Raw genomic sequence first — 57671 nt, 5'->3', positions numbered from 1 at the left:
TGCCCAGCCGTCGGCATAACGATGATCGCCTGCTTTTGCGAGGTACGATTTCGTGCCATTCTGCAACTGTTTCACCAGTTGCGGATCATCAGCAGGAAAAATGATTAACCTGTCGGGCTTAAACAGGTTCATAGTGTTTCCTTAGCGACTTACGTCCTACACCGATTAGGAATAACACGCAATGGGCCAGCAAAATGCCCGCTAATCCCTTCCAGAGCAGAGTGCTCCATGAACACATATAAAGAATAAAATAGAGCAGTGACAACGTCACAGAGCACCACAAAATCATACCCCAACGCTGCCCGTCGCTCATGCCCCCCAGCGCAATGGAGCCTGCCACCAGCAAAACAAATAATACGGCTTGCTCACTGGTAATAAACTCGATGCCATAGCCATATTGCTGGATGTAACCAAGCACCAGCATAAACAGCAGAATCACCCCTGCCCCCACTGCCCACGCGGAACTTTGGTAACGACGTTCAATCACTTTGCCAAATGAGCGAAAGCCCATTAAGCGTAAAAATGGCAGGTTACTCTCGCGCATCGGGTTACAGGACAAGCGACTATTTTTTACGCCGTAGCCTACGTCATGATCCGGCCCAGCACTCCAGGACCCGAAAAGTTTATCCCACAACAAAAAGGTGCCACCGTAATTGGTATCGGCATATTGCTTTTCATTCAGATGATGGACGCGATGATGCGAAGGCGTGATCAGCACTTTTTCCAGCCAACCCAGTTTCGGCGTTAGCGCGTTATGGTTAAAAAATTGCCAACCATAGTGAATAATAGAAACCGCCAAAAAGACCTGCAATGGCACACCAAGCATCGCCAGCAGCATAAAAAACGGGATTGAGGTTAACGAGGAATACCACGAGTTCCGCACGCCTAATGACAGGTTGTAGTGTTCACCCTGATGATGCACCACATGTACCGCCCACAGCGGGCGCATTTCGTGATGCCAGCGATGCAGCCAGTAAAAGCCGAAATCCCACGCAAGGATAGTAAACAGCCACAGCAGGATCACCGGCGCATTATCAAACAGTCCAAGGCTGAAGTGATTGACCAGCAGGCCATAGCAGAGCACTTCCAGGCAGCGAAATAACCACAGCATCATATGACCGGAGTTGATATTAAAAATAACGTCCAGCCAGTCCACTTTTTGCCGCCCGGTGAATTGCAACACGCCCGCTTCGGCTAACACCAACAGCACCATCGATATGATGGGAAACAGTAAATCACTCATATTGCGTCTTCCTTTTCTCGCATGTTGCGCATATCCAACCGCAAATCGACGCCAGCAACGCGCCGCCTACTAAATCGATAAATAAATGTCTGCGTAATTGCAGAATCGAAAAGGCGATAGCTATCGCCCAAACCACGCTCATTAGTGTTAGCCAACGGCTCCCCTTTTTGGCAATTGCCCATACCGCCAACAGCGTGAGCGCGGCGTGTAAGGAGGGAAAACAGTTCTGACTTGAGTCAATGGCGATCAGCCCATTTAGAGCCCCCGCAGATATCCCCGACTGAGCAAACGCGGGATATTGCATGGTTGTGGGCCAGAGTAGATAAAACACGCCTGCCACCAGCGCCGAAAGTTGCATTGCGCGGACAAGCCAGCGCAGGTGGCAAAGTGGCGTGGATAAATAACCTAACGGCACAATTAGAAAAAACGAGAGATACAGCCACACGGCGGAGGGTGAAAACGCAATTAAATTATCAATTACTGACGGCGTTAATTGATACCCTTCACCTTGCAGGGAGTCGCTAAAATTGTAGATAACCCCAACGGTTCCCCAGCCAAGCAGCATCTGTTTCAGGCGTAGTAGTAGATTGCTCATTCCCGCCCCCACTGACGCACAATCCGCCGCCGCTTGGCTGTAAAAGAGACTGGCACAGTTTGCGATTCCAGCGACCATATCAATTGCTCTACCGCGACATTCTGGCGCATAAACAAGGCACTCAACGCTTCCCGGCACCGCTCCAGCATCCCCGGTTCGCAATCTGCTATTAGCGTTAGCTGTGCTGGCCCGGTTTGTAGCAGGCGATAATCGGCCGTTAGCGGCAGTGTCATTGCCAGCACCCGACTACAGGCATCGGCAAAAACGGTCTGAATCTCGCCGGATCTTGCCGGCAGTTGCAGTTGATCGTCCTGCCGCCCTTCGATACGCGCAATCGCCATTGCCGCACTGCCACAAGGGCATGGCTGTTCGCTTGCCACCAGCACATCATCAAGTCGATAACGCACCACCGGCTGCGTGGTGCGGGTAAAGTCTGTGACGATCGGCACGAAACGGTGCTCATCCAGCCATTGCGGTTCAATGTGAACAAATTCTTCGTTGAGATGTAACGTGCCACACCGGCAGGTAGAGGCGAGAAAGCCTTCTGTCGCCTGATAGATTTCGCCCACATTGTTGAACACGCTTCGCAGTAATTCCCGATCCTGCGGCTCCAGAACTTCCGCCACCGAAATCACTTTTTTGACCTTTAGCGTTAGCTCTCCGGCAATCACCGCCAGCGCCAGTGCGCGTAATACCTGAGCTGGCGCGACAATAATCGTGGGCGCTCGCTGTTCCAGTTGTTTGAGTTGCGCCTGAAATGGCGCCAGCAGATCGTAAAAGTCGAGACTTAACCAGCGGTTATTCACGCTTTGATAGAGGTTGTTGTCCGCGCGCAAAAACAGTGCCACCCGCTCTTTGGCAAATAAACCGTCGGGCAGCACTTTTGCCAGCACACCGGCGGCCCAAATCTGTTGCTCGTGCGGGCTAACCACGAAAAGTCCACGACGCCCCGATGTACCTGATGAAAGGCCGACGCTAAACTTGCCCACGCTGGGTTTGAAATCACGACTCTGCTCACTGCGCATTGCACAGGCGAGAAGCTCGTCGCGCTTTAAACCCGCGGTATTCATCTCATCGAAATGCGCCATCATTAATGCTTTGTCCATCAACGGCCACTGGTTAAACGGCAACGCCAGATAACGCTGAAACCACGGGCTTTTAGATAAGACATTTTGCCGGAACGAATGCAGCCTTTTTGCCTGCCAGTATTCCAGCGCCTGGCGATCGGTGAAATGCAGCCTGCGGGTACGAAAGTAGCGCCAGAGTAAAGCCAACGGGATCATAAATCCCCCTCGTGGCACAAACGAATGTCCACTGCGCCGTTTTGCCAAAGCTGATGTAATTGCCCAAGCGTGCGGTAGTAGGCGTGGCTGTCGGACATAACCAGATGCGCCAGTGGTGAAGGCCCGCGCAATTCGCGGTAGTTTGCAGGAGCCCAAGCGGCATCGCCAGCCAGTAAAATCCAGCCGTTGTCGGTTAACACAAACGCGCCAGTGTGTCCGGCAGCATGACCGGGAAGCGGCACGAGGATAATTTCGCCATTGCTTTCTGGCAGCAAATAGCCACTCTCAAACGGTGCCAGTTCAGGAGGCATATTCACCGATGCGAAACTTTCAATAAAACGCAGTGAGGATTCAAAATTCTCCGGGATCAACCCTGGTACAAAGGCCTGACGCAGTGCGGCTATGCCACGCAGCGTTCTTACCTGCTGCCAACCTTCACCGGAACAGATGCAGGCGACATCAGGAAAATCTCGCAGGCCAGCAATATGATCGGCGTGAAAATGCGACAGAATGATCGCATCAACATCTTTTGCCGCCAGTCCGTGCGCGGAAAGTTGTCGCACCAGCGCCTGTTGTGGATCGAAATAAACCGGCGTGACCTGGCGATAAAGACGAAATACGCCGGATTGCGTGTAGTGTTCGAACCACGATGAATAACCGGTGTCCCACAGCCATCGTTTCTCGCCCGCTTCCAGCAGCCAGGCGCGGGCGGGGAATTTACACACTTTCAGCCCAGCCCCTTTCAGCGCAATACAGCCAATATGGGTACACCAGCCCGTTTCAAATGCGGTTATTTTTGCCATGTTCCCTCAGCCCATGTTCCCGCAACCATTGTCCCGTGATTGCAATACCTTGCTCCATCGAAAAGCGCGGGTGATATCCCAACTCTGTAATGGCCTTTTGCGCACTCAGCGTCATATCAAAACAGAGTGTTCCGGCGCTGTAACGTGTGATAACAGGTTCCTGATTAACGCATTTCCCGTACAGCTCCAGGCCGCGCACGACCAGAGAAAGCAATGGCCAGGGAACGGTAGTAATTTGGTAGCTCAATCCCAGTTGCTGGCGCAGCAAGGTGTCAAGCATTACAGATAATTTCTGCGGCTGATGATTGCTGATGTTGTAAATACTGCCTGAGCGTAATCCTTCAACTTGCATTGCCAGCTGCATGGCATACACCACGTTTTGCACGAAAGTGAGATCCAATAACGCTTCCCCCCCGCGCGGCAAACGTAAGCAACCGCCGCCCTGCTGCAACTGCTGCATCAGGCGGGGAACAATCACCTGGTCATGAGGGCCAAACAAACCACGGGGACGCAAAAGGATAAACCTCGTGGCAGGATATTGCGCTACTGCCCCGGCAATAGCCTGCTCAGCGGCATATTTACTGCTGGCATAATGGCTGGAAAATGTTCGCGCAAGATAATTTTCTGGCAGGTCATAGTGATGTTGAAAATCAAAGTAAACCGCAGGCGTGGAGATATGAATAAACCGGGGAATGTTCAGCCTGCCTGCCGCCTGTGCCAAAGTGTAGGTCGCTTTGACATTGGCAAGCCAGAATGCCGTTTTGTCGCCCCAGGGCGAAGACTTTGCCGCACAGTGCCAGACGGCATCGCAGCCTTCCATCAAGCGGGCGCAGTCATCCTCAGTTGCCTCGGTTAAATCGAGAGCCACAAACTGTGCACCTGCGCTTGCGAGAACTTTGCCAATCTCACGATTTCGCCCTGTTGCTACAACCGACACACCCGATTGCAACAAATATTGCACGGCATTTCGCCCGAGGCCGCTGGTCGCCCCTGTTACGAGGATCTTCACGGTAAAAGCACCATGCCAGCCAGCGTTAACCCCGCCGCCGTGCCAATCAACAGCGCAGGTTTATCCGCAGTAAAACGACCGCTAATTACCGCTTCATGCAGCGCTGTGGGTATAGACGCAGCAACCTGATTGCCGTAGAAGCGGTAGACATCAATAAGCGCAGATTCCGGCACTCGCAGCCGTTTACGCATATGTTCAAGGGAAAGATGACTAGCCTGATGCGGAACGACCGTAGCGATATCAGCCAGTTGCAGGCCGCTTTTTTGCAGTAAGCGCGAAAAATAATCTTCAATAAGTGAAGAGGCAAAACGAAACAGCGGTTTCCCCTGCATATGAAAAAGAAAGTCGCTGTCACTCACACCAGAACGAGGATTACGCCGCGTGCCGCCCGCACGAATTTCACACAGTTCGCTGCCTTCGGGATACATTTCGATCAGGCTGGCGATAATCCCGCTGCGACCATCGCCCCGCTCAACAATCGCGCACGCCGCGCCATCACCAAAAATGAGTGACGACTCTTCATGATTCCAGTCGATGCCGCGTGAAGCAATATCTGCCGAGACGATAGCAATGCGCCGATATGCTCCACAGTTTAATAATCCGGCAGCAACTTCCAGAGCGGAAATAAAGCTGACACAGCTACAGTTGATATCAAATCCGGCAACGCCTGCGGGCATAGCAGCGGCTTTAAGAATATGAATTGCGCTACAGGGTAATGCCTGTACGGCAATGGCTGACGCACAAATTAACAGATCAATATCAGAAGGTTTTAAGGCAGCCGATGCTAACGCATTATGCAACGCTTCTGCCGCCAGTTCGGCCTGGCTGGCGTCGTTGCTGGCAAAATAGCGCCAGCAAATGCCGGAACGTCGCTCAACGTAGCCCGCAGGTTTATTTAACTGAACATCCAGTTGTTGAGAGGTAATTTTATCAGGCGGTAAGGCGATCCCCGTGGCGATTATTTTTAATGCCGCAGAGATCGTCGATTGATTAGGTTGATCCACGGTCAGTGCTCCTTCACTGTTCCATAGGTGGGCCAATCATATAGATGAGGTTCGTTTCTCTACAATCTGAAATATCGACAATGTGTAACTGATGATTTCAGCAGGCTGACAACGTGCGTTACGTTATGCCGGATGCGGCGTGAACGCCTTATCCGGCATACATATCACGTAATATCAATGAATTGTACGACTCTGTAGGCCTGATAAGCGCAGCGCATCAGGCACTTTGTCGTGCTTAGTGGCGAGCGCGCACCAGCTGATACTTACGTGTCAGATACTCCACCGGTACGCTCCAGATGTGCACCAGACGCGAGAACGGGAACAGCAGGAATAACGTCATCCCCAGCACCAGGTGCAGACGGAAGATAAACGCGACACCATCAAGGTGTTGAGAAGCGCCACCGTGGAAGGTCACTACCGACTGCGCCCAGCCAACCAGTTTCATCATCTCGCTACCGTCCATATGCTGGGCAGAGAATGGAATGGTCAGCAGACCCAGCGCACACTGGATAACGAGCAGCGACAGGATCAGGATATCCGCTCCGGTAGTGGTTGCACGCACGCGTGGGCTGAACAGGCGGCGCTTCAGCAACAGCACGCCGCCAATCAGACACAGCACGCCGCTGGCACCACCAGCAAACATCGCCATTTTTTGTTTCACTTCGATCGGCAACCACGCTTCATACATCCAGTGCGGCGTCAGCATACCGAAGAAGTGGCCGACGAAAATCCCCAGAATGCCGATATGGAACAGGTTCGACGCCAGGTTCATTCCTTTACGGTCCAGCATCTGGCTGGATGCCGCGCGCCAAGTGTACTGCCCGTAGTCATAGCGCAGCCAACTACCAATCAGGAAGACCGCCCCGGCAATGTACGGGTAGATATCAAAGAAGAACATATTCAGGAATTGCATTAGTGCTGTCCTCCGGTGGTGATATTCAGATATTGCGGCGCGACGGCACCGGCAAAGCGACGCTGATGAGCAGTGATTGCTGAATCACCGCAGCCTTTGTCAGCAAAGAATTTAACCTGCTCTTCTTCCCAGACGGCATCCAGCGCCTGCGGCGTATCGTCGCGCGCTTCATCGGCAATTTTTTCCGCCACTTTGTCGCTGTCGATAGCGGTATTCGCCAGTTTCAGCAGCAGATCAAACAGCACTGCATAACGGCTTTCACGCTGTTGCAGACGCGCGCTCAGCAATGCCAGAATCGGCGCGATATCTTTCAAACCTTCCACGGCTTCGCTTTGCGGCAGCTGTGCCAGATATTCCAGATACAGCGGCAGATGGTCCGGCAATTCGCGGCTGTTTAACTGCAAGCCGTGCTGCTCGTACTGTGCCAACAGGTCAACCATTGCCTGACCACGATCGCGAGATTCACCGTGAACATGTTCGAATAGCAACAGTGACGTGGCGCGACCACGGTCGAACAGTTCGCTGTACTGCGCCTGGGCATCCAGCAGATCCATCGCCGTTAAATCGCGCAGGAAAATGCCCAGCGCATGGGCATCTTCTTTCGACAAATTTTCCGACGCGGCAATCGCCTCGAACATCTCCTGTTGATGCTGCCATAAGGCAGCATCCGGATATTCAAGGAGACGCGATACAATCACGAGTTCGATCATGGATGCGGCTCCGTTTTGCTGGTCACATCGATGGCATCGATACGACGGCTGTTGAACAGATTGAATTTGGTATCTGAACCGTGGCAGCCGTCACCAAAGGTAAAGCCGCAGCCATTTTTCTCCGGGAAGGCTTCCCGTGCCAGTTCACGATGGCTGCTTGGTACCACAAAGCGATCTTCGTAGTTAGCAATCGCCAGATAACGATACATTTCCTGCGCCTGGGCTTCGGTCAGACCGACCTCTTCCAGCGCACGGGTATCAACTTTACCGTCAACGGTTTCAGCACGTTTGTAATGACGCATCGCCAGCATGCGTTTCAGCGCACGCAGTACCGGTTGGGTGTCGCCTGCGGTCAGCAGGTTCGCCAGATACTGTACCGGGATACGCAGGCTTTCGACGTCTGGCAAAATGCCGTTGCTGCCCAACTCGCCAGCGTCTGCCACAGACTGAATCGGAGACAGAGGCGGCACGTACCAGACCATCGGCAAGGTGCGATATTCCGGATGCAGCGGCAGCGCCAGTTTCCATTCCATCGCCATTTTATAAACCGGCGACTGCTGCGCAGCTTCAATAACGCTCAGCGGGATACCATCTTTAATCGCCTGCTCGATGACCTTCGGATCGTTCGGATCGAGGAACACGTCCAGCTGACGCTGGTAGAGATCTTTTTCGTTCTCGGTGCTGGCCGCACGTTCAATGGCGTCCGCATCGTACAGCAGCACGCCGAGATAACGGATACGACCGACACAGGTTTCTGAACACACCGTCGGCTGACCGGCTTCAATACGCGGATAGCAGAAGATGCACTTCTCAGACTTACCGCTCTTCCAGTTGAAGTAGATTTTTTTGTATGGGCATCCGGTGATGCACATACGCCAGCCACGGCATTTGTCCTGATCGATCAGGACGATGCCATCTTCTTCACGCTTGTAAATCGCACCGCTCGGGCAGGTCGCCACACATGCCGGGTTCAGGCAGTGTTCGCACAGGCGCGGCAAATACATCATGAAGGTGTTTTCGAACTGGCTATACATCGCCTTCTGGATGTTGTCGAAGTTCTTGTCTTTCGCCAGTTTGTCAAACTCGCCGCCCAGGTCATCTTCCCAGTTCGGCCCTTTTTCGATTTTCGCCATCCGTTCGCCGGTAATCAGCGAACGCGGACGGGCAATCGGCTGCGATTTGCTGCCTTCCGGCGAGGTATGCAGGTTCTGATAGTCAAAATCAAACGGCTCGTAATAATCGTCGATCCCCGGCAGATGCGGGTTAGCGAAGATTTTACCCAGCAGCATGGCGCGGTTACCCATGCGTGGTTGCAGTTTGCCGTTGATTTTACGGATCCAGCCGCCTTTGTATTTTTCCTGGTTTTCCCAGTCGGTCGGGAAGCCCTGGCCCGGCTTGGTTTCCACGTTGTTGAACCACGCGTATTCCACGCCTTCGCGGCTGGTCCAGACGTTTTTACAGGTAACTGAACAGGTGTGGCAGCCGATGCACTTATCGAGATTCAGCACCATGCCGACTTGTGAACGAATTTTCATTTTACGCTCTCCTGTACCTGGTCATTGCCTTCGCCATCTAACCAGTCAATGTTCTTCATCTTACGCACTACAACAAACTCATCGCGGTTAGAACCTACAGTGCCGTAGTAGTTAAAGCCGTATGCCAGATGGGCATAGCCGCCGATCATATGCGTCGGTTTCGGCGTGATACGGGTGACCGAGTTATGGATACCACCACGCTGTTGGGTAATTTCCGAACCAGGCAGGTTAACGATACGTTCCTGCGCGTGGTACATCATGGTCATCCCTGCCGGAACACGCTGGCTGACAACCGCACGGGCAGTCAGTGCACCGTTGCTGTTGAAGACTTCAATCCAGTCGTTATCGGCGATACCCAGATCTTTGGCATCGGCTTCACTCAGCCAGACCACCGGACCACCGCGACCTAAAGTCAGCATCAGCAGGTTGTCGCTATAGGTGGAGTGGATCCCCCACTTCTGGTGCGGCGTCAGGAAGTTGAGCGCTTTTTCCGGATTACCGTTGGATTTCTGGCCCATCACTTCTTTCACCGAACGGGTGTCAATCGGCGGACGATAAACCAGCAGGCTTTCACCGAAATCACGCATCCACTGATGATCCTGATAAAGCAGCTGACGACCAGAGAGCGTGCGCCACGGGATCAGCTCGTGAACGTTGGTGTAACCGGCGTTGTAAGAAACGTGTTCATCTTCCAGACCAGACCAGGTCGGGCTGGAGATAATTTTGCGCGGCTGTGCCTGAATATCGCGGAAGCGGATCTTCTCGTCTTCTTTATTCAGCGCCAGATGCGTATGGTCACGACCGGTAAATTCGCTCAGGGCAGCCCAGGCTTTCACGGCTACCTGACCGTTGGTTTCCGGTGCCAGCGTCAGGATCATCTCCGCCGCATCAATGGCGGTGTTCAGCATCGGCTGACCTTTCGCCGGGCCTTCCGCTTTGGTGTAGTTGAGCTTACGCAGCAGATCCATCTCGCTCTGGGTGTTCCAGGCAATCCCTTTACCACCGTTACCGATTTTCTCCATCAACGGACCGATAGAGGTAAAGCGTTCGTAAGTTGCCGGATAATCGCGCTCTACGACCATAATGTGTGGTGCAGTTTTACCGGGGATCAGGTCGCATTCGCCTTTTTTCCAGTCTTTCACATCCAGCGGCTGTGCCAGTTCAGCGGCAGAGTCGTGCTGGATAGGCAGCGTGACGATGTCGGTTTCTTTACCCAGATGACCGACGCACACTTCGGAGAATTTCTTGGCGATAGCTTTGTAGATTTCCCAGTCGCTTTTCGCTTCCCAGGCCGGATCGACTGCCGCAGACAGCGGGTGAATAAACGGATGCATATCCGAAGTATTCATGTCGTCTTTTTCATACCAGGTCGCCGTCGGCAAAATGATGTCGGAGTAGAGACAGGTGCTCGACAGACGGAAATCCAGCGTCACCACCAGATCCAGCTTGCCTTCCAGACCGTTGTCCTGCCAGTCCACTTCTTCCGGCTTCACGCCGCCCTGTTGCCCCAGGTCTTTGCCCTGGATACCGTGTTCTGTCCCCAGCAGGTACTTGAGCATAAACTCATGACCTTTACCGGAAGAACCGAGCAGGTTAGAACGCCAGATGAACAGGTTACGCGGGTGGTTTTTACCGTTTTCTGGTTGTTCAGCCGCAAAACGGATGGAACCGTCTTTCAGGGATTTCACGGTGTAATCCACCGGATTCATCCCGGCTTTTTCTGCTTCGCCAGCGATAGTCAGCGGGTTAGTGCCTAACTGCGGTGCAGACGGCAGCCAGCCCATGCGTTCCGCACGAACGTTGAAGTCGATCAGATGTCCGGTGTAGCGGGATTTATCCGCCATCGGCGACAGCAGCTCTTCCGCAGTCACGGTTTCATAACGCCACTGACTGGAGTGGTTATAGAAGTAAGAGGTGCTGTTCATGTGACGCGCCGGACGCTGCCAGTCAAGGGCAAACGCCAGCGGCTGCCAGCCAGTTTGCGGACGCAGTTTTTCCTGACCTACGTAGTGCGCCCAGCCGCCGCCGCTCTGACCAATACAGCCGCAGAAAATCAGCATGTTGATCAGACCACGGTAGTTCATATCGAGGTGGTACCAGTGGTTCAGACCCGCACCGACGATAATCATCGAACGACCGTGCGTCTTGTCAGCGTTATCAGCAAATTCACGGGCAATACGGATAATCTGGCTGCGAGAAACGCCAGTGATCTGCTCGGCCCACGCCGGAGTGTAAGCTTTCACATCGTCGTAGCTGGTTGCGCAGTTAACGTCGTTCAGGCCGCGTTCCAGACCGTAGTTTGCCAGCGTCAGATCATAAACGGTGGTCACCAGAGCGGTGCTACCGTCGGCCAGTTGCAGGCGTTTTACCGGCAGTTTGTGCAGCAGAATGTTTTTCAGCTCCACTTTGTTGAAGTGTTCAGTGCCGTCGCCGCCAAAGTACGGGAAGCCCACTTCAGCGATCTCATCCTGGCTACCCAGCAGGCTCAGTTGCAGCTCAGTTTCTTCGCCGGTTTTACCGTCGCGCTGCTCCAGATTCCATTTGCCCTTCTCGCCCCAGCGGAAGCCAATAGAACCGTTCGGCGCAACCATTTCGCCATTGGTATTAAAGGCGACAGTTTTCCATTCCGGATTGTTTTCCTGGCCCAGCGCATCCACCAGATCGGCAGCGCGCAGCATACGACCCGCAGCGTAGTAACCGTCGCGCTCTTCCAGCATCACCAGCATCGGCATGTCGGTGTAGCGACGCACATAGTCGGTGAAATACTGGCTTGGGTTGTCGAGGTGGAATTCACGCAGCATTACGTGGCCCATCGCCAGCGCCATTGCCGCATCGGTGCCTTGTTTCGGTGCCAGCCAAAGATCGCACAATTTGGCGATTTCAGCGTAGTCAGGCGTTACGGCAACAGTTTTGGTGCCTTTGTAACGCACTTCAGTAAAGAAGTGAGCATCCGGGGTACGCGTCTGCGGCACGTTTGAACCCCAGGCGATGATGTAGCTGGAGTTGTACCAGTCAGCGGATTCCGGAACGTCAGTTTGCTCGCCCCAGGTTTGCGGAGACGCAGGAGGCAGGTCGCAGTACCAGTCGTAGAAGCTCAAGCAAGTACCGCCAATCAGCGAGAGATAGCGCGCACCCGATGCGTAAGAAACCATCGACATTGCCGGAATTGGCGAGAAGCCAGCGACACGGTCCGGGCCGTAGTTTTTGATGGTGTAAACGTTAGATGCGGCGATCAGTTCGTTCACTTCCTGCCAGGAAGAACGAACAAAACCACCGCGTCCACGCGCCTGCTTAAAGCTTTTCGCTTTATCGGCGTCTTCAATGATAGAAGCCCATGCCTCAACCGGATCGCTATGCAGCGCCTTCGCTTCACGCCACATTTTCATCAGGCGTTTGCGCATCATTGGGTATTTCAGGCGGTTGGCGCTATAGAGATACCAGGAGTAGCTGGCGCCGCGCGGGCAGCCGCGAGGTTCATGGTTTGGCAGGTCCGGACGGGTACGCGGATAGTCAGTCTGCTGGGTTTCCCAGGTCACCAGACCGTTTTTAACGTAGATTTTCCAGCTACAGGAGCCGGTGCAGTTTACCCCGTGGGTAGAGCGGACGATTTTGTCATGCTGCCAACGCTGGCGATATCCATCCTCCCAGTCACGGTTGGTATTGAGAAGCTGGCCATGCCCATCGGCAAAGGTTTCGCCCTTCTGCTTGAAGTAGCGAAACCGGTCCAGGAATTTACTCATCGGTTTTCTCCTGTGGGAGCCTGTCGGCTCTCTGATAAATCGACATTGCTAATGTTTAAAGGCAAGGTAACGCTCTGAAACAACGTGGGAATTGATAACGATCAAGAGTGGTGGGGATGAAAAATAAAGTAAATTCCTAAGATACTCCTTAAGGGTAATTAATGGCTTATATCTAACAGACTGTAAATTAATGGTTTTTATGCTATCTCACATTTATACATTTCGGATTTTTATACAGGTGGGTATTAAGGAGTATCCCCCATGGATGACATATTAATGGTGCTTAATTGACGCAATTGAAAATAATTAGCGCCCTCAAAGTATGTTGTAACTAAATGACAATTAAAAAAAGCGCGACATTACGCCGCGCAAAGGATAATCAAATATTTTACTCTATATAATTCGAGTTACAGGAAGGCGGCAAGTGAATGAATCCCAGGAGCTTACTAAAGTAAGTGACTGGAGTGAATGAACGCAGCCGCAGCACATGTAACCCGAAGTATGACGAGTAACGATTTATTTTTTAGAATGCCGACCGTATACCGCCCAGGTAATCACCACGCAGGCGATATAGAAAATCAAAAATACTTTCATTGCACCGACTGGCGAACCCGTTAATGCCAGTGAGCTACCAAACGCTTTCGGGATAAAGAAGCCACCGATAGCGCCAATCGCAGAGATGAAACCCAGTGCCGCCGCAGTGTCGGTTGCCGCTTCACGCATGGCACGTTCGTCAGAACCCCCTTCTGCTTTCACGCGATCCATTGTCAGTTTACGGAAGATCACGGAAATCATCTGGAAAGTGGAACCACTACCCAGCCCAGCGGTCAGGAACAGTGCCAGGAAGACTGCAAAGAACGCCATAAAGCTTCCGCCCTGCCCGTCAGTCGGTAAGGTGAGGAACAGCAAGCCACTGAAAATCGCCATCAGCACGAAGTTCACCAGCGTGACACGGGTACCGCCAAGACGGTCAGACAATGCACCACCAGCAGAACGCGCCAGTGCGCCAATAAACGGTCCGAAGAAGGCGTAGTGCAGAATCTGCACGTCCGGGAACTGCGTTTTTGACAACATGGCAAAGCCCGCAGAGAAACCGATGAAGGAGCCGAAGGTTGCCAGATACAGCAGACTCATAATCCACAGATGCCCACGTTTGAGTACCGGTAACTGCTCCTTGATGGAGGCTTTCGAGGTAGCAAGGTCGTTCATGCCAAACCATGCCGCGATGGTGAAGATGGCGAGGAACGGCACCCATACCCAGGACGCGTTCGCCAGATACAGCTCGGTGCCATCAGGCTGTGTTACACCCTGGCTACCAAATGCAGCAAAAATTGACAGTGATACCACCAGCGGAGCAACCAGCTGCATGACGCTGACACCCATGTTGCCCAGACCACCATTCAGGCCCAGCGCGCCACCCTGCTTCTGCTTCGGAAAGAAGAAGCTGATGTTTGCCATACTGGAGGCGAAGTTCGCGCCAGCAAAGCCGCACAGCAGAGAGATGATGATGAAGACGCTATAAGGCGTGGAGGTATCCTGAACGGCAAAACCCAGCCAGACGCAAGGAATAATCAGAATACCGGTGCTGAATGCCGTCCAGCGACGACCACCGAAGATTGGAACCATAAAGGAGTATGGAACACGTAATAATGCGCCAGAAACTGAAGGTAGCGCAGTCAGCATAAATAGCTGATCGGTCGTAAAATTAAAGCCGACTTTCGGTAGGTTCACCGCAACGGCACTGAATAACATCCATACGCAAAACGCCAGAAGCAGGCAGGGAACGGAAATCCACAGGTTACGGCTGGCGATGCGTTGACCGCGTTGTTGCCAGAACGCAGGATCTTCCGGTCGCCAATCTGTAATGACTGCTCCAGTAGCCCTTTCGGGGGCGGATGAGTGACTCATAGACACCTCTGATACTCGTTTCGATGTCTGCCACCTTAGTGTCTGTAGCCAAAGGCAATTTGATGTAAATCAAACGACAATATAACTTTATCTATCATTGATATTTATCATTACCCATAGTGAGTACAGAGATTTCATAAAAATTTTGAGATTTTTCACGACACTGTAAAATCCCTACCCTTACTGACGTAAAGCGACTAACCACACGGCAAATAAGGAGTAACTCTTTCCGGGTATGGGTATACTTCAGCCAATAGCCGAGAATACTGCCATTCCAGAATGTATCGTCACATTCATTAAGGTTATTGCTCATTCAAAGCCTGAAGGAAGAGGTTTATATGCTTAAACGTTGTCTCTCTCCGCTCACCCTGGTTAATCAGGTTGCGCTGATTGTTTTGCTTTCTACCGCCATTGGACTGGCGGGGATGGCAGTTTCTGGCTGGCTGGTGCAAGGCGTTCAGGGCAGCGCCCATGCGATCAACAAAGCGGGATCGCTGCGCATGCAAAGTTACCGTCTGCTGGCGGCTGTGCCATTAAGCGAGAATGACAAGCCCTTAATCAAAGAGATGGAACAAACGGCATTTAGCACCGAGTTAACTCGTGCGGCAGAACGAGACGGGCAACTGGCGCAATTACAGGGGCTACAGGATTACTGGCGCAATGAATTGATTCCTGCGCTGTTGCGTGCACAAAACCGCGAAACGGTGTCGGCAGACGTCAGCCAGTTTGTTGCCGGGCTTGATAAGTTGGTTTCTGGTTTCGATCGCACCACCGAAACGCGTATTGAGACAGTTGTGCTGGTCCACCGGGTAATGGCTGTCTTTATGGCGCTTTTACTGGTGTTTACCATTATCTGGCTGCGAGCGCGTTTGCTTCAACCGTGGCGACAATTACTGGCAATGGCCAGCGCTGTCAGTCATCGCGATTTTAGTAAGAGAGCGAATATCAGCGGACGAAACGAGATGGCGATGTTGGGGACTGCACTGAACAATATGTCTGCTGAACTGGCGGAAAGTTATGCCGTGCTTGAGCAGCGGGTACAGGAGAAAACTGCCGGACTGGAGCATAAAAATCAGATTCTCTCTTTTTTGTGGCAGGCCAACCGCCGTTTGCATTCCCGCGCTCCGCTGTGTGAACGCCTGTCGCCTGTGCTTAACGGTCTGCAAAATTTAACCTTGTTGCGTGATATCGAACTACGGGTATATGACACGGAAGATGAAGAGAACCATCAGGAGTTCACCTGTCAGCCAGATATGACTTGCGATGATAAAGGCTGCCATCTCTGCCCACGCGGCGTTTTACCCGTTGGCGATCGCGGCACTACGTTGAAATGGCGGTTAGCGGATTCTCATATGCAGTATGGTATTTTGCTGGCTACCCTGCCGCAGGGGCGTCATCTTAGCCATGATCAACAACAACTGGTGGATACCCTGGTTGAACAGCTCACCGCCACGCTGGCGTTGGATCGCCATCAGGAGCGCCAGCAGCAGTTGATCGTGATGGAAGAGCGTGCCACCATTGCGCGCGAACTGCATGATTCTATTGCTCAATCGCTCTCTTGCATGAAAATGCAGGTAAGTTGTTTACAGATGCAAGGCGACGCGCTGCCAGAAAGCAGCCGCGAACTGTTAAGCCAGATCCGTAACGAACTGAATGCGTCCTGGGCGCAGTTGCGTGAGTTACTCACCACATTTCGTTTACAGCTCACCGAACCAGGATTACGTCCCGCACTGGAGGCGAGCTGCGAAGAGTACAGCGCCAAATTTGGCTTCCCGGTGAAGCTGAATTACCAATTGCCGCCACGTCTGGTGCCTTCACATCAGGCAATCCATCTGTTGCAAATTGCCCGTGAGGCATTAAGTAACGCCCTCAAACATTCGCAAGCAAGTGAGGTGGTGGTTACGGTGGCGCAAAACGATAATCAGGTAAAACTGACCGTTCAGGATAATGGCTGCGGCGTGCCTGAAAATGCCATCCGCAGCAATCACTACGGCATGATAATAATGCGCGACCGTGCGCAAAGTTTACGAGGCGATTGCCGCGTCCGCCGTCGTGAATCAGGTGGCACCGAAGTGGTGGTCACCTTTATTCCCGAAAAAACTTTCACAGACGTCCAAGGAGATACCCATGAGTAATCAGGAACCGGCTACTATCCTGCTGATTGACGATCACCCGATGCTGCGAACTGGCGTAAAACAGCTTATTAGTATGGCACCAGATATCACCGTGGTTGGCGAAGCGAGTAATGGCGAACAGGGTATTGAACTGGCGGAGTCTCTTGATCCCGATCTGATCCTGTTAGATCTCAATATGCCCGGCATGAACGGTCTGGAAACGCTGGATAAACTGCGCGAAAAGTCCCTCTCCGGCCGTATTGTGGTGTTCAGCGTCTCTAACCATGAAGAGGACGTGGTAACCGCATTGAAACGCGGTGCAGATGGCTATCTGTTAAAAGATATGGAGCCAGAAGATTTACTGAAAGCATTGCATCAGGCTGCCGCTGGCGAAATGGTCTTAAGCGAAGCGTTGACCCCTGTTCTGGCCGCCAGCCTGCGCGCTAACCGCGCTACGACTGAGCGTGATGTTAACCAGTTAACACCACGTGAACGCGACATTCTAAAACTAATAGCCCAGGGCTTACCGAATAAGATGATTGCCCGTCGCCTGGACATCACTGAAAGCACGGTTAAAGTGCATGTGAAACACATGCTGAAAAAAATGAAGCTCAAATCTCGTGTAGAAGCTGCGGTATGGGTGCATCAGGAACGTATTTTCTGATTACGGTTCCCAGATCGGTTCGTCGTTCGACATTGCGTCGAAAGGTTCGGCAAGCGTTAGCGTGATCTCATTGGAAGAGACACGCTGCCCCTGGTTATCCTCCACCACTACCGACAATCGCCATTGATTGCTCGCCCCTTCCCCACTTTGCCAGTCCGGCATGATCAACGTCCAGCCATCCGCACTATTGGCTGTCGCTCCCGATGTCAGACTTAACATCTGCGTATCTCCCTGCCAGATCAATTGCCGAATACCGTAATGACTGCGAATTTGTAATTTCAGTGGCACGGTTTCACCAGGTTTAAGATCCCAGGGCGGCGTCGCCAGAAACACCGTTAAGGTTTTACGCTGCCGATACTCAATAGTCGGCAGATTATTTCGCTGCGGATTGTCATAGCGACTACCGCGTAGCGACTGGCTTTCAGCAACTTCGCCAGCAGAAAGCTGTTTGTTGAGCGGCACGCCAAAACGGTAGTTAATATTCAGTCCGAGGTTATTTTGCCTTTCTCCACTTTCCCCCTGTTTATGCAGGGCGGTTACTGTAACGAGTGGGACAGGTGTGTAATTTAGTCCAAGACTCAAGGCGACGGGATTGTGATAACCCGTGCCGGTGTTAAACAAATCAACACTCTGACCAAAATATTGTTCGAGGCTAACGCTGGTGTTGATATGCTGGTAAAACGGCATCCGCATCCGGGCCGTCAAGTCGTAACCACGCGCCATTCGTTGCTCGAGCGTGGCGGTCTGTTCACGCCAGGAGGCAAAAGGCTGATAATAGTTTGCTGACAACCGCAAATATTCCCCCCACGCTTCGGCACCGAAACCTGCTCGCTGGAGATTTTGATCCAGCAAGTTGTCATAAAAAGTGTTATATCCCACCAGCCAGTTGCCACGCGCCCAGCGTTGGCCTGCGCCAAGGTTACTGACCAGACCATCATCCTGCTGAGTGAGCCCAATCTGGCTCCATGTAAGATAACGTTCGTTATCCTGTAGCGGTACAAACCAGCTCCCCCGGCTACCTGTAAAATGTCCTTCGTTATCCACTTTGACGTCGACACTGGCGTTCCCCCACGGCGATAGCCAGGATTCCACGTGCTGATTGACCTGCTGGCTAAGCGCATCGCGGACTTTTCCCAACGCAAAAGCTCTCGCCTGCTCGCCAGTGTCCTGGCCTTTATCAGTCATACTGGTTTCACCAAAATCTTTCACAATTTCAGCAAAATGTTTTTCACCGTCATGATTTTCCGCAGCCATTCCTAAGTCAGGAAGACCGTCACTGTCGTTATCAAAAGGATTTGCCGCTTGCTGTTTAAAAGAGGACTGTGCGCTAGCTATACCGCCTGCCAGCAGCAAGAGTAAACAAATTGCGATAATGCGGGGGACGAAACGGCTCAAAACGTCAGTAATTTCCAATAAAAATGAACAGCTACAGCTTTATAGAATAACGATTACTGGTAATTTTTCTTGTACTTTTGCATGCTTTATGACAAATCCTAAAAAATGTGTCGGATTGGTCAGACAGCACACAAGCTGTAAGATAGAAACTGAACATCTAATTCCCTGAATACAGGAGTAAATAATGCAAAGAATCGTGATCGTTGCCAATGGCGCCCCCTACGGGAGCGAATCCTTATTTAACAGCCTGCGGCTGGCCATTGCGCTACGAGAGCAGGAAAGCTACCTGGATCTGCGTCTATTCCTGATGTCTGATGCGGTCACTGCCGGATTGCGCGGACAAAAACCTGGGGAAGGCTATAACATTCAGCAAATGCTGGAGATCCTCACGGCGCAAAATGTGCCAGTGAAATTGTGCAAAACCTGCACCGATGGTCGTGGCATCAGCACACTTCCACTGATTGATGGAGTGGAAATTGGTACTCTGGTAGAACTGGCGCAATGGACGCTGCTTGCCGATAAAGTGCTCACATTTTAACTTCAGTATGGGGCGCTCAAGATAATAGAGATGCCCCACTGCTAAAATGTTTTATCGGGCAAACCCGGGCCGTAACACACCATCCGGGAAATTTTCCGCCAGAAGTTTTTTCACCGACACCAGTAAATCACTCAGCCCGTCATCCTGCATCCCCAGTTTGTTAAGCGCTTGTTCCAGGGAAAACAAGTACTGTGCGTTGGTTCCTAACGGCCCACTCGCCGCAGCAATCAACGGGGCAATCACCTGAGCGCGGGTATCGGATTCATACTCAGGATGACGCGGGTCCATAATGAACACCAGCGCATTGACGGTGCGGCCATCGTCAAGATGAAGCTGACACCAGGACGGCAGATAGCAGCCAGTAATCATCTCACGCTTCCACAGTAAGGTCAGCTCCTGCTCCAGAGACTCTTCCGGCAGACGATACGCAACGCCCGTGGTACGCCCGCCCTCTTTCAGTGCAAGCATCCTCCCCGGCTGGTGCGCAGTCCCCCGCCCGGCAGTAAGCCGCAAACAGAAAGCACGATGCCACCCAACCAGCGTACCGGTGCACGACTCGGTAAACTCCAGCGCCGGATTCCACATTAATGATCCATAGCCGAAGATCCACACCGGTCCCTCATCAGGTCGACAAGCCAGCGTCGCCGCCAGCGAGGCCGCCCGTTGTTCTGCCGACCATAAGAGTGATTCTTCAATGGCACCAAATGCCGTTTTACAATCGGCATTCATCAAGAAATCACGCGTTATCACCTTACACCTCCGCCACTGCATACTTCCCTGCGACAACTTTTTGGTGTCTTCCGGACATTTTTACTGCTCATTTTGAAACCACTATTGGGACAATATGCAATCCACAGACCACTTGCAAGGCAACACCGCACGAATGGCTTTAACTTGCCGCTGAGTTTTACGATTTTTTATGCCATTTATCATCATCGCCTTTGGCATATTCATGTTTCACCGCAGCCCAGGCCACTTTATGTGCGGTCTCTTCGCGACTGGCATCATCACGCCGGTCTTCTTTATCTTTATATTGCTCCCAGGCGCTGTTGAATGCTTCTTTATAGATATCCTGGGCATGAGTGGGTAAAACGTGTTTTACGCTTTCCGGCAGGTCGCTTTTCGTTTTATACGGCATTGTTGACTCCTTTATTAAAATTGAACATTAAGTGTGGTCAACAATATCCCCTCTTGCCAAAACATAAGAATTCTCAGGTCAGACTCTTCTTAAGAGACGCGAATACAAACATTGTCTAAACACGTAGCTTATTTTTATGCTCCGAAGAGTAAAAAAACGACTACGGGGTAAAATTTCGTAAAATGTTACCGATATCCTGACACTTTCTGTTATTTTTCCTGCCTATTTATTACATTTCCGACAAATTCATCTGCAAAGGATAACCATAATGACAAATGCTCACGAGGCGGTAAAAACCCGCCACAAGGAGACTTCGCTTATTTTCCCGGTTCTGGCGCTGGTAGTGCTGTCCCTGTGGGGAAGCAGTCAAACACTACCAGTGGTTATTGGCATCAATCTTCTTGCTCTTATTGGTATTTTAAGCAGTGCTTTTAGTGTTGTCCGTCATGCGGACGTACTAGCCCATCGTCTGGGTGAACCTTACGGTTCGCTTATTCTTAGCCTTTCCGTCGTTATTCTTGAAGTCAGTTTGATTTCAGCCTTAATGGCGACCGGCGATGCAGCGCCGACGTTAATGCGAGATACGCTCTATTCAATCATTATGATTGTTACCGGCGGACTGGTTGGTTTTTCATTACTGCTGGGTGGCCGTAAATTTGCTACCCAATATATGAATCTGTTTGGTATTAAACAGTATTTAATTGCCCTGTTCCCATTAGCCATAATCGTGCTGGTATTTCCGATGGCGCTGCCTGCGGCGAATTTTTCGACCGGTCAGGCGTTACTTGTGGCATTAATTTCCGCAGCGATGTACGGCGTATTTTTGCTGATTCAGACCAAAACGCATCAAAGCCTGTTTGTCTATGAGCATGAAGATGACAGCGATGATGACGATCCGCATCATGGCAAACCGTCCGCTCATAGCAGCCTGTGGCATGCCATCTGGTTAATTATCCATCTAATTGCCGTTATTGCGGTCACCAAAATGAACGCCAGCCCGCTGGAAACATTGCTCACCAGCATGAATGCGCCGGTGGCCTTTACCGGTTTCCTGGTAGCGCTATTGATTCTGTCGCCGGAAGGTTTAGGCGCGTTAAAAGCAGTTTTAAGCAACCAGGTCCAGCGCGCGATGAATCTGTTCTTTGGCTCGGTATTAGCGACTATTTCGCTTACCGTACCTGTCGTAACGCTTATCGCCTTTATGACGGGTAATGAATTGCAGTTTGCTCTGGGCGCACCAGAGATGGTGGTAATGGTAGCCTCTTTAGTACTGTGCCATATTTCATTTTCGACTGGCCGTACTAACGTACTCAACGGCGCGGCGCATCTGGCACTGTTTGCAGCTTATTTAATGACAATATTTGCCTGACATTTATATCTCCTCCGATAGCGGAAATCGGAGGAGATAATAAAAATTATCTGCTTATAGTATTTCTTCATACTACCTGAACAGATCGTTACTCAGATTTGCGAGCTTGTACCACAACCTGCACGAAACCACTGCAACAGCTGATGAAAAGCCGGAACGCGTACAGCATTGCGCACATTTCAGGGATGAAGTGAATATAAATTGAGCCGTAGTATCCACACCAAGCCGGAGTTATCCGGTGAGGCGCAATGTTGTGGGGGCTTTATCCCTGGCGGCATTGGTTGCTGGAAAGAGAAAACCCCCGCACGTTGAGAGGTCAAACCTGACAACAGAACGGGGGCTAATCTTGAACCAGAACAATTCAAGAATAGCCGCGAAATGTTGTCATTACAACAAAAAGGCGGTTATATGACGCTCGCGCAGTTTGCCGTGATTTTCTGGCACGACCTGGCAGCACCGATCCTTTCGGGAATTATTACCGCAGCGATTGTCAGCTGGTGGCGTAGCCGGAAGTAAGGTGAAAACGGGCGTCAGGCTGCCGTAATGGCAATATGCGCCCGAAACCGGCCGCAGGGTTAACAGCCTGCGGCCTTTTTTGTATTTATCTCTTCCACAAGTAGACACTAGCAACCAGATCTGGAAGCTCATCCAGTGCACTCATGAAACGACTGCAACAGCTGATGAAAAGCCGGAACGCGAACAGCATTGCACACATTTCAGGGATGAAGTGAAGATGAATTGAGACGTAGTATCGACACCAAGCCGGAGTTATCCGGTGAGGCGCAATGTTGCGGGGGCTTTATCCCTGGTGGCATTGGTTGCTGGAAAGAGAAAACCCCCGCACGTTGAGAGGTCAAACCTGACAACAGAACGGGGGCTAATCTTGAAACCAGACACTTCAAGAATAGCCGCAAAATGTTGTCATTACAACAAGGCGGCTATATGACGCTCGCGCAGTTTGCCGTGATTTTCTGGCACGACCTGGCAGCACCGATCCTGGCGGGAATTATTACCGCAGCGATTGTTGGCTGGTGGCGTAGCCGGAAGTAAGGTGAAAACGGGCGTCAGGCTGCCGTGATGGCAATGTGCGCCCGAAACCGGTCGCAGGGGTAACAGCCTGCGGCCTTTTTTGTCTTCTTTGACCATGAAAAAAGCCCTATCGTATAACGATAAGGCTTTTGTTTTCAAAGCAGAAAAGATTACTTGCTGGTATCCAGTTCTTCGAAACCTTTAACCAGATCATCAATCGCTTTCATCTGCTTGAGGAACGGCTCCAGTTTAGCCAGCGGCAGCGCGGATGGACCGTCACATTTCGCATGTTCCGGATCCGGATGCGCTTCAATAAACAGACCAGCCAAACCTACAGCCATACCGGCACGTGCCAGTTCGGCAACCTGGGCGCGGCGACCACCAGAAGCTGCACCAAACGGATCGCGGCATTGCAGTGCGTGGGTAACGTCGAAAATTACCGGGGAGTTGCCAGAGACTTTCTTCATTATGCTGAAGCCCAGCATATCAACGACCAGGTTGTCGTAACCAAAGTTAGCGCCACGGTCACAAAGAATCACTTTATCGTTGCCGCCTTCTTTGAATTTATCAACGATATTACCCATTTGGCCTGGGCTCACGAACTGTGGTTTCTTGACGTTAATTACCGCGCCAGTCTTCGCCATTGCTTCCACCAGGTCAGTCTGGCGAGCAAGAAACGCTGGCAACTGAATAACATCTACCACATCAGCAACAGGCTGTGCCTGGCTTGGCTCGTGAACGTCAGTAATAATTTTTACGCCAAATGTCTGTTTCAGTTCCTGGAAGATTTTCATCCCTTCTTCCAGTCCTGGTCCACGATAAGAGTGGATGGAGGAACGGTTGGCTTTGTCAAAAGAGGCTTTGAACACGTAAGGGATACCCAGTTTCTGGGTTACGGTTACGTAGTGTTCGCAAATGCGCATCGCCAGATCGCGAGATTCCAGCACGTTCATACCACCAAACAGCACGAACGGCAGGTCATTTGCTACGTTGATGTCGCCAATGCTAACCACTTTTTGTTTCATAGGATCGCCTTAATCTTAAGTAAAGTGTCGATTAATTAATGCAGCACAATATGTTTATGCGCGATGTTGTTAATTTGCGCACGTATCATTTCGCTGATCGGGTCTTCCGGACACTGTTCAACGAAATAATTTAAATCATTCAACGCAACGTGTTCGCAATCCAGTTGCGCGTAAATCAACCCACGATCGCGAATTTCATACGGATCTTCCGGGTTAAATTGTAATAAGGCCTCGCTGGTGCGTAATGCCAGTTCCATCTGATTTTCTTCCATCAGCGACGCTTTCAGCGTATCCAACAGTTTACGGATAACCTCAATGTTATCGGCTTCATCCAGGTCTTCATAAAACAGTTCCGCAGACGGGCTGATATTTCCCTTTAACCACACATCCAGCATATGTTCGCTTAATGATTCACCGTTAAAAGGGTTAATCAGCCAGATTTCTCCGTCCGGGCATTCTATGCGCAATATAAGCTGCGTTGGGAATATCACCGGCAATAGTGGCAAATCGAGACGATTAGCAACCCACAATAAAACGGCGCCTAACGATACCGCACTGCCCTGCCGATTTTTTAGCACTTGATCAAGCCATAATGCATCGGAAAGACGATAAACACCACGTGAGGCTTTAAACCCCCATTCGCCGTAAAACAGCGCGATTAATTTTTCCAGCTGCTCTTCTAATGGCAGAAGCTGGCTAATTTCTTCCTTCGCCAGACTAACGAGACGCTCCAGTTCGTCGTAGACATCTTGCGAGGGAAAATCGCGGCGGATTGCTTCGCAAGCCAGGATCATGCCTTCGCACAATGGTGCTTTATTAAATTCGAAATCAGCTAACGATCTCATGACTTACCCCAGTAACGGTACTTTTGTGGTGGCGAGTTTAATGATGATGTACAGCACCACCAGCGCCAGCGGGAAGGCAATAATGCGCGCCTGCTGACTGTGCATCCGACGATAATCGAGTGCAATAAAACCCAAAACGATATAAATGATAACCCCAAACAGCTTTTCAGTCAGCCATTCAGCCTGCCCGGAAAATGGCAGGATGTGCGCTTTAGCCATCAGCGCGATGCCGCTAAGCAATAACACCGTGTCGACAACCGGCGGCACAATGCGCGTCCAACGAGCGAATGCCAGTGGATGCTCCTGGTAACGTAGCCAGAATCGTAGGGTTAAGAGCCCAACAGAAAGCGCAATGCTAATGAGATGAACGCTAAGCAGCGTAGTAAAACTTAACATCGATAATAGCGACCGAGCGTTACACGCTCGTTATCACCATAGTCCCGACAGGTTTCGACTTCATGATATCCCGCGTGGATAAATGCCTGTCGCACAGCTTCGCCCTGCTGCCAGCCATGTTCCAGAAGCAGAAAACCGCCGGATACCAGCGCGTTACGCGACTGTTCGATGATATGCACGATGTCTGCCATTCCGCTGTCTGCCGCAACCAGCGCAGTGAGTGGCTCAAAGCGAACATCGCCTTGTTGAAGATGTGGATCCTGCTCGTCGATATACGGCGGATTGCTGACAATCATCGTAAACTGCTGCCCGGCTAGCGCGCTAAACCAGTCGCTTTGCAGGATGTGGATATTTTTGATTGCCAGATTTTGCGCATTGCGCTTCGCAAGAGCGATAGCGTCAGGCATTCGGTCAACCGCCGTAACATCGCAATCCGGGCGTTCGCTGGCCAATGCCAGTGCAATTGCCCCTGTGCCAGTTCCAAGATCGAGAATGCGGCAAGGTTGTTCAGGCAATCGCGCCAGTGCCTGTTCCACCAGACATTCCGTATCCGGGCGCGGAATTAAGGTCGCTGGCGAAACAAATAACGGCAACGACCAGAACTCACGCACACCGGTTAAATGAGCAATAGGTTCACCGGCACGGCGACGGGCTAAAAGCGCGTCGAGTTGCTCACATTGCTCTTCAGTCAACTGCGTTTCACCAAAGGCGAGAATATAAGTGCGCCCCTTGCCGGTAACATGCTCCAGCAGGATTTCAGCATCGCGCCGCGGGCTTTCGCTCGCCTGAAGTTGGCTTATTGCTTCACGTAACCAGTGTTGATATTCCATTATTCCTGCTCGGACAACGCCGCCAGTTGGTCGGCCTGATGTTCCTGGACGATCGGTTCTATCAGCATATCCAGTTTACCTTCCATTACTTCATCCAGACGGTAGAGCGTCAGGTTGATGCGGTGATCGGTAACACGCCCCTGCGGGAAGTTGTAGGTACGGTTACGATCGCTGCGATCGCCGCTACCCAGCAAGTTGCGACGGGTGGAAGCCTCTGCCTGCTGGCGTTTTGCCATTTCCGCCGCATGGATACGAGCACCGAGCACTGAAAGCGCCTTCGCTTTGTTTTTATGCTGCGAACGTTCGTCCTGACATTCAACAACAATACCGGTCGGCAAGTGAGTAATACGAATTGCCGAATCGGTGGTGTTAACGTGCTGACCACCTGCGCCTGAGGAACGGAAAGTATCAATACGCAAATCTGCCGGGTTGATATCCGGTAGTTCCGCTTCCGGCAGCTCCGGCATTACCGCTACGGTACAAGCAGAAGTATGAATACGCCCTTGCGATTCCGTCGCAGGAACACGCTGCACGCGATGGCCGCCAGATTCGAATTTCAAACGTCCATACACACCATCACCGCTAATTTTGGCGATGATCTCTTTATAACCGCCATGTTCACCCTCGCTGGCGCTCATGATTTCTACACGCCAGCGGCGGGCTTCGGCGTAGCGGCTGTACATACGGAACAGATCGCCAGCGAACAGCGCCGCTTCATCACCACCAGTTCCGGCACGCACTTCAAGGAAGGCGTTACGTTCGTCATCGGGATCTTTTGGCAGCAAAAGAACCTGTAACTGTTGTTCCAGTTGCTCGCTTTTTTCTTTGGCTTCACGCAGCTCGTCCTGCGCCATTTCACGCATTTCCGGATCGTCGAGCATTATCTGCGCGGTTTCGATATCTTCCTGAACCTGTTGCCAGTCGGTAAAACAGCGCGAAACATCACTTAATTGAGCATATTCACGTGATAATGCGCGAAAACGTTCCTGGTCGGCGATGGTTTGCGCATCACCCAGCAGTGCCTGAACTTCTTCATGGCGTTCATGCAGGGCTTCCAGTTTGGCAACGATAGAAGGCTTCATAGGCGTAAATGCACCCTGTAAAAAAGAAAATGATGTACTGCTACTCCAGCCCGAGGCTGTCGCGCAGAATATTCAGGCGTTCGTTATCCCCGTCACGGGCGGCCTGTTGAAGTGATTTCGTTGGCGCATGGATCAGGCGGTTAGTTAGTTTCCATGCCAGATCCTGCATTATGGCTTGCGCGTCGCCGCCCTGTTCCAGGGCCGCTAACGCTTTGGCGGTTAACTCATCGCGAACTTGTTCAGCCTGGCTGCGATAATCGCGAATGGTTTCGCTGGCGCTTTGTGCGCGTAGCCACGCCATAAATTCGCTGGTTTCCTGGGCGACGATAGTTTCCGCCTCAACTGCGGCGGCTTTACGTTGCGCCAGGTTGTGCGAAATAATGCTTTGCAGATCATCAACGCTGTAAAGGTAGGCATTCGCCAGTTTGCCAACTTCTGGCTCAACATCGCGTGGAACGGCAATATCGACCAGCAGCATCGGTTGGTTGCGACGACTTTTTAATGCGCGCTCCACCATGCCTTTACCGATAATCGGCAGCGGGCTAGCGGTGGAACTGATGATGATATCGGCTTCACACAGACGCTCGTCGATATCGCTCAGGGCAATCACTTCCGCGCCGACTTCATCTGCCAGAATTTGGGCACGTTCGCGAGTACGGTTGGCGATAATCATCTTCTGTACTTTGTGTTCGCGCAGATGACGCGCCACCAGCTCGATGGTTTCGCCCGCGCCAACCAGCAATACGGTCACCGTAGAGAGCGATTCAAAGATCTGCCGCGCCAGCGTACAAGCCGCAAATGCAACAGATACCGCACTGGCGCCAATATCCGTTTCAGTGCGAACGCGTTTCGCCACGGAGAAAGATTTCTGGAACATACGCTCCAGTTCGCTGGCCTTCATATGGCCTTTTTGCGAATCGGCAAAGGCTTTTTTTACCTGGCCGAGGATTTGCGGCTCGCCCAATACCAATGAGTCCAGGCCACTGGCAACACGCATTAAATGGCTGACCGCGTCGTTATCCTGATGCCAATAGAGGCTATTACGCAGATCTTCTTCGTTGAGATTATGGTAATCGCACAACCAGCGAATGAGCGCCTCTTGCAGGTTATCCTGCTCTTCAACGCTAAGATAAAGTTCTGTGCGGTTACACGTCGACAGCACCACGCCGCCCTGCACCATCGGCTGCGCGAGCAGACTGTCCAGCGCCTGATCGAGCTTATCCGGCGAAAACGATACACGTTCTCGCAGCGATACAGGTGCCGTTTTATGGTTGATACCGAGTGCTAAAAGGGTCATGTCTGCGGGAAATAATACCAACGTTGATATGGTTAGTCTGCTCGCATCATACAGGATGCGCGGGATCAATAAAAGAGAGCGCCCCCTTTTGGAGTAATTGCCTAAACCCGTTAGATTCTGGCAATTAAGACAACTTGAACATAGACGATGGCTGACGGTAACGCTAGCATTAAGGGTTATAACTGCAACGTATCTCAAGGACTTGTCATTATTATGCCCCTGCCCGATTTTCGCTTTATCCGCCTGCTACCGCTGGCTGCTCTCGTGCTCACGGCCTGTTCCGTTACGACGCCGAAAGGTCCGGGCAAAAGCCCGGATTCGCCACAGTGGCGTCAGCATCAGCAAGACGTGCGCAACCTGAATCAGTACCAGACACGCGGTGCGTTTGCCTATATTTCTGACCAACAAAAAGTGTATGCCCGTTTCTTCTGGCAGCAAACTGGCCAGGATCGCTACCGTCTGCTGCTGACTAACCCATTGGGCAGCACTGAGCTGGAGTTGAATGCCCAGCCGGGTAATGTGCAGTTAGTGGACAATAAAGGCCAGCGTTACACCGCCGATGACGCCGAAGAGATGATTGGCAAATTGACCGGAATGCCGATTCCGCTCAACAGTTTGCGCCAGTGGATTTTAGGTTTGCCAGGTGATGCAACCGACTACAAACTGGACGACCAGTACCGCCTGAGCGAAATTACCTATAGTCAGAACGGTAAAAAATGGAAAGTGGTATACGGCGGTTATGACACTAAAACGCAACCTGCGATGCCTGCCAATATGGAACTCACCGAAGGCGGTCAGCGCATCAAGTTAAAAATGGATAACTGGATAGTGAAATAATGCGGACTCAGTGGCCTTCTCCGGCAAAGCTTAATCTGTTTTTATACATTACCGGTCAGCGTGCGGACGGCTACCACACGCTGCAAACGCTGTTTCAGTTTCTGGATTACGGCGACACTATCAGCATTGAACTTCGCAACGATGGGGAAATCCGCCTGTTAACGCCAGTTGAAGGTGTGGAACACGAAGATAACCTGATTGTTCGCGCGGCACGGTTGTTGATGAAAGCAGCCGCCGCCAGTGGGCGTCTTCCGAAAGGAAGTGGTGCAGATATCAGCATTGACAAGCGTTTGCCTATGGGTGGTGGTCTGGGCGGTGGTTCATCCAATGCCGCAACAGTTCTGGTAGCTTTAAATCATCTGTGGCAATGCGGACTGAGTGTTGATGAGTTGGCAGAAATCGGTCTGACGCTGGGCGCAGATGTTCCGGTTTTTGTCCGTGGTCATGCTGCTTTTGCCGAAGGGGTCGGCGAAATATTAACGCCGGTGAATCCACCAGAGAAATGGTATCTGGTTGCGCACCCTGGCGTGAGTATTCCTACACCAATGATTTTTAAAGATCCCGAACTCCCGCGCAACACGGTGAAAAGGTCAATAGAAACGTTGCTAAAATGTGAATTCAGCAATGATTGCGAGGTTATCGCAAGAAAACGTTTTTGCGAGGTTGATGCGGTGCTTTCCTGGCTGTTAGAATACGCCCCGTCGCGCCTGACTGGGACAGGGGCCTGTGTCTTTGCTGAATTTGATACAGAGTCTGAAGCCCGCCAGGTGCTAGAGCAAGCCCCGGAATGGCTCAATGGCTTTGTGGCGAAAGGTGTCAATCTTTCCCCATTGCACAGAGCCATGCTTTAAGCCGGGCAAGCTGAGTTTCGGTGACAACGTCACCTTGTTCCAGACGTTGCATCGCGCTCTTTAATACACCGCCTGGAAAGAATATTGCCTGGCCCGCACAGTTTTCGGCAGATTCTTTCCACCAATGGACGCATGCCTGAGGTTCTTCTCGTGCCTGATATGAAGCTTTTTGCTGGTAACGCCACCCCGGAACTAGCACAACGTATTGCCAACCGCCTGTACACTTCACTCGGCGACGCCGCTGTAGGTCGCTTTAGCGACGGCGAAGTCAGCGTACAAATTAACGAAAATGTACGCGGTGGTGATATTTTCATCATCCAGTCCACTTGTGCCCCTACTAACGACAACCTGATGGAATTAGTCGTGATGGTTGATGCCCTGCGTCGTGCTTCCGCAGGTCGTATCACCGCTGTTATCCCCTACTTTGGCTATGCGCGCCAGGACCGTCGCGTCCGTTCCGCTCGTGTACCAATCACTGCGAAAGTGGTTGCAGACTTCCTCTCCAGCGTCGGTGTTGATCGTGTGCTGACAGTGGATCTGCACGCTGAACAGATTCAGGGTTTCTTCGACGTTCCGGTTGATAACGTATTTGGTAGCCCGATCCTGCTGGAAGACATGCTGCAGCTGAATCTGGATAACCCGATTGTGGTTTCCCCGGACATCGGCGGCGTTGTGCGTGCCCGCGCTATCGCTAAGCTGCTGAACGATACCGATATGGCAATCATCGACAAACGTCGTCCGCGTGCGAACGTTTCCCAGGTGATGCATATCATCGGTGACGTTGCAGGTCGTGACTGCGTACTGGTCGATGATATGATCGACACTGGCGGTACGCTGTGTAAAGCTGCTGAAGCTCTGAAAGAACGTGGTGCTAAGCGTGTATTTGCGTACGCGACTCACCCGATCTTCTCTGGCAACGCGGCGAACAACCTGCGTAACTCTGTAATTGATGAAGTCGTTGTCTGCGATACCATTCCGCTAAGCGATGAAATCAAATCACTGCCGAACGTGCGTACTCTGACCCTGTCAGGTATGCTGGCCGAAGCGATTCGTCGTATCAGCAACGAAGAATCGATCTCTGCCATGTTCGAACATTAATCGAACCCGGCTCAAAGACCCGCTGCGGCGGGTTTTTTTGTCTGTAATATCCATTTGTATGACCTATGCCTCCTTCACCTGCCATTTAGTTGACAGATGATGCGCTCACGGATGAAACATTATTGTGAACAAAATATTTTCCTCACATGTGATGCCTTTCCGCGCTCTGATCGACGCTTGCTGGAAAGAAAAATACACTGCCGCACGGTTTACCCGTGACCTGATTGCCGGGATAACCGTTGGGATTATTGCTATTCCTCTGGCGATGGCGTTGGCAATTGGCAGTGGTGTGGCTCCTCAATACGGTTTATATACCGCTGCCGTTGCGGGGATTGTCATAGCTCTGACGGGTGGGTCGCGCTTTAGCGTTTCCGGTCCGACTGCAGCATTTGTAGTAATTCTCTATCCCGTTTCGCAACAGTTTGGACTGGCAGGCCTGCTGGTTGCGACGTTGTTGTCGGGGATCTTTTTGATCCTGATGGGTCTGGCGCGCTTTGGTCGTCTGATTGAATATATTCCGGTTTCCGTCACCTTAGGTTTTACCTCGGGTATCGGGATCACCATCGGTACCATGCAGATTAAAGATTTTCTCGGTCTGCAAATGGCTCATGTCCCGGAACATTATCTACAAAAAGTCGGCGCATTATTTATGGCGCTGCCGACCATTAATGTCGGTGATGCTGCTATTGGTATCGTGACACTGGGCATTCTGATTTTCTGGCCACGTTTGGGTATTCGTTTACCTGGTCACCTTCCGGCCTTGCTGGCTGGTTGCGCGGTGATGGGGATTGTTAACCTGCTTGGCGGACATGTTGCTACCATCGGGTCGCAATTCCACTACGTTCTGGCCGATGGTTCTCAGGGTAACGGTATTCCGCAACTGCTGCCGCAACTGGTGCTGCCGTGGGATCTGCCTAATTCAGAATTCACACTAACCTGGGATTCTATTCGCACTCTGCTGCCTGCGGCATTCTCAATGGCAATGCTCGGGGCAATCGAATCTCTGCTCTGCGCCGTCGTACTGGATGGTATGACCGGGACTAAGCACAAGGCGAATAGTGAACTGGTCGGTCAGGGGCTGGGGAATATCATCGCTCCATTCTTTGGTGGTATTACCGCTACTGCTGCCATCGCACGTTCTGCCGCTAACGTCCGTGCTGGGGCAACTTCCCCTATCTCGGCGGTGATCCACTCTATTCTGGTTATTCTCGCCCTGCTGGTACTGGCACCACTGCTCTCCTGGCTGCCGCTTTCCGCCATGGCGGCCCTGCTGTTGATGGTGGCGTGGAACATGAGTGAAGCGCACAAAGTGGTCGACTTGCTGCGTCATGCGCCGAAAGATGACATCATCGTCATGCTGCTGTGTATGTCACTGACCGTGCTGTTTGATATGGTTATTGCCATCAGCGTGGGGATTGTTCTGGCATCGTTGCTGTTTATGCGCCGTATCGCCCGTATGACTCGTCTGGCGCCGGTGGCAGTAGACGTTCCTGATGATGTGCTGGTCTTGCGTGTTATTGGCCCGCTGTTTTTCGCGGCGGCTGAAGGTCTGTTCACCGACCTGGAATCACGTCTGGAAGGAAAACGGATTGTTATTCTGAAGTGGGATGCCGTTCCGGTGCTTGATGCCGGTGGTCTTGATGCGTTCCAGCGTTTTGTGAAGCGCCTGCCTGAAGGGTGTGAACTGCGCGTGTGTAACGTGGAATTCCAGCCTCTGCGTACAATGGCCCGCTCCGGTATTCAACCGATTCCGGGACGTCTGGCGTTCTTCCCGAATCGCAGCGCAGCGATGGCTGATCTGTAAGAAAGGTATTAAATTGACCAGTCAGCGCAAACTGACTGGTCAGCAAACTACTTTAGTTGTTAGCTATGACGGCGATTATCGCTACGGCGGCAACGTTTGTCATAGTGGCGAACCCACCAGTAACGGTCGCACACCTGTTCATGCCCGCCAACACGGGCTCCCGCCAGCCAGAGAATGGCACCGACGAAAATACTCAGCACTGCACCGTGTGCGAAATACTGGGGCATATCAAACTGTGGTAATTGGTTGAGGATTGAATACCCCACGCCGACCACCATCACCACCAGACCCAACCCCATAAGCACGTTACCGAGTAACGAAGCGTTTTTGCGTTTCATGTGTCACCTCCGGAACTTTCTGGGTTGTAACAGGGAATACCCCTCTTCCTTATGTGTAAAGTATAGACAACACCCTGTGGCTTATGTGCGGGCGTGATCACAATTACACCCCTTATTTCAACAAAACTTTACAAATAACCGTCTGAACACCTTGACTTTCTAATAGTCGATACTGGCAATTATTATGTTATCTGCGTTTAACACGCTGTTTTTTGTCAAGCGGGGCCGCAACCAGTAAACTACGCGCCAGTTATGTACTCACTCAGGACAAAAAAACGTGACGATTAAATTGATTGTCGGCCTGGCGAACCCCGGCGCTGAATACGCCGCAACGCGACATAATGCTGGCGCCTGGTTCGTTGACTTACTGGCGGAGCGTTTACGCGCTCCCCTGCGCGAAGAGGCTAAATTCTTTGGTTATACCTCGCGAGTTACCCTCGGAGGCGAAGATGTCCGCCTGTTAGTCCCGACTACATTTATGAATCTCAGCGGCAAAGCCGTCGCCGCGATGGCCAGTTTTTTCCGCATTAATCCGGACGAAATTCTGGTCGCTCACGACGAACTGGATCTGCCTCCGGGCGTCGCCAAATTTAAATTGGGCGGTGGCCACGGTGGTCACAATGGACTGAAAGACATCATCAGTAAATTGGGTAATAACCCTAACTTTCACCGTTTACGCATCGGAATCGGTCATCCGGGCGATAAAAACAAAGTTGTCGGGTTTGTGTTAGGCAAACCACCTGTTAGTGAACAGAAGTTAATTGATGAAGCCATCGACGAAGCGGCGCGTTGTACTGAAATGTGGTTTACAGATGGTTTGACCAAAGCAACGAACCGATTGCACGCCTTTAAAGCGCAATAAGTCGTTGTCTGCGGCATTTTTGCCGAGTGCCGTGTATAATAGGCAAAGTTATTTCCATTTCTGCAATCTGTTTGTGATAACAGGTTGATTATTAAGATATTAAGGTGATTTAAATCATGGGATTCAAATGCGGTATCGTCGGTTTGCCCAACGTCGGGAAATCTACCCTGTTCAACGCGCTGACCAAAGCCGGTATTGAAGCGGCCAACTTTCCATTCTGTACCATCGAGCCGAACACGGGCGTCGTACCAATGCCTGACCCTCGCCTGGATCAACTGGCTGAAATCGTAAAACCGCAGCGTACGCTTCCCACGACCATGGAATTTGTCGATATCGCCGGTCTGGTAAAAGGCGCGTCGAAAGGTGAAGGTCTGGGTAACCAGTTCCTGACCAACATTCGTGAAACCGAAGCGATCGGCCACGTTGTTCGCTGCTTTGAGAATGACAATATCATTCACGTTTCCGGCAAAGTTAACCCGGCGGACGATATTGAAGTTATCAACACCGAACTGGCGCTGGCGGATCTCGACACCTGCGAACGTGCGATTCACCGCGTACAGAAGAAAGCCAAAGGTGGCGATAAAGACGCGAAAGCCGAGCTGGCGGTACTGGAAAAATGCCTGCCACAGCTGGAAAACGCAGGCATGCTGCGCGCGCTGGATTTAAGCGCTGAAGAGAAAGCGGCGATTCGTTACCTGAGCTTCCTGACGCTGAAACCAACGATGTACATCGCCAACGTCAACGAAGACGGTTTTGAAAACAACCCGTATCTTGACCAGGTGCGTGAAATCGCGGCGAAAGAAGGCTCTGTTGTGGTTCCGGTTTGTGCTGCTGTTGAAGCTGACATTGCCGAACTGGACGACGAAGAACGTGACGAGTTTATGCAGGAACTGGGGCTGGAAGAACCGGGCCTGAACCGTGTGATCCGTGCCGGTTATAAACTGCTGAACCTGCAAACTTACTTCACCGCTGGGGTGAAAGAAGTGCGCGCATGGACTATTCCGGTTGGAGCAACCGCGCCGCAGGCAGCTGGTAAAATCCACACTGATTTTGAAAAAGGCTTTATCCGCGCACAAACCATCTCGTTTGAAGATTTCATCACTTACAAAGGTGAACAAGGTGCGAAAGAAGCGGGCAAAATGCGTGCAGAAGGTAAAGACTACATCGTTAAAGATGGCGATGTGATGAACTTCCTGTTCAACGTCTAATTCCACGTAATATCCTGGCGGTTAATAACGAGCCATTATGTGAGTCGCACATAATGGCTTTTTTACGCCTGCTACGCTGCTTCTTTCAATTCTGAGTTACCGAAACCCATAATCAGACTCCTGGCAATATTAACAATGCGGCTTTTATGTGATAACAATCACAGTGCATTAACCGTTCAAGAGTTTGTCATGAAAAAAACATTTACCTTCAGTCTGTTAGCAATTGTCTTTGCGAGCCTGTTAAGTGCTTGTGTTCCTCACCATCATCACCGCCACAACGATGGCCCGCGAGGTCCTGCGGCTTCCGGTAAGCCAATGCCACCTTCAAATGGTGGGCCAAATCATGGCAGTCATGGTCGCTATTAATTAGCAAGTCATACGCGGGAGAGTGCCTACTTTCCCGCTATCCACGGCGCTTAAACTGACTCGCATCAATGCCGTATTGCTTCATTTTTCGCCACAGCGTAGTGCGACCAATCCCGAGTAAAACCGACATTTCCTGAATACGTCCGCCAGTAACCTGGGCCGCGTTAATAATCGCTTCTTTTTCAACTTCCGCGAATGACAGACTGGTAGAAAGGCGTGTAGCGCTGGCATCATCTGTCGCCTGTTCAGTAAACAGGTGTTCCGGCAAATCACTGACACGAATGCGTCCGTTTTCGCTACTCAGCGCAAGATTCTCGATGACGCTGTAAAGTTCAAAATCATTGCCAGGCCATGCGCAAGAAACCAGGCGAGTAAGCGCATCGTCATCAATTTTCAGACGCGTAGAGAAGCGTTTTTCAAGACTGCGTAATTTGTTATTCACCAGCGCCGGAATACTGTCGCGCCGCATCCGCAAAGGAGGGATGGTAATTTCAAATGCATGAAGCGCGTAATAAAGCTGGCGACTAAAGCGATTCTGCTCCACCAGCATCGCCAGATCCGCTGTTGTAGTGGCAATCACTTTGACATCAATGGGTATTAAACGCCGCGCATCCAGTCTTGTGATGACGCCTTGTTTGATGACCTGGAGCAACGCAGACTGTAACTCTGCCGCCAGATATTCAATCTTTTCAAGGAACAACGTGCCGCCATGTGCCAGTTCCAGCCGACTCAGACGACCATTTTCATTCTCCGTGCGATCGCCACCAATAAATTCTTCCGCCAGCGCCGCATCGCCATATAACTCGCAATTAACCGCGATATAGGGACCCGCCGCACGCTCGCTTTCATTGTGAATGGCCTGGCTTAACAGTGCCTTGCCAACGCCTTCTTCTCCACAGAGTAGCACCGGGAAACTGCTGCGCGCCGCCTGGCGGCCAAAATGGATCAACCGGCGGGTTTGCGGATCGTCCTGTGGCATATGAGCGAAGGTATGGCTGACTTTTCCTAATTGACTGGTCATCAACTGCCGCATCTGTTCTACCGGATGGAGCAACAGAATAAAGCTGGTCCCTTGCGTTTCAATTATCGGTTTAAGGGTAATGACCGCATCAATAAACTGGTGCTGACTTTCAAAAGTCGCTTCCACATGTTTGAGGGGATGAGCTTGCTTTATTGCCTGTTGCAATACGGTTGGTAGCGTTAATAGCTCAGTGATCGCCCTTCCCTGACTTGCCGTCGCGTCCAGACACAAAACACGCGACGCCTGGGCATTGATAAATTGCAAATTACCCTGCTCGTCCCAGCTAATCACGCCATCGTCCATACTTTCCAGCAAGGCGTTAAGCTGATTTAAATGCCGGTTTGTTTCAGCCAGTAAACTGTCTGTCAGCAGTAAATTTCCTACCTCGCGCGCAATTGCCAGCGTCAACGGCAAATCGGCTGCGGTGGTTTGCTCAACCGGACACGCCAGCGCTATCGTTCCCGTTAATCGGCCCTTGCTGTCAAACAGTGGCGTTGCACAAAATGCCCAATCCCATAGCGCCTGCTTGAAATGTTGATCGGCCATCGTTTTCACTGCCTGACCGGAGATAGCCGCTAACGATAGCGCACAAGTACCAATAATTCCCTCTGCGCAATACGTGCCGTCATTGAATCCCAGGACACTAAGCTGGTGCAACGTTTGCGGATCGCCATAACGACTAAGGATGCAGGCGGTTTCATCAAGGATGAACAGTCCGCACGCCCGCGATTCCATATATTCCCAGGCATCTTCCAGTGCCGCTTGTCCGAGAGCCAGCATCGCTTCCTTACGCCGATAGATAGAAGCAAATGTCACGCCCCGAGCCTGATGCGGTACGCTCCATGACTCCCGTTTCATCAGCTTGCGGCATCGCTCCCAGGATGCTGCTATCAAGGGAGATACGCTCTGTTGCTGGTTGTTAAAACCGTCATTCATATTTGCTGCCCTTATGACAAAAAGGTGTTCCGCATCGCAAATTTACTTATCCAGATTCGGCATTGTTCCGTTATGGAACATTTATTAAAGCATATGTTTCATTGTGAAACATAATTTTGGTTAATTTTCTTTTCCCCTCCCTGATGCACAATGGATTTATCGGCAGTCAGTGGTCGCCGTGTCGTTGAACATCATCCATGCCCTACCCTAATTGCTGGAGCAAAATAATGAAAAAATTGATCAATGATGTGCAAGACGTACTGAACGAACAACTGGCGGGACTGGCGAAAGCGTATCCTTCGCTGGCACTGCATCAGGATCCGGTGTATGTCACCCGAGCCGATGCGCCAATTGCAGGAAAAGTGGCGTTATTGTCGGGCGGCGGCAGCGGACACGAACCCATGCACTGTGGTTATATTGGCCAGGGTATGCTCTCGGGGGCGTGTCCGGGCGAAATTTTCACCTCACCGACGCCCGATAAAATTTTTGAATGTGCCATGCAAATCGATGGTGGCGAAGGTGTACTGCTGATTATCAAAAATTATACCGGCGATATTCTTAACTTCGAGACAGCGACCGAATTACTGCACGATAGTGGCGTAAAAGTGACCACCGTGGTCATTGATGACGACGTTGCAGTAAAAGACAGTCTTTATACCGCCGGGCGGCGCGGCGTTGCCAATACAGTATTAATTGAAAAAATTGTTGGCGCAGCGGCAGAACGCGGTGACTCGCTGGAGGCTTGTGCACAACTGGGGCGTAAGTTGAACAATCAGGGCCACTCTATTGGTATCGCCCTCGGTGCCTGTACCGTTCCTGCTGCAGGCAAACCTTCTTTTACGCTGGCAGATAATGAAATGGAATTTGGTGTCGGCATTCATGGTGAGCCGGGTATTGACCGCCGCCCCTTCTCCTCTCTTGATCAAACTGTCGATGAAATGTTCGACACGCTGCTGGAAAATGGCACATACCACCGCACGCTGCGCTTCTGGGATTATCGACAAGGTAGCTGGCAGGAAGAGACGCAAACTAAACAACCGCTTCAGTCTGGCGATCGAGTGATTGCGCTGGTCAACAATCTTGGCGCGACACCGCTTTCTGAACTGTATGGCGTCTATAACCGCCTGACCACGCGTTGCCAGCAAGCTGGCTTGACTATCGAGCGCAATTTAATCGGCGCGTACTGCACCTCACTGGACATGACCGGTTTTTCCATCACCTTACTGAAAGTTGATGACGAAACGCTGGCGTTATGGGACGCCCCGGTCCACACCCCGGCGCTTAACTGGGGTAAATAAGGAGATAACCATGTCACTGAGCAGAACTCAAATTGTTACCTGGCTCACTCGCTGTGGAGAAATTTTCAGCAAAGAGAGCGATTATCTTACCGGGCTGGATCGTGAAATCGGCGACGCTGACCACGGGCTAAATATGAATCGTGGCTTTAGCAAAGTGGTGGAAAAACTCCCTGCCATCGCGGATAAAGACATCGGTTTCATTCTCAAGAATACCGGCATGACGTTGCTTTCCAGCGTCGGCGGTGCCAGCGGCCCACTGTTCGGTACGTTCTTTATCCGTGCGGCACAGGCCACTCAGGCACGTCAAAGCCTGACGTTGATAGAGCTTTATCAGATGTTCCGTGATGGCGCAGACGGCGTAATCAGCCGGGGGAAAGCAGAACCAGGCGATAAAACCATGTGCGATGTCTGGGGGCCGGTGGTTGAGTCGTTACGCCAGTCCAGTGAGCAAAACCTTTCTGTTCCGGCGGCGCTCGAAGCCGCCAGTCGCGTCGCGGAATCCGCCGCACAAAGCACGATTACGATGCAAGCCCGCAAAGGCCGCGCCAGTTATCTCGGTGAACGCAGTATTGGTCACCAGGATCCTGGTGCAACCTCCGTGATGTTTATGATGCAAATGTTGGCGTTAGCCGCAAAAGAGTAAGGAATTGGTGATGGTAAACCTGGTCATAGTTTCACATAGCGCCCGACTGGGAGAAGGTGTCGGTGAATTAGCTCGCCAGATGTTAATGGGCGATAGTTGTAAAATCGCCATTGCCGCAGGAATTGACGATCCGCAGAATCCCATCGGTACAGATGCCGTCAAAGTGATGGAAGCCATCGAATCCGTTGCCGATGCCGACCATGTGTTGGTCATGATGGATATGGGTAGTGCGTTATTGAGTGCAGAAACCGCACTGGAATTGCTGGCGCCAGAGATCGCCGCGAGAGTACGTTTGTGCGCTGCACCGTTGGTCGAAGGAACGTTAGCCGCCGCCGTCAGCGCAGCCTCGGGGGCGGATATCGACAAAGTCATCCATGACGCCATGCATGCGCTGGAAGCCAAACGAGAACAACTGGGTTTACCATCATCCGCCACTGAAATCTCCGACATATGCCCCTCGCACGATGAAGAAGCCCGTTCTCTGGCAGTGGTGATTAAAAACCGTAACGGACTCCACGTCCGTCCAGCCTCCCGACTGGTCTATACCTTATCGACATTTAATGCAGACATGTTGTTGGAGAAAAACGGTAAGTGCGTAACACCGGAGAGTATTAACCAGATTGCGCTGTTACAAGTCCGCTGTAACGATACGCTGCGCCTGATTGCAAAAGGGCCAGAGGCTGAAGAGGCGTTAGCCGCTTTTCGCCAGTTGGCTGAAGATAACTTTGGTGAAATGGAAGAGATAGCACCGCCAACTCTGCGTCCAGTTCCGCCTGTCACAGGCAAAGCCTTTTATTATCAACCGGTTTTATGCACAGTACAGGCAAAATCATCACTGAGCGTGGAAGAAGAACAGGAACGGTTACGCCAGGCAATTGACTTCACGTTGTTAGATCTGATGACGTTAACGGCAAAGGCAGAAGCAAGCGGGCTCGACGATATCGCAGCAATTTTTTCCGGCCACCATACACTATTAGACGATCCTGAACTGCGGGTAGCGGCAAGCGAACTCCTTCAGCATGAACATTGCACGGCGGAGTATGCCTGGCAGCAGGTTCTTAAAGAACTTAGCCAGCAATACCAGCAGATTGATGATGAATATTTGCAGGCTCGCTATATTGATGTGGACGATCTTCTGCATCGCACCCTGCTCCACCTGACACAGACAAAAGAAGAACTCCCTCAGTTTAGCGCGCCGACCATTTTACTGGCGGAGAACATTTATCCCTCCACGGTACTTCAACTGGATCCGACAGTCGTTAAGGGCATCTGCCTTAGTGCCGGAAGTCCGGTATCCCACAGCGCTCTAATTGCCCGTGAACTGGGTATTGGCTGGATTTGTCAGCAGGGAGAGAAGCTGTATTCGATTCAACCTGAAGAGACGCTAACGCTAGATGTAAAAGCACAATGCTTCAGGCATCAGAGTTAAATTAGATTTGTCTGTCAGTTCGCAGAAAAAGATTTCAATCATGCTCTTACGGCGATCCTGAACTAAGGTTTTCTGATACTTGAATACCGTTTTGTTCGGTATCGCCAAAGGAGAATGATTGATGAAACCACTTGTCCCTCGTCGCTCGCAGAAAGTGGCGTTAATACCTGCTGCCGTATTATTGTGTGCCACCGCGCTATCTGCACAGGCAGAAGAAACACCGGTGACGCCACAATCGCCTGATATTTTGTTAGGCCCTCTGTTTAACGATGTGCAAAACGCCAAACTTTTTCCTGATCAAAAAACTTTTGCCGATGCCATTCCTAACAGCGATCCATTAATGATCCTCGCAGACTACCGGATGCAGCAGAATCAGAGCGGGTTCGATCTGCGCCATTTCGTTAACGTCAATTTCACCCTGCCGAAAGAGGGAGAAAAATATGTGCCTCCAAAGGGGCAGTCACTGCGCGAACACATTGACGGACTTTGGCCGGTGTTAACCCGTTCTACCGAAAGTACCGAACAATGGGATTCTCTGTTGCCGTTGCCGAAACCCTATGTCGTGCCGGGAGGTCGTTTTCGCGAAGTGTATTACTGGGACAGTTACTTCACCATGCTGGGGCTTGCCGAAAGCGGTCACTGGGATAAAGTGGCGGACATGGTGGCAAACTTTGGTCATGAAATAGATACTTATGGGCATATTCCAAACGGTAACCGCAGCTATTATTTGAGCCGATCGCAGCCGCCCTTTTTTGCCTTGATGGTAGAGTTACTCGCGCAACATGAAGGTGACGACGCGTTGAAACAATATCTGCCGCAACTGCAAAAAGAGTACGAGTACTGGATGGACGGTATTGAAAACCTGCAGGCCGGGCAACAGGAAAAACGCGTTGTTAAACTCAAGGATGGCACTATTCTTAACCGCTATTGGGATGACCACGATACGCCACGCCCGGAGTCGTGGGTAGAAGATATTGCCACCGCCAAAAGTAATCCGAACCGCCCTGCCACTGAAATTTACCGCGATCTGCGTTCTGCCGCCGCGTCTGGCTGGGATTTCAGTTCACGCTGGATGGACAACCCGCAGCAGTTAAATACGTTACGCACCACCAGCATCGTACCGGTCGATCTCAATAGTCTGATGTATAAGATGGAGAAAATTCTCTCCCGCGCCAGTAAAGTCGCCGGGGATAACGCGATGGCCAGCCAATATGAAACGCTCGCCGATGCCCGTCAGAAAGGGATCGAAAAATACCTGTGGAACGATCAACATGGCTGGTATGCCGACTACGATCTGAAGAGCGATAAAGTACGCAATCAGTTAACTGCCGCCGCCCTGTTCCCGCTTTATGTCAATGCAGCGGCAAAAGATCGCGCGACCAAAATGGCTGCTGCCACTAAAACACATCTGTTGCAACCAGGCGGACTGAACACCACATCGTTTAAAAGTGGACAGCAATGGGATGCGCCAAATGGCTGGGCTCCCCTGCAATGGGTCGCGACAGAAGGGTTGCAAAACTACGGGCAGAACGAGGTGGCGATGGACATTAGCTGGCACTTCCTGACCAATGTTCAGCACACTTATGACCGGGAGAAGAAGCTGGTCGAGAAATATGATGTCAGTACCACCGGAACAGGTGGCGGCGGTGGCGAATACCCGTTGCAGGATGGCTTTGGCTGGACCAATGGCGTCACGCTGAAAATGCTCGATTTGATCTGCCCGAAAGAACAACCGTGTGACAACGTTCCGGCAACGCGTCCGACCGGTAAATCAACCACACAGCCGGTTAAACAAAAAGAAGCGGAACCTACGTCTTAACTTTGCTGTATATCGGGCAATGCCATTGCGCGCATAAAATTGGCATTGCTCTTTTTTTCCACGAAAAACCAAACATCGATTATTATACGATCTATGTCTTAATTTTCTTATATCAGAGAAGATATTAATTTTACATTATCAATTTATTAATCATTACTCTTCTATTTATATTTTTCCGCCACTCACGCATTCTCCCTGACAATTTTCTTGTTGAACAAAGCGTTGTTTAGCAAATAAGCAGATCATTCTGTTTCTTTAGACAAATCTTGACATCAAACATGATCTTTACCGATATATATGTAAATATATAGCGGTTTTAATTGTCAGGATATTACTTATGTCACTAACCAGACGGATGTTTACGCAGGCTCTTGCGTCTACCTTGTTCCTGCATCATCTGCCGTCCTTTGCACAATCAGTTAAATTCTGGGCCTCATTGACGCTTCCTGAAGCCAAAAAAATTACGCGTATTGTCAGTGCCGGTGCGCCTGCCGATCTGCTTTTGCTGGCTGTCGCGCCAGAAAAACTGGTCGGTTTTTCTTCTTTTGACTTTGCTCGCGAGGCGGCAATTCCATTAACTCCGGCAATACGTCATTTACCTAAACTTGGACGACTCGCCGGGCGCGCCAGTTCGCTTTCAATGGAAGGGCTTATGGCATTGCAGCCCGATTTGGTCGTTGATTGCGGCAATACGGATGAAACCTGGCTCTCCCAGGCACGGCAGGTTAGCGAACAGACACAAATCCCCTGGTTATTGCTTAACGGAAAACTGGAGCAATCGGCAGAACAGTTAACAACGCTGGGCAAAACATTAGGCGAAGAGCACCGCACCGCAGAACAAGCCAATCTCGCCAGCCGCTTCGTTGGTGAAGCTCAGGCATTCGCCACCTCACCCGCCGCTAACCTCCGCTTTTATGCTGCGCGCGGTCCCCGAGGGCTGGAAACGGGCTTACAGGGTTCGTTGCATACCGAGGCGGCGGAATTATTAGGTTTGCACAACGTCGCGCAAATCGCCGATCGCCATGGCCTGGCACAGGTTTCCATGGAAAATCTACTGCGCTGGCAGCCGGATATTATTCTGGTTCAGGATGCTGTGACTGCAAACTTTATCCGTAACGATCCTCTCTGGCAGGGCGTAAAAGCCGTTGCGGAACATCGCATCTTGTTTTTGAGTGGCTTGCCTTTCGGCTGGCTGGATGCCCCGCCGGGAATCAACCGTCTTCTGGGATTGCGCAGACTCCACGCCTGGCTGGATCCCGCAGTCAACAGCCAGTTTAAAAACGATATGCAACGTTACGCTCAACTGTTCTGGCATTGCCCATTAAGTGACGCCGACTATCAAAAAATGGTGGCGAGCTAATGAGAACCGCGAACGGATGTATTCTGCTGCTGGCAGCTATCAGTATCACTTTTGCCGCCGTAAATGGGGCTTATCATCTCGATATGCAGCAACTGCTGGCGCTAATTCTTCGTCAAGAAGATGTTCCTGTGCAGGAACAAATTGTCTTCTGGCAAATCCGCGTGCCGCGCATTCTGGCGGCGTTGTTACTGGGCGCTGCGCTGGCAGGCGCCGGAACCACCTATCAGGGGATGTTTCGTAATCCCTTAGTTTCACCGGATATTTTAGGCGTCTCCGCCGGTGCCGGACTTGGTGCCTGCGCTGCAATCCTGTGGGGATTATCGATAGCTTACATCCAACTCTATGCATTTTGCGGCGGTCTGCTGGTGGTCGCAGGCGTCTGGCTGATTACATGTCGGGTGACTCGTCACGATCCGGTGCTCACGCTGGTGCTGGTCGGCATTGCGTTAGGAACGCTGTGTGGAGCGGGGATATCGCTAATTAAAACGCTGGCCGATCCCTATACCCAGTTGCCCTCGATTACCTTCTGGCTACTCGGTGGCCTGTCTACGGTAACCTTACGCGACCTTTACTACGCGGCACCGCTCATTCTGGCTGGCACCGTTCCTCTGCTATTCCTCCGCTGGCGCATGAATTTACTCACGCTTTCTGATGACGAAGCCCGTTCGCTGGGGCTGAATGTTGCGCGTCTGCGATTAGGATTGATTGTCTGCGCCACACTAATCACCGCCAGCACGGTAGCAATAGCGGGCATTATTGGTTGGGTTGGTCTGGTCGTTCCGCACATTGCCCGCTTGTTGACCGGTCATAACCATCAGCAACAGTTGCCCATGGCAATGTGTACTGGCGCGATTCTGCTCCTGCTCACCGATACGCTGGCGCGCAGCATTGGGACAACAGAAATCCCGCTCGGCATTCTTACCGCTTTTGTTGGCGCACCGTTTTTCCTGCTTTTGTTGTTACGCGGAGGTCGCCAGTGACTTTGCTTGCCGTCCGTCATGCGTCTCTGGGTTACTCCCGCCATCCGGTGCTAAGTGACGTTTCCTTCGCCCTGTCGCAAGGAACAATTTGTTGTCTGCTTGGCGCCAATGGTTGCGGCAAAACCACACTCATGCGCTCCATTCTTGGCGTTATTCCGTTATTAAAGGGCGAGATCTTACTGGATAGCATCCCTGTTCAGACACTTAGCCATCGCCAGCGCGCGCAAGCAATTGCCTGGGTACCGCAGGCGCACGACGGTATTTTTGCTTTCAGTGTGCTGGATATGGTGTTGATGGGCCTGGCCCCCACCATGGGCGCTTTTTCCGTTCCCGGTAAGCAAGAACGCCTGAAAGCAACGGAACAACTGGAAAAGCTGGGTATTTTGCATCTGGCGACAAGACGCTGGAATACCCTTAGCGGTGGTGAACGCCAGCTGGCTTTAATCGCCCGTGCACTCGTCCAACAACCGCGCTTGTTGTTACTGGATGAGCCCGCCTCCAGCCTCGATTTCGGTCATCAGATCCAACTTCTGGACACGCTGGCGCAGCTAAAAAATAACGGCATGACAATGTTAATGTCGACTCACCATCCGCTCCATGCCAACGCCATTGCCGACAGCATTATCCAGGTAGAGCCAGATGGACGAGTAACACAAGGCTTACCGACCGAACAGTTAACAACGAACAAACTGGCGGCCCTGTATCGGGTTTCTGCCGACCAAATTCATCATCACCTCTCTGCAATTAGCCGCTAAGGAACAATCATGCTCATTGATGATATTGATTTTGCAGACCTTTATCTGCAGCAACTCAAACTGGCTCACCGCACAGAAAAAACGCCCGATAACTGGGATCAACGGGCGGAGAAAATGGCTGAAAATTGTGCCTCGCCAACGGACAGCTACCTGCAACAACTGATCGCTAAAATTGACCTGCAAGGCGCGCAGACCTTATTCGATATGGGCTGCGGACCAGGCACCGTATCGCTGGCGCTGGCTGACAAACTCACTACGATTTATGGCGTTGATTACAGTCAGGGGATGCTGAACGTTGCCGCCCGCCGCGCCGCCGCGCTGAAGGCAGACAATGTCCACTGGATCCAGCGCGCCTGGGAAGAGGACTGGAGTGACCTGCCACGCTGCGATATTGCCGTGGCTTCCCGATCCACACTGGTGGCTGATATGCGCCAGGCAATGAGCAAACTGAATAATCAGGCACGGCTGCGCGTCTACACCACCCATCTGGTCAGCACCTCGTTCGTCTCCCCGGCCATTCAGCGGGCGGCAGGTCGGGAAGTGATCGAATTACCCAACTATATTTTTGCGCTCAACGTCCTGTATCAAATGGGAATTTATGCTCACGTCGATTTTATCCGTGGACAAAATTGCCAACAGGATAACAGCACCTGGGAACGTTTTGAGCAGAACGTCAGCTGGAGTCTTGGCGCGCTTAACGACGATGAGCGTGAACGGTTATATCGCTGGTATCAACAACAAGATGCTCGTGCCCTCGCCCCTGCCAGCCGCGACTGGGCGCTCATCTGGTGGGATAGCGTGCCGCCGGAGGCACTGCGATGATCTTCATTTCTCAGGCACAAATCGATGCGTTACTTCTGGAAGATATCCAGGGCGGTGACCTGACCACGCGGGCATTAAATATTGGACACCAGCCTGGCTATATTGCGTTTTTTCACCGCCAGGGCGGCTGCGTCAGCGGCGTTTCTGTCGCGTGTAAGATGTTAACCACGCTGGGGTTAACCATTGATGACGCGGTCAGCGACGGTTCACAAGCGGATGCAGGTCAGCGGCTGATCCATGCCCACGGCGACGCTGCTGCGCTTCATCAGGGATGGAAAGCGGTTCAGAACGTACTGGAGTGGAGTTGCGGCGTCTCAGATTATCTCGCTCAAATGCTGGCGTTGCTTCGTGAACGTTATCCTGACGGCAATATCGCCTGCACCCGAAAAGCTATCCCTGGAACCCGGTTGCTGGCAACACAAGCTGTCATTGCCGCTGGCGGGCTGATTCACCGTGCCGGATGTGCGGAAACTATATTATTGTTCGCCAACCACCGTCATTTTCTTGCTGACAATCAGGACTGGTCGGGCGCAATCGCCCAGTTACGTCGCCACGCCCCCGAGAAGAAAATTGTTGTTGAAGCCGACACGTCTGAAGAGGCTATCGCCGCGTTACGCGCGCAACCAGACGTACTTCAGCTCGACAAATTTAGTCCGCAGCAGGCAACTGAAATTGCGCAAATAGCGCCGTCGCTGGCTCCCCACTGCACGCTGGCTCTGACCGGCGGAATTAATCTGACGACACTCAAAAATTACCTCGACTGCGGCATTCGCCTTTTTATTACTTCCGCGCCTTATTACGCGGCACCGGCTGACATCAAAGTCAGTCTGCAACCCGCAGCCTCTTTTTAATTCTTTGTTAAACGGAATTTATTCTATGAGACTCAAAAAACGTTATCTCTGCACAGCACTATCACTTGCCTTTACCCAGCAGGCCGTAGCGGCTCAGGAGAGCGACACGCTGACCGTATGGTCCAGTCCGGTATCATCGACGACGACCACCGTTCTCGATCAACCCACCATGAAGGCCCTGGATAAACAGAATGTCGCTAAGGCATTAAGCGTCGTCCCTGGCGTAGTGCTGCAAAAGTCAGGCAGCCGCAACGAAGAACAGGTCAAAGTTCGTGGTTTTGATAGCCGTCAGGTACCGGTCTATTTCGACGGCGTACCGATTTATGTTCCCTATGACGGCAACCTCGATCTGGCGCGGATTCTGACCAACAATCTGGGCGCGGTCGAAGTTTCCAAAGGGTATTCGTCGCTGCTTCAGGGGCCTAATCAGATGGGCGGTGCCATTAATATCACCACCCAGAAGCCAACGAAACCTCTGGAAGCAAATCTGGGATATCGCCAGGGATGGAGCCGTAGCCGGGACAATGCCTACGATATGCATGCTTCATTTGCCGCCAGCAGCGATCTGGGGTATTTGCAAGTCAGCGGTAGCCAGCTAAAGCAGGATTTTCTCGGCCTGCCGCATGGTGTAAATAACGATATTGCAGGCAAACACGGCAAGATGATTAACTCATCGGCTGATGATAAACGCGGCATTGTGAAGCTCGGTTTTACACCGCGCGAAAACGATGAATACACACTGACTTACATTAAGCAGGATGGTGAAAAAGATAACCCGCCATACAGCGGAAACAGTGGTCAGAAATCACGCTACTGGCAGTGGCCGGAGTATGACAAAGAAAGTTTTTATTATCAGGGAACGACCCAGCTAAACGAGCGTTTTACTTTGAAAAGTCGGCTGTATCGCGACACCTTTGAAAATACGCTGATGATGTACAACTCGCTGGCTGATTTGAAAAATAAAAAAGGCAGCTACAGCCATTATTCCGATTACAGCGACGGTGCCGGATTACAACTGGCAGCCGATGTGCGTGAAAACGATCTGCTGTCGTTTGCCGTTAACTGGAAAGATGACGTACACCGAGAAAAAGGTGCGCCGCACGCCGCTTACGATCGCTATGAAGATCGCACCTGGTCGCTCGCCAGTGAATATCAATGGGCTGCCGCCGATAATGTCGATGTCGTGGCGGGAATCAGCTATGACTGGCGCGATAGCGTAGAAGCGAAAAAACATGAGAACGATGGCAGCATCACCCATTATGACGACAACAATCAGTCAGCTTTTAACTGGCAGGTGATGGGGAAATACCACTTTGCCAATGAAGACACGCTGGCGCTTTCGTACTATGACCGCACACGCTTTCCGACGCTGAAAGAACGCTATACCACGTCCAAACCAGCGTATAACCAGATAGCGATTGTTAACCCGCAGCTCAAGCCGGAACGCGCGCGCGGGGTAGATTTAACCTGGAATGGTGCCTTCACGCGCGACTGGGGATTTGAGGTCAGCGTTTACTATAATCGGGTGAGTGATGCCATACTCTCGCACAATATCGATGCCGATACCATTCAAAACCAGAACAGCGGCACGGTGGATTACAGCGGTCTGGACGCCGGTATTAAGGGGAAAATCAGCAATATACTGGATGTAGGGTTGAGCTACGCCCTGATCCACGCTGACGCCAAACGCAAAGACATCGGCAAGATAACCGATCTGCCAACGCAGACAATGACCGCATGGATGACTCTCAAACCGTGGGAGCCGTTAAGCGTAACACTGTCGGAAGAGGCGCGTTCCTCCAGCTACAGCAACAGTGACGGTTCACAAAAAGCCGCCGGTTTTGCGGTGACCCACATTCGAGCCGATTACGCCTTAGGTCATGGCTTCAGCGTCAATGCGTCGGTCAATAACCTGTTTGATACCCAATATGCCTACAGTGAAGGGTTTATTGAAGAAGGTCGCAATTTCTGGGCAGGTGTCGAGTATACGTTCTGATGTGAAAGCGGATAGCGGCATCTGTATCGCTATCCGCCTTATGAAAATCTTATTCTCTTCGCAGGAGGCGGAATACGCCCAGAACGAGAATAGCTCCCACTACCGCCACCAGGAAGCTGTGCAGATTAAAACCGCTGATGGAGCCGCCAATGCCAAACATGGTCGCCAGCCAGCCGCCGACCACCGCACCGACTATCCCGAGAATACAGGTCAGGAAAAATCCACCACCATCACGCCCCGGCATGATTAGCTTGGCGATAATGCCGGCTATCAGGCCAAAAATAATCCAGGCAATAATTCCCATGTTCAGGCCCTCGTTTCTATGAACAGGACGCAAGAAATGCTTACGTCAACGCTCTAAGTATAGGCAAGGGTAAGTTTGATGTTGGGCGTCTGGCGGTTGATTTGCAGCCAATATGTAAAAAAAATTCTCATTTGTATAAAGTTTTGTTAATCGCTACCGATAAACCAAAGACAGTTTGTCGGTCAGGAGTTTTTCCGCGTGAGTCACTACCATGAGCAGTTCCTGAAACAAAATCCTTTAGCAGTGTTGGGCGTTTTACGCGATTTGCATAAAGCCGCAATTCCCTTGCGTATCAGTTGGAGTGACGGTCAACTGATCAGCAAAATACTGGCAATAACCTCGGATAAGCTGGTGCTGGATTACGGCAGTCAAGCAGAAGACAACAATGCCGTGCTTAAGGCGCGGCACATTACCATTACCGCCGAAACTCAGGGTGCGAAAGTCGAGTTTACTGTTGAACAATTACAGCAAAGTGAATACCTGCAGCTTCCGGCCTTTATTACCGCACCACCTCCCGCGCTATGGTTTGTGCAGCGACGCAGATATTTCCGCATCTCCGCCCCGCTCCATCCGCCTTATTTTTGCCAGACCAAACTGGCGGATAACAGCACGTTACGTTTTCGCCTGTATGATTTGTCGTTAGGCGGCATGGGCGCATTACTGGAAACGGCAAAGCCTGCCGGATTGCAAGAAGGCATGCGCTTCGCACAGATTGAAGTCAACATGGGACAATGGGGCATTTTTCACTTTGATGCCCAGTTACTGACGATCAGCGAGCGTAAATTGATTGATGGTAAAAATGAAACCGTCTCCACTCCCCGTCTGAGCTTTCGTTTTCTTAACGTCAGCCCGACGGTGGAGCGGCAATTACAGCGAATTATTTTCTCACTGGAGCGGGAAGCCCGTGAGAAAGCGGACAAAGTACGCGACTGAGTTACATTGCGTCCAGAGCCTGCTCGAGTTTGTAGATATAGCGTGGAGCCTGCGGCGCGGGGTGATTTCTCGCGACGTGATCGAGGAACTCCTCAGCGTCCAGATCGTTGATTTTGCTGATCGCCTTTTTCCGATCTGAGGAGAAAGTCCGTAGCAGTGCGCCTGCCCCGTTAGCGTATGACACTACCAGCGCATATTGCAGTACTTTCGGATCTTCAATACCTGCCAGCGGGCCGGTTTCCAGAATATTCAGGTAAGCTGCCCCCATTGAGATATTACGCTCTGGATTTTTCAGCTCACTGGTCGTCGGCTCACCACTCCAGCCCATACGGCGATAAACATCGCGTCCGGACGTGGAGGCTTTTAACTGCATCAAACCAATGGCATTCGATTTACTCACCGCGTTCGGGTTACCGCCCGACTCGATAGCGATAATCGCCGTGATCAATTGTGGATCGACACCCCAGGCAGCACCGGCTTTCTGACTTATTGGCATCCACTTCATTGCACGTTGTACCGGAACTTTCGCGTTCCACGGAGGATTCGTATAGTCATGTTTTGATGAACAACCCGCTAATAACACAATCAAAAAGGCAAACCATCTCAATTTCACTTCATCTATCCTTATAGCCTGGAATCGCCGTTGAGGTGACAACGGCACACCTAAGCGGCATGATATACAATTCGTTTCTGTTGTCAGCAAGGAATTGCCATGTCTCAGTTTCACTTAATCGCCCCGTCGGGTTACTGCATTAATCAGCACGCCGCGCAGCGCGGTATTCAACGCCTGATGGATGCGGGTCATCAGGTCAATAACGTAGAGGTCATTGCCCGTCGCTGTGAGCGGTTTGCAGGTACGGAAACGGAGCGTCTGGCGGATATTAATTCTCTTGCAGGGCTGACATCACCCAACACTATCGTACTGGCGGTTCGCGGCGGTTACGGTGCCAGCCGCTTACTGGCGGATATTGACTGGCAGGCGCTGGTTGCTCGCCAACAACATAATCCGTTGCTGATCTGCGGGCATAGCGATTTCACAGCCATCCAGTGTGGACTGCTGACCCAGGGTAATGTCATCACCTTTAGCGGCCCGATGCTGGTGGCGAATTTTGGCGCGGAAGAGCTGAACGCCTTTACCGAGCACCATTTCTGGCTGGCATTACGCAATGAAACATTCACCATTGAATGGCAAGGGGAAGGCCCGACGTGTCGGACCGAAGGCACGTTGTGGGGAGGCAATCTCGCGATGCTGATTTCGCTGATTGGTACGCCGTGGATGCCGCAAATTGAGAACGGTATTCTGGTGCTGGAAGATATTAACGAGCATCCTTTCCGCGTCGAACGTATGCTGTTACAGCTCTATCATGCCGGAATTTTACCGCGTCAGAAGGCGATTATCCTCGGTAGCTTCAGTGGTAGCACGCCCAATAATTATGACGCGGGTTACAACCTGAAGTCGGTGTACGCGTTCTTGCGTTCCCGCCTGTCTATTCCACTCATAACTGGCCTCGATTTTGGTCATGAACAACGCACAGTTACGCTGCCGTTGGGCGCACATGCCATCCTTAATCACACCCAGGAAGGCACACAGTTGACGATTAGTGGTCATCCTGTTCTTAAAGTGTAAAAAAATCACGTTTCAGGGCTAAGTAAAACGCTGTTTCTGCCGCTAATATGGTAGGGTTTATATAAGAGACAGCGTAATCAGGAGTAACCGACCGTTGGATGCCACAACAATAATTAGCCTTTTCATCTTAGGATCCATCCTTGTCACCAGCAGTATTTTACTTAGTTCATTTTCTTCCCGTCTTGGCATTCCCATTCTGGTTATTTTTCTGGCGATCGGCATGCTGGCGGGGGTTGATGGCGTCGGCGGCATCCCGTTTGATAATTATCCTTTTGCTTACATGGTAAGTAACCTCGCGCTGGCGATTATTTTGCTCGACGGCGGGATGCGTACCCAGGCCAGTTCATTTCGCGTGGCGTTAGGTCCGGCGCTGTCACTGGCGACGGTGGGCGTGCTGATTACTTCTGGTTTAACCGGCATGATGGCGGCGTGGCTTTTTAATCTCAATTTGATTGAAGGCTTATTAATCGGCGCCATTGTCGGTTCCACGGATGCCGCTGCGGTATTTTCTCTGCTTGGCGGCAAGGGGCTTAACGAACGTGTTGGCTCGACGCTGGAAATAGAATCCGGCAGTAATGATCCAATGGCGGTCTTTCTGACCATTACCCTGATTGCGATGATCCAGCATCATGAGAGCAATATTAGCTGGATGTTCATTGTCGATATTCTGCAACAATTTGGTCTGGGCATTGTAATAGGTCTTGGTGGCGGTTATTTACTGCTGCAAATGATCAACCGCATCGCCCTGCCCGCCGGATTATATCCATTGCTGGCATTAAGCGGCGGTATTCTGATTTTCTCATTAACCACTGCGCTGGAAGGTAGCGGTATTCTGGCGGTGTATCTGTGCGGTTTTCTGCTGGGTAATCGCCCTATTCGCAACCGCTACGGCATTCTGCAGAATTTCGACGGCCTCGCCTGGCTGGCGCAGATCGCCATGTTCCTGGTGCTTGGGCTGTTGGTTAACCCAAGCGACTTACTGCCTATTGCCATTCCAGCGCTCATTTTGTCCGCATGGATGATTTTCTTCGCTCGTCCCCTTTCGGTATTTGCCGGATTGCTGCCGTTCCGTGGCTTCAATTTGCGCGAGCGCGTATTTATCAGTTGGGTCGGGCTGCGCGGCGCGGTGCCAATTATCCTGGCGGTGTTCCCGATGATGGCGGGCCTGGAGAATGCACGGCTGTTCTTTAATGTCGCCTTCTTCGTGGTTCTGGTTTCGCTGTTGTTACAGGGAACGTCGCTCTCGTGGGCAGCGAAAAAAGCCAAAGTGGTGGTTCCGCCCGTCGGACGCCCGGTATCACGCGTTGGCCTTGATATTCATCCGGAAAACCCGTGGGAACAGTTTGTTTATCAGTTGAGTGCCGATAAATGGTGCGTGGGCGCGGCGCTGCGCGACCTGCATATGCCAAAAGAGACGCGTATTGCGGCACTATTTCGTGATAACCAATTGCTTCATCCCACTGGCAGCACCCGACTGCGTGAAGGCGACGTCTTGTGCGTGATTGGTCGGGAACGCGATCTCCCGGCGCTCGGTAAACTGTTCAGCCAGTCACCGCCAGTCGCGCTGGATCAACGCTTCTTTGGTGACTTCATTCTTGAAGCCAGTGCCAAATATGCCGATGTGGCGCTGATATATGGTCTGGAAGACGGTCGGGAGTATCGCGATAAACAGCAAACGCTGGGGGAAATTGTCCAGCAATTGTTAGGCGCGGCTCCGGTTGTCGGTGATCAGGTGGAGTTTGCCGGGATGATCTGGACGGTGGCCGAGAAAGAAGATAATGAAGTGCTGAAGATTGGCGTTCGGGTAGCGGAGGAAGAAGCCGAATCTTAAGTTTGATCCGTCTTGTATCGCCGGATACGACGCTGGTCGCATCCGGCTACAACAAGTTACACCGTCACAACAGGCACACGTAACGCCAGCGCGCACATCAACTCATAGCCAACGGTTCCGGCAGCGGCGGCGACATCATCAATTTTGATCTCTTTGCCCCACAGCTCAACCGGTGTACCAATACCCGCCTGCGGGCAAGGCGTTAAATCGACCGCCAGCATATCCATCGAGACAGTCCCTACCGTCATGGTGCGTACGCCGTCGACTAAAACCGGCGTACCGGTTGGCGCATGACGCGGATAACCGTCAGCGTATCCGGCGGCAACAATGCCAATTCGCTGTTCATCGCGCGCGGTATAGCGACCGCCATAGCCCACACGATCTCCCGCTTTTAGCGTCTGGATACCAATAATCTCGCTGCTTAACGTCATTACCGGACGTAATCCGGTATTGGCGATATCGCGCCACTGACCGGACGGCGATGCACCATACAAAACAATCCCCGGACGCACCCAGTCAAAATGCGCTTCCGGATGCCACAGCGTCGCGGCCGAGTTAGACAACGAACGTCGACACTCAAGCCCTTCCGCCGCCTGGTCAACACGCGCCATCGCCTCGGTAATCCCATCAGGATGCTCGGCCTCGGCAAAATGCGACATCAGGGTCATTTCGCCAACATTCGCCATCGCCCGCAGCTGCTGCCAGACGGTGGACACGCGATCGGGCAGGAAGCCCAGCCGATTCATTCCACTGTTCACTTTAAGATAAATATCCAGTGGTGCTTTTAGTCGCGCGTTTTGCAACGCTTTGAGCTGCCAGTTACTGTGAACGCAGGTAGTCAGGCGATACTGGTCATAAATCTCCAGATCCTGGGCGTGGAAAAAACCTTCCAACATGAGGATCGGCCCTTTCCAGCCGCGCTCACGTAGGGTAATGGCCTCTTCCAGATTAAGTAAGGCAAAGCCATCAGTCGCCCCGAGCGCACTCCAGATACGTTCAATACCATGCCCATACGCGTTCGCTTTTACCACCGACCAGACGCGCGCATGCGGCGCGGCCTGGCGGACAATGTTCAGATTCTGTTTTAATGCCTGTAGATCGAGGCTGGCCTGTATCGGTCTGGTCATCTCGATTCCTTAGCTGTGCGCGCCATGTAAATGGCCCGGGCGTGATGGCGTAAATCCACGGCTGTAGCGCGCTACGCTTAAATCCTCATACGGGATAGCGGGCGTGCGCCCCGAAAGCAGATCGCTTAACAACTGACCGGAACCGCAAGCCATCGTCCAGCCGAGCGTACCGTGACCGGTATTCAGCCACAGATTTTTAAAGCGTGAACGACCAACAATCGGCGTGCCGTCTGGTGTCATCGGGCGCAGACCGGTCCAGAAAGTAGCCTGCTCGACATGACCACCGCGCGGATAGAGATCGCGAACGACCATTTCCAGCGTTTCACGACGCGGCTGTAACAGTTCAGTGTTAAAGCCAACAATTTCCGCCATTCCGCCAACGCGGATGCGGTTATCGAAACGGGTAATGGCGATTTTGTAGGTTTCATCCAGAATGGTGGATACCGGCGCGCCATCTTCCTGCGCAATTGGGATGGTCAGGGAATACCCCTTCAGCGGATATACAGGAATATCAACAATGCCTTTAAGCATCGCCGTCGAGTAAGAACCAAACGCCATCACATACGCATCGGCCTTAATCACTTCATCACCACACTTCACGCCATAGATTTGTTCGCCGTCACAAAGCAGCTGATCAACTGGCGTATTAAAGCGGAATTTAACCCCTGCCTGCTCCGCCATCCGCGCCAGATTCTGGGTAAACAGCTGGCAGTCTCCGGTTTCGTCATTGGGCAGTTGCAGACCGCCAGTCAGTTTGTGCGCCACTTCTGCCAGCGCGGGCTCCACCTCCGCCAGGCGGCTGGATTCCAGTAATTTGTACGGCACACCAGCATCTTCCAGCACGGCGATATCGCGAGTGGCATTTTCATACTGTTGTTCGGTACGGAACAGTTGCAGCGTCCCGCCCTGCCGACCTTCATACTGGATATTTGTCTCTGCGCGTAATGCTTTCAGGCAATCACGGCTGTATTCCGCCAGGCGCACCATCCGCCCTTTATTTTCCATATAGTGGCTGGTGTCGCAGTTACGTAACATTTGCCACATCCATTTCAACTGGAACTGCGTACCGTCGAGACGAACGGCCAGCGGCGCATGGCGCTGAAACATCCATTTAATCGCTTTTAAAGGCACGCCTGGTGCTGCCCACGGCGCGGCATAGCCGGGGGAGATTTGCCCGGCATTCGCTGCGCTGGTTTCAAGAGCCGCCCCCGGTTCCCGATCAATGACGGTGACCTCATGTCCTGCCTGATTCAGATACCAGGCGCTGGCAACGCCTACCACACCACTTCCCAGTATGACAACTCGCATAGCCACTCCGATAACGGTAGATACAGTAAAAGAATAATAATCTAATTACATCTTGATAACTCAGTTGAAAATATTATTCAACATATAGGTTTTTTATGGTGAACCAGCTCACATCTCCCTGACACAGCGGGAATATGCTGTCTTTGGCATCTCCTGCTGAACGTGCTTTTTATCCAGCAGAAAATTCCGTTGAGAAGCTAATTATTGGCACTCCGATAATAAGAAATCGCAAAGAAAAAAATTCTCCGGTGACGCGGTTTTTAACAGGTGTTCTATGCTTGAAATGAGGCGTTCCACACAGAGAGCGCCGACAACAATGAGGTGCGCGTATGGCGACGATCGATTCTATGAATAAGGACACCACACGTTTGAGCGATGGACCCGACTGGACGTTCGACCTGCTGGATGTTTACCTTGCAGAGATAGACCGGGTGGCGAAACTCTATCGGCTGGATACCTACCCGCACCAGATTGAAGTGATCACTTCGGAACAGATGATGGATGCCTACTCCAGCGTCGGCATGCCGATTAACTATCCGCACTGGTCATTCGGTAAAAAGTTTATCGAAACCGAACGTCTGTATAAGCACGGTCAGCAAGGGCTGGCCTATGAAATTGTCATTAACTCTAACCCGTGCATCGCTTACCTGATGGAAGAGAACACCATTACCATGCAGGCGCTGGTGATGGCACACGCCTGCTATGGTCACAACTCTTTCTTCAAAAACAATTACCTGTTTCGCAGCTGGACTGACGCCAGTTCCATTGTCGATTACCTGATTTTTGCCCGTAAATATATTAC

Annotated in this window: 54 protein-coding genes (2 of these 54 only partly in view); 27 read left to right on the top strand and 27 right to left on the bottom strand. The window is 51.7% G+C overall.

What is annotated here, in order from left to right; translation table 11 throughout:
• The 12 genes from D9738_RS05515 to narK all read right to left on the bottom strand — a co-directional run.
• Window positions 1–132: the start of an acyl-CoA desaturase gene (locus D9738_RS05515; RefSeq protein ID WP_130259714.1), read on the bottom strand. 960 nt of this gene lie to the left of the window's left edge; the window shows 132 of its 1092 coding nt (coding positions 1–132); it begins with the start codon at window positions 130–132; its stop codon lies off the left edge, out of view.
• Window positions 119–1243, bottom strand: a complete 1125-nt coding sequence (locus D9738_RS05510; protein WP_130259713.1) for a sterol desaturase family protein — start codon at window positions 1241–1243, stop codon at window positions 119–121. Before D9738_RS05510 ends, D9738_RS05515 begins: the two co-directional genes overlap by 14 nt.
• A complete protein-coding gene (locus tag D9738_RS05505) occupies window positions 1236–1838 on the bottom strand; it encodes a phosphatase PAP2 family protein (protein WP_130259712.1) in 603 nt (200 codons plus the stop codon). Before D9738_RS05505 ends, D9738_RS05510 begins: the two co-directional genes overlap by 8 nt.
• On the bottom strand, window positions 1835–3121 hold the full coding sequence (locus tag D9738_RS05500) for a F390 synthetase-related protein (protein ID WP_130259711.1): 1287 nt from the start codon (window positions 3119–3121) through the stop codon (window positions 1835–1837). Before D9738_RS05500 ends, D9738_RS05505 begins: the two co-directional genes overlap by 4 nt.
• On the bottom strand, window positions 3118–3924 hold the full coding sequence (locus tag D9738_RS05495; protein ID WP_130259710.1) for an MBL fold metallo-hydrolase: 807 nt from the start codon (window positions 3922–3924) through the stop codon (window positions 3118–3120). Before D9738_RS05495 ends, D9738_RS05500 begins: the two co-directional genes overlap by 4 nt.
• Window positions 3902–4933 (bottom strand): NAD(P)-dependent oxidoreductase, encoded by a 1032-nt coding sequence (locus tag D9738_RS05490; RefSeq protein ID WP_130259709.1) that lies wholly within the window; start codon window positions 4931–4933, stop codon window positions 3902–3904. Before D9738_RS05490 ends, D9738_RS05495 begins: the two co-directional genes overlap by 23 nt.
• Window positions 4930–5937 (bottom strand): 3-oxoacyl-[acyl-carrier-protein] synthase III C-terminal domain-containing protein, encoded by a 1008-nt coding sequence (locus tag D9738_RS05485; RefSeq protein ID WP_130259708.1) that lies wholly within the window; start codon window positions 5935–5937, stop codon window positions 4930–4932. The genes D9738_RS05490 and D9738_RS05485 overlap by 4 nt, the downstream gene beginning before the upstream one ends.
• Before the next feature lie 235 nt (window positions 5938–6172).
• Window positions 6173–6850 (bottom strand): respiratory nitrate reductase subunit gamma, encoded by a 678-nt coding sequence (gene narI / locus D9738_RS05480; protein ID WP_001160110.1) that lies wholly within the window; start codon window positions 6848–6850, stop codon window positions 6173–6175.
• Window positions 6850–7560 carry a nitrate reductase molybdenum cofactor assembly chaperone gene (gene narJ / locus D9738_RS05475; protein ID WP_130205691.1) on the bottom strand — a complete coding sequence of 237 codons (711 nt, stop codon included), beginning with the start codon at window positions 7558–7560 and terminating at the stop codon, window positions 6850–6852. Before narJ ends, narI begins: the two co-directional genes overlap by 1 nt.
• On the bottom strand, window positions 7557–9095 hold the full coding sequence (narH, locus tag D9738_RS05470) for a nitrate reductase subunit beta (RefSeq protein WP_130259707.1): 1539 nt from the start codon (window positions 9093–9095) through the stop codon (window positions 7557–7559). The genes narJ and narH overlap by 4 nt, the downstream gene beginning before the upstream one ends.
• Window positions 9092–12835 carry a nitrate reductase subunit alpha gene (locus tag D9738_RS05465; RefSeq protein WP_130259706.1) on the bottom strand — a complete coding sequence of 1248 codons (3744 nt, stop codon included), beginning with the start codon at window positions 12833–12835 and terminating at the stop codon, window positions 9092–9094. Before D9738_RS05465 ends, narH begins: the two co-directional genes overlap by 4 nt.
• 516 nt (window positions 12836–13351) lie before the next feature.
• Window positions 13352–14743, bottom strand: coding sequence for a nitrate transporter NarK (gene narK / locus D9738_RS05460; RefSeq protein ID WP_130205687.1), 1392 nt, complete (start codon window positions 14741–14743; stop codon window positions 13352–13354).
• A 338-nt stretch (window positions 14744–15081) separates the two neighbouring features.
• Between narK and narX the strand changes: the two genes are divergently transcribed.
• Entirely contained in the window at window positions 15082–16878 is a 1797-nt protein-coding gene (gene narX / locus D9738_RS05455; protein ID WP_130222809.1) for a nitrate/nitrite two-component system sensor histidine kinase NarX, read from the top strand.
• Entirely contained in the window at window positions 16871–17521 is a 651-nt protein-coding gene (narL, locus tag D9738_RS05450; protein ID WP_000070491.1) for a two-component system response regulator NarL, read from the top strand. The genes narX and narL overlap by 8 nt, the downstream gene beginning before the upstream one ends.
• On the opposite strand, the gene D9738_RS05445 is transcribed toward narL, so the two are convergent.
• Window positions 17522–18916, bottom strand: coding sequence for a YchO/YchP family invasin (locus D9738_RS05445; protein WP_130205683.1), 1395 nt, complete (start codon window positions 18914–18916; stop codon window positions 17522–17524).
• Window positions 18917–19100: 184 nt separating this feature from the next.
• On the opposite strand from D9738_RS05445, the gene ychN reads away from it, so the two are divergent.
• Complete coding sequence (gene ychN / locus D9738_RS05440) at window positions 19101–19454, top strand: DsrE/F sulfur relay family protein YchN (protein ID WP_064528737.1); 354 nt, start codon at window positions 19101–19103, stop codon at window positions 19452–19454.
• A gap of 51 nt (window positions 19455–19505) precedes the next feature.
• Here ychN and chaC read toward each other — a convergent pair whose 3' ends face one another.
• Window positions 19506–20204 carry a glutathione-specific gamma-glutamylcyclotransferase gene (chaC, locus tag D9738_RS05435; RefSeq protein ID WP_130205681.1) on the bottom strand — a complete coding sequence of 233 codons (699 nt, stop codon included), beginning with the start codon at window positions 20202–20204 and terminating at the stop codon, window positions 19506–19508.
• Window positions 20205–20361: 157 nt separating this feature from the next.
• Window positions 20362–20592: a putative cation transport regulator ChaB gene (chaB, locus tag D9738_RS05430; protein ID WP_130216000.1), complete on the bottom strand. Its 231-nt coding sequence runs from the start codon at window positions 20590–20592 to the stop codon at window positions 20362–20364.
• A 268-nt stretch (window positions 20593–20860) separates the two neighbouring features.
• On the opposite strand from chaB, the gene chaA reads away from it, so the two are divergent.
• The 3 genes from chaA (at window position 20861) to D9738_RS05415 (ending at window position 23011) form a co-directional block, all read left to right on the top strand.
• The gene (gene chaA, locus D9738_RS05425) at window positions 20861–21961 is read left to right on the top strand and encodes a sodium-potassium/proton antiporter ChaA (protein WP_064528732.1); all 1101 of its coding nucleotides are present in this window, start codon (window positions 20861–20863) and stop codon (window positions 21959–21961) included.
• A 408-nt stretch (window positions 21962–22369) separates the two neighbouring features.
• Window positions 22370–22477: a type I toxin-antitoxin system toxin Ldr family protein gene (locus D9738_RS05420; protein WP_130259740.1), complete on the top strand. Its 108-nt coding sequence runs from the start codon at window positions 22370–22372 to the stop codon at window positions 22475–22477.
• Between the two features lie 426 nt (window positions 22478–22903).
• Complete coding sequence (locus tag D9738_RS05415) at window positions 22904–23011, top strand: type I toxin-antitoxin system toxin Ldr family protein (RefSeq protein ID WP_016265910.1); 108 nt, start codon at window positions 22904–22906, stop codon at window positions 23009–23011.
• 149 nt (window positions 23012–23160) lie between these two features.
• On the opposite strand, the gene kdsA is transcribed toward D9738_RS05415, so the two are convergent.
• The 6 genes from kdsA to hemA are packed head-to-tail and all read right to left on the bottom strand — an operon-like array spanning window position 23161 to window position 28465.
• Window positions 23161–24015 (bottom strand): 3-deoxy-8-phosphooctulonate synthase, encoded by an 855-nt coding sequence (gene kdsA / locus D9738_RS05410; RefSeq protein ID WP_000811058.1) that lies wholly within the window; start codon window positions 24013–24015, stop codon window positions 23161–23163.
• 35 nt (window positions 24016–24050) lie between these two features.
• On the bottom strand, window positions 24051–24860 hold the full coding sequence (gene sirB1 / locus D9738_RS05405) for an invasion regulator SirB1 (protein ID WP_001764444.1): 810 nt from the start codon (window positions 24858–24860) through the stop codon (window positions 24051–24053).
• A gap of 3 nt (window positions 24861–24863) precedes the next feature.
• Entirely contained in the window at window positions 24864–25256 is a 393-nt protein-coding gene (gene sirB2, locus D9738_RS05400; RefSeq protein WP_130259705.1) for an invasion regulator SirB2, read from the bottom strand.
• The gene (prmC, locus tag D9738_RS05395; RefSeq protein WP_130259704.1) at window positions 25250–26086 is read right to left on the bottom strand and encodes a peptide chain release factor N(5)-glutamine methyltransferase; all 837 of its coding nucleotides are present in this window, start codon (window positions 26084–26086) and stop codon (window positions 25250–25252) included. Before prmC ends, sirB2 begins: the two co-directional genes overlap by 7 nt.
• Window positions 26086–27168: a peptide chain release factor 1 gene (gene prfA, locus D9738_RS05390; protein ID WP_130222817.1), complete on the bottom strand. Its 1083-nt coding sequence runs from the start codon at window positions 27166–27168 to the stop codon at window positions 26086–26088. The genes prmC and prfA overlap by 1 nt, the downstream gene beginning before the upstream one ends.
• 40 nt (window positions 27169–27208) lie before the next feature.
• Entirely contained in the window at window positions 27209–28465 is a 1257-nt protein-coding gene (hemA, locus tag D9738_RS05385; RefSeq protein WP_130205671.1) for a glutamyl-tRNA reductase, read from the bottom strand.
• Window positions 28466–28678: 213 nt separating this feature from the next.
• On the opposite strand from hemA, the gene lolB reads away from it, so the two are divergent.
• From lolB to dauA, 4 genes are all read left to right on the top strand, one after another.
• Window positions 28679–29302 carry a lipoprotein insertase outer membrane protein LolB gene (lolB, locus tag D9738_RS05380; RefSeq protein WP_130205669.1) on the top strand — a complete coding sequence of 208 codons (624 nt, stop codon included), beginning with the start codon at window positions 28679–28681 and terminating at the stop codon, window positions 29300–29302.
• On the top strand, window positions 29302–30153 hold the full coding sequence (gene ispE, locus D9738_RS05375) for a 4-(cytidine 5'-diphospho)-2-C-methyl-D-erythritol kinase (RefSeq protein ID WP_130259703.1): 852 nt from the start codon (window positions 29302–29304) through the stop codon (window positions 30151–30153). The genes lolB and ispE overlap by 1 nt, the downstream gene beginning before the upstream one ends.
• 150 nt (window positions 30154–30303) lie before the next feature.
• Window positions 30304–31251 (top strand): ribose-phosphate diphosphokinase, encoded by a 948-nt coding sequence (gene prs / locus D9738_RS05370; RefSeq protein WP_001298109.1) that lies wholly within the window; start codon window positions 30304–30306, stop codon window positions 31249–31251.
• A 124-nt stretch (window positions 31252–31375) separates the two neighbouring features.
• Window positions 31376–33055: a C4-dicarboxylic acid transporter DauA gene (gene dauA / locus D9738_RS05365; RefSeq protein ID WP_130205665.1), complete on the top strand. Its 1680-nt coding sequence runs from the start codon at window positions 31376–31378 to the stop codon at window positions 33053–33055.
• Window positions 33056–33114: 59 nt separating this feature from the next.
• Here the strand turns inward: dauA and ychH are convergent, their stop codons facing one another.
• Window positions 33115–33393, bottom strand: coding sequence for a stress-induced protein YchH (gene ychH / locus D9738_RS05360; RefSeq protein WP_064528711.1), 279 nt, complete (start codon window positions 33391–33393; stop codon window positions 33115–33117).
• 277 nt (window positions 33394–33670) lie between these two features.
• On the opposite strand from ychH, the gene pth reads away from it, so the two are divergent.
• The 3 genes from pth (at window position 33671) to D9738_RS05345 (ending at window position 35829) form a co-directional block, all read left to right on the top strand.
• Entirely contained in the window at window positions 33671–34255 is a 585-nt protein-coding gene (pth, locus tag D9738_RS05355) for an aminoacyl-tRNA hydrolase (protein ID WP_000152933.1), read from the top strand.
• A gap of 116 nt (window positions 34256–34371) precedes the next feature.
• On the top strand, window positions 34372–35463 hold the full coding sequence (ychF, locus tag D9738_RS05350) for a redox-regulated ATPase YchF (RefSeq protein WP_000505866.1): 1092 nt from the start codon (window positions 34372–34374) through the stop codon (window positions 35461–35463).
• Window positions 35464–35652: 189 nt separating this feature from the next.
• Window positions 35653–35829, top strand: coding sequence for a hypothetical protein (locus tag D9738_RS05345; RefSeq protein WP_165383448.1), 177 nt, complete (start codon window positions 35653–35655; stop codon window positions 35827–35829).
• 37 nt (window positions 35830–35866) lie between these two features.
• Here the strand turns inward: D9738_RS05345 and dhaR are convergent, their stop codons facing one another.
• The gene (gene dhaR / locus D9738_RS05340) at window positions 35867–37786 is read right to left on the bottom strand and encodes a dihydroxyacetone kinase operon transcriptional regulator DhaR (protein WP_130259702.1); all 1920 of its coding nucleotides are present in this window, start codon (window positions 37784–37786) and stop codon (window positions 35867–35869) included.
• A gap of 227 nt (window positions 37787–38013) precedes the next feature.
• Here dhaR and dhaK point away from each other — a divergent pair, with 227 nt between their 5' ends.
• The 10 genes from dhaK (at window position 38014) to D9738_RS05290 (ending at window position 49739) form a co-directional block, all read left to right on the top strand.
• Window positions 38014–39084, top strand: coding sequence for a dihydroxyacetone kinase subunit DhaK (gene dhaK, locus D9738_RS05335; RefSeq protein WP_130215987.1), 1071 nt, complete (start codon window positions 38014–38016; stop codon window positions 39082–39084).
• 10 nt (window positions 39085–39094) lie between these two features.
• Complete coding sequence (dhaL, locus tag D9738_RS05330; RefSeq protein ID WP_130259701.1) at window positions 39095–39727, top strand: dihydroxyacetone kinase subunit DhaL; 633 nt, start codon at window positions 39095–39097, stop codon at window positions 39725–39727.
• A gap of 10 nt (window positions 39728–39737) precedes the next feature.
• Window positions 39738–41156, top strand: a complete 1419-nt coding sequence (gene dhaM / locus D9738_RS05325; RefSeq protein WP_130205655.1) for a dihydroxyacetone kinase phosphoryl donor subunit DhaM — start codon at window positions 39738–39740, stop codon at window positions 41154–41156.
• A 121-nt stretch (window positions 41157–41277) separates the two neighbouring features.
• Window positions 41278–42975 carry an alpha,alpha-trehalase gene (locus D9738_RS05320; protein ID WP_130259700.1) on the top strand — a complete coding sequence of 566 codons (1698 nt, stop codon included), beginning with the start codon at window positions 41278–41280 and terminating at the stop codon, window positions 42973–42975.
• A gap of 337 nt (window positions 42976–43312) precedes the next feature.
• Window positions 43313–44335 (top strand): iron ABC transporter substrate-binding protein, encoded by a 1023-nt coding sequence (locus D9738_RS05315; RefSeq protein ID WP_130259699.1) that lies wholly within the window; start codon window positions 43313–43315, stop codon window positions 44333–44335.
• Window positions 44335–45315: an iron ABC transporter permease gene (locus D9738_RS05310; protein WP_130259698.1), complete on the top strand. Its 981-nt coding sequence runs from the start codon at window positions 44335–44337 to the stop codon at window positions 45313–45315. Before D9738_RS05315 ends, D9738_RS05310 begins: the two co-directional genes overlap by 1 nt.
• Entirely contained in the window at window positions 45312–46070 is a 759-nt protein-coding gene (locus tag D9738_RS05305; RefSeq protein ID WP_130215977.1) for an ABC transporter ATP-binding protein, read from the top strand. Before D9738_RS05310 ends, D9738_RS05305 begins: the two co-directional genes overlap by 4 nt.
• Before the next feature lie 9 nt (window positions 46071–46079).
• Entirely contained in the window at window positions 46080–46892 is an 813-nt protein-coding gene (locus D9738_RS05300; protein ID WP_130259697.1) for a class I SAM-dependent methyltransferase, read from the top strand.
• The gene (gene modD / locus D9738_RS05295; RefSeq protein ID WP_130259696.1) at window positions 46889–47743 is read left to right on the top strand and encodes a ModD protein; all 855 of its coding nucleotides are present in this window, start codon (window positions 46889–46891) and stop codon (window positions 47741–47743) included. Before D9738_RS05300 ends, modD begins: the two co-directional genes overlap by 4 nt.
• A gap of 25 nt (window positions 47744–47768) precedes the next feature.
• On the top strand, window positions 47769–49739 hold the full coding sequence (locus tag D9738_RS05290) for a TonB-dependent receptor (RefSeq protein WP_130259695.1): 1971 nt from the start codon (window positions 47769–47771) through the stop codon (window positions 49737–49739).
• Between the two features lie 49 nt (window positions 49740–49788).
• Here the strand turns inward: D9738_RS05290 and D9738_RS05285 are convergent, their stop codons facing one another.
• Entirely contained in the window at window positions 49789–50043 is a 255-nt protein-coding gene (locus D9738_RS05285; protein WP_000511315.1) for a GlsB/YeaQ/YmgE family stress response membrane protein, read from the bottom strand.
• Between the two features lie 198 nt (window positions 50044–50241).
• On the opposite strand from D9738_RS05285, the gene D9738_RS05280 reads away from it, so the two are divergent.
• A complete protein-coding gene (locus D9738_RS05280; RefSeq protein ID WP_130259694.1) occupies window positions 50242–50976 on the top strand; it encodes a flagellar brake protein in 735 nt (244 codons plus the stop codon).
• A 1-nt stretch (window position 50977) separates the two neighbouring features.
• On the opposite strand, the gene emtA is transcribed toward D9738_RS05280, so the two are convergent.
• A complete protein-coding gene (gene emtA, locus D9738_RS05275) occupies window positions 50978–51589 on the bottom strand; it encodes a membrane-bound lytic murein transglycosylase EmtA (RefSeq protein ID WP_130259693.1) in 612 nt (203 codons plus the stop codon).
• 99 nt (window positions 51590–51688) lie between these two features.
• Here emtA and ldcA point away from each other — a divergent pair, with 99 nt between their 5' ends.
• Both ldcA and D9738_RS05265 read left to right on the top strand, forming a co-directional pair.
• Window positions 51689–52603, top strand: coding sequence for a muramoyltetrapeptide carboxypeptidase (gene ldcA / locus D9738_RS05270; protein WP_130259692.1), 915 nt, complete (start codon window positions 51689–51691; stop codon window positions 52601–52603).
• Window positions 52604–52697: 94 nt separating this feature from the next.
• Window positions 52698–54434 (top strand): potassium/proton antiporter, encoded by a 1737-nt coding sequence (locus tag D9738_RS05265; protein ID WP_064528688.1) that lies wholly within the window; start codon window positions 52698–52700, stop codon window positions 54432–54434.
• Between the two features lie 56 nt (window positions 54435–54490).
• On the opposite strand, the gene dadX is transcribed toward D9738_RS05265, so the two are convergent.
• The gene (dadX, locus tag D9738_RS05260; protein WP_130259691.1) at window positions 54491–55561 is read right to left on the bottom strand and encodes a catabolic alanine racemase DadX; all 1071 of its coding nucleotides are present in this window, start codon (window positions 55559–55561) and stop codon (window positions 54491–54493) included.
• 9 nt (window positions 55562–55570) lie between these two features.
• Window positions 55571–56869: a D-amino acid dehydrogenase gene (gene dadA, locus D9738_RS05255; RefSeq protein ID WP_130205629.1), complete on the bottom strand. Its 1299-nt coding sequence runs from the start codon at window positions 56867–56869 to the stop codon at window positions 55571–55573.
• Window positions 56870–57198: 329 nt separating this feature from the next.
• On the opposite strand from dadA, the gene D9738_RS05250 reads away from it, so the two are divergent.
• Window positions 57199–57671 carry the beginning of a SpoVR family protein gene (locus D9738_RS05250; protein ID WP_130205627.1) on the top strand. 1060 nt of this gene lie beyond the right edge of the window, so 473 of the gene's 1533 nt are visible here — the first part of the coding sequence; its start codon is at window positions 57199–57201; the stop codon falls past the right edge of the window.

The sequence above is a fragment of the Escherichia sp. E10V5 genome (assembly GCF_004212315.1).
Taxonomy (GTDB): Bacteria; Pseudomonadota; Gammaproteobacteria; order Enterobacterales; family Enterobacteriaceae; genus Escherichia.
This window is presented reverse-complemented; position numbering and strand designations above follow the sequence as displayed.

Coding starts and splice junctions, on each gene's coding strand:
- D9738_RS05510 (WP_130259713.1), bottom strand. CDS start 1,243: ATGAGTGATTTACTGTTTCCCATCATATCGATGGTGCTGTTGGTGTTA.
- D9738_RS05505 (WP_130259712.1), bottom strand. CDS start 1,838: ATGAGCAATCTACTACTACGCCTGAAACAGATGCTGCTTGGCTGGGGA.
- D9738_RS05500 (WP_130259711.1), bottom strand. CDS start 3,121: ATGATCCCGTTGGCTTTACTCTGGCGCTACTTTCGTACCCGCAGGCTG.
- D9738_RS05495 (WP_130259710.1), bottom strand. CDS start 3,924: ATGGCAAAAATAACCGCATTTGAAACGGGCTGGTGTACCCATATTGGC.
- narI (WP_001160110.1), bottom strand. CDS start 6,850: ATGCAATTCCTGAATATGTTCTTCTTTGATATCTACCCGTACATTGCC.
- narJ (WP_130205691.1), bottom strand. CDS start 7,560: ATGATCGAACTCGTGATTGTATCGCGTCTCCTTGAATATCCGGATGCT.
- narH (WP_130259707.1), bottom strand. CDS start 9,095: ATGAAAATTCGTTCACAAGTCGGCATGGTGCTGAATCTCGATAAGTGC.
- D9738_RS05465 (WP_130259706.1), bottom strand. CDS start 12,835: ATGAGTAAATTCCTGGACCGGTTTCGCTACTTCAAGCAGAAGGGCGAA.
- narK (WP_130205687.1), bottom strand. CDS start 14,743: ATGAGTCACTCATCCGCCCCCGAAAGGGCTACTGGAGCAGTCATTACA.
- narX (WP_130222809.1), top strand. CDS start 15,082: ATGCTTAAACGTTGTCTCTCTCCGCTCACCCTGGTTAATCAGGTTGCG.
- narL (WP_000070491.1), top strand. CDS start 16,871: ATGAGTAATCAGGAACCGGCTACTATCCTGCTGATTGACGATCACCCG.
- ychN (WP_064528737.1), top strand. CDS start 19,101: ATGCAAAGAATCGTGATCGTTGCCAATGGCGCCCCCTACGGGAGCGAA.
- chaB (WP_130216000.1), bottom strand. CDS start 20,592: ATGCCGTATAAAACGAAAAGCGACCTGCCGGAAAGCGTAAAACACGTT.
- chaA (WP_064528732.1), top strand. CDS start 20,861: ATGACAAATGCTCACGAGGCGGTAAAAACCCGCCACAAGGAGACTTCG.
- D9738_RS05420 (WP_130259740.1), top strand. CDS start 22,370: ATGACGCTCGCGCAGTTTGCCGTGATTTTCTGGCACGACCTGGCAGCA.
- D9738_RS05415 (WP_016265910.1), top strand. CDS start 22,904: ATGACGCTCGCGCAGTTTGCCGTGATTTTCTGGCACGACCTGGCAGCA.
- kdsA (WP_000811058.1), bottom strand. CDS start 24,015: ATGAAACAAAAAGTGGTTAGCATTGGCGACATCAACGTAGCAAATGAC.
- sirB1 (WP_001764444.1), bottom strand. CDS start 24,860: ATGAGATCGTTAGCTGATTTCGAATTTAATAAAGCACCATTGTGCGAA.
- sirB2 (WP_130259705.1), bottom strand. CDS start 25,256: ATGTTAAGTTTTACTACGCTGCTTAGCGTTCATCTCATTAGCATTGCG.
- prmC (WP_130259704.1), bottom strand. CDS start 26,086: ATGGAATATCAACACTGGTTACGTGAAGCAATAAGCCAACTTCAGGCG.
- prfA (WP_130222817.1), bottom strand. CDS start 27,168: ATGAAGCCTTCTATCGTTGCCAAACTGGAAGCCCTGCATGAACGCCAT.
- hemA (WP_130205671.1), bottom strand. CDS start 28,465: ATGACCCTTTTAGCACTCGGTATCAACCATAAAACGGCACCTGTATCG.
- lolB (WP_130205669.1), top strand. CDS start 28,679: ATGCCCCTGCCCGATTTTCGCTTTATCCGCCTGCTACCGCTGGCTGCT.
- ispE (WP_130259703.1), top strand. CDS start 29,302: ATGCGGACTCAGTGGCCTTCTCCGGCAAAGCTTAATCTGTTTTTATAC.
- ychH (WP_064528711.1), bottom strand. CDS start 33,393: ATGAAACGCAAAAACGCTTCGTTACTCGGTAACGTGCTTATGGGGTTG.
- ychF (WP_000505866.1), top strand. CDS start 34,372: ATGGGATTCAAATGCGGTATCGTCGGTTTGCCCAACGTCGGGAAATCT.
- D9738_RS05345 (WP_165383448.1), top strand. CDS start 35,653: ATGAAAAAAACATTTACCTTCAGTCTGTTAGCAATTGTCTTTGCGAGC.
- dhaR (WP_130259702.1), bottom strand. CDS start 37,786: ATGAATGACGGTTTTAACAACCAGCAACAGAGCGTATCTCCCTTGATA.
- dhaK (WP_130215987.1), top strand. CDS start 38,014: ATGAAAAAATTGATCAATGATGTGCAAGACGTACTGAACGAACAACTG.
- dhaL (WP_130259701.1), top strand. CDS start 39,095: ATGTCACTGAGCAGAACTCAAATTGTTACCTGGCTCACTCGCTGTGGA.
- dhaM (WP_130205655.1), top strand. CDS start 39,738: ATGGTAAACCTGGTCATAGTTTCACATAGCGCCCGACTGGGAGAAGGT.
- D9738_RS05320 (WP_130259700.1), top strand. CDS start 41,278: ATGAAACCACTTGTCCCTCGTCGCTCGCAGAAAGTGGCGTTAATACCT.
- D9738_RS05315 (WP_130259699.1), top strand. CDS start 43,313: ATGTCACTAACCAGACGGATGTTTACGCAGGCTCTTGCGTCTACCTTG.
- D9738_RS05310 (WP_130259698.1), top strand. CDS start 44,335: ATGAGAACCGCGAACGGATGTATTCTGCTGCTGGCAGCTATCAGTATC.
- D9738_RS05300 (WP_130259697.1), top strand. CDS start 46,080: ATGCTCATTGATGATATTGATTTTGCAGACCTTTATCTGCAGCAACTC.
- modD (WP_130259696.1), top strand. CDS start 46,889: ATGATCTTCATTTCTCAGGCACAAATCGATGCGTTACTTCTGGAAGAT.
- D9738_RS05290 (WP_130259695.1), top strand. CDS start 47,769: ATGAGACTCAAAAAACGTTATCTCTGCACAGCACTATCACTTGCCTTT.
- D9738_RS05285 (WP_000511315.1), bottom strand. CDS start 50,043: ATGGGAATTATTGCCTGGATTATTTTTGGCCTGATAGCCGGCATTATC.
- ldcA (WP_130259692.1), top strand. CDS start 51,689: ATGTCTCAGTTTCACTTAATCGCCCCGTCGGGTTACTGCATTAATCAG.
- dadX (WP_130259691.1), bottom strand. CDS start 55,561: ATGACCAGACCGATACAGGCCAGCCTCGATCTACAGGCATTAAAACAG.
- dadA (WP_130205629.1), bottom strand. CDS start 56,869: ATGCGAGTTGTCATACTGGGAAGTGGTGTGGTAGGCGTTGCCAGCGCC.